Annotated in this window: 46 protein-coding genes (1 of these 46 running past the window's edge); 19 read left to right on the forward strand and 27 right to left on the reverse strand. The window is 70.4% G+C overall.

Going from position 1 to position 42193, the window contains the following annotated elements; genetic code table 11:
• A protein-coding gene (leuA, locus tag UG56_RS17730; RefSeq protein WP_371264394.1) for a 2-isopropylmalate synthase crosses the window boundary here: on the reverse strand, positions 1–862 show its 5' portion. Its footprint begins 686 nt before the window's first position; 862 of the gene's 1548 nt are visible here — the first part of the coding sequence; the start codon lies at positions 860–862; its stop codon lies off the left edge, out of view.
• A 216-nt stretch (positions 863–1078) separates the two neighbouring features.
• On the opposite strand from leuA, the gene UG56_RS17735 reads away from it, so the two are divergent.
• From UG56_RS17735 to UG56_RS17770, 8 genes are all read left to right on the forward strand, one after another.
• A complete protein-coding gene (locus UG56_RS17735; protein WP_045549023.1) occupies positions 1079–1471 on the forward strand; it encodes a pyridoxamine 5'-phosphate oxidase family protein in 393 nt (130 codons plus the stop codon).
• A 68-nt stretch (positions 1472–1539) separates the two neighbouring features.
• Positions 1540–2457 (forward strand): ABC transporter ATP-binding protein, encoded by a 918-nt coding sequence (locus tag UG56_RS17740; protein ID WP_045549022.1) that lies wholly within the window; start codon positions 1540–1542, stop codon positions 2455–2457.
• 2 nt (positions 2458–2459) lie between these two features.
• Positions 2460–3257, forward strand: coding sequence for an ABC transporter permease (locus UG56_RS17745; protein ID WP_045549021.1), 798 nt, complete (start codon positions 2460–2462; stop codon positions 3255–3257).
• A gap of 14 nt (positions 3258–3271) precedes the next feature.
• Positions 3272–4435 (forward strand): sensor histidine kinase, encoded by a 1164-nt coding sequence (locus UG56_RS17750; protein WP_045549020.1) that lies wholly within the window; start codon positions 3272–3274, stop codon positions 4433–4435.
• Complete coding sequence (locus UG56_RS17755; RefSeq protein WP_045549019.1) at positions 4432–5040, forward strand: response regulator transcription factor; 609 nt, start codon at positions 4432–4434, stop codon at positions 5038–5040. The genes UG56_RS17750 and UG56_RS17755 overlap by 4 nt, the downstream gene beginning before the upstream one ends.
• Positions 5041–5042: 2 nt before the next feature.
• Positions 5043–5540, forward strand: coding sequence for a flavodoxin family protein (locus UG56_RS17760; protein ID WP_045549018.1), 498 nt, complete (start codon positions 5043–5045; stop codon positions 5538–5540).
• 71 nt (positions 5541–5611) lie between these two features.
• Positions 5612–6421, forward strand: coding sequence for a septum formation family protein (locus UG56_RS17765; RefSeq protein WP_045549017.1), 810 nt, complete (start codon positions 5612–5614; stop codon positions 6419–6421).
• Positions 6422–6423: 2 nt separating this feature from the next.
• On the forward strand, positions 6424–7242 hold the full coding sequence (locus tag UG56_RS17770; RefSeq protein ID WP_256206717.1) for a septum formation family protein: 819 nt from the start codon (positions 6424–6426) through the stop codon (positions 7240–7242).
• Between the two features lie 112 nt (positions 7243–7354).
• Here UG56_RS17770 and era read toward each other — a convergent pair whose 3' ends face one another.
• Complete coding sequence (era, locus tag UG56_RS17775) at positions 7355–8293, reverse strand: GTPase Era (protein WP_045549016.1); 939 nt, start codon at positions 8291–8293, stop codon at positions 7355–7357.
• Complete coding sequence (locus UG56_RS17780) at positions 8290–9069, reverse strand: siderophore-interacting protein (protein WP_045549015.1); 780 nt, start codon at positions 9067–9069, stop codon at positions 8290–8292. The genes era and UG56_RS17780 overlap by 4 nt, the downstream gene beginning before the upstream one ends.
• Before the next feature lie 135 nt (positions 9070–9204).
• Here UG56_RS17780 and UG56_RS17785 point away from each other — a divergent pair, with 135 nt between their 5' ends.
• Positions 9205–9738, forward strand: coding sequence for a pyridoxamine 5'-phosphate oxidase family protein (locus tag UG56_RS17785; protein WP_045549014.1), 534 nt, complete (start codon positions 9205–9207; stop codon positions 9736–9738).
• Position 9739: 1 nt separating this feature from the next.
• A complete protein-coding gene (locus tag UG56_RS17790; protein ID WP_045549013.1) occupies positions 9740–10081 on the forward strand; it encodes a VOC family protein in 342 nt (113 codons plus the stop codon).
• Between the two features lie 54 nt (positions 10082–10135).
• Here UG56_RS17790 and UG56_RS17795 read toward each other — a convergent pair whose 3' ends face one another.
• Both UG56_RS17795 and UG56_RS17800 read right to left on the reverse strand, forming a co-directional pair.
• Complete coding sequence (locus UG56_RS17795; protein WP_045549012.1) at positions 10136–11440, reverse strand: class I SAM-dependent methyltransferase; 1305 nt, start codon at positions 11438–11440, stop codon at positions 10136–10138.
• Entirely contained in the window at positions 11437–12828 is a 1392-nt protein-coding gene (locus tag UG56_RS17800) for an FAD-binding oxidoreductase (protein WP_045549011.1), read from the reverse strand. The genes UG56_RS17795 and UG56_RS17800 overlap by 4 nt, the downstream gene beginning before the upstream one ends.
• Positions 12829–12950: 122 nt before the next feature.
• Here UG56_RS17800 and UG56_RS17805 point away from each other — a divergent pair, with 122 nt between their 5' ends.
• Positions 12951–13244: a hypothetical protein gene (locus UG56_RS17805; protein ID WP_045549010.1), complete on the forward strand. Its 294-nt coding sequence runs from the start codon at positions 12951–12953 to the stop codon at positions 13242–13244.
• A gap of 2 nt (positions 13245–13246) precedes the next feature.
• Here UG56_RS17805 and UG56_RS17810 read toward each other — a convergent pair whose 3' ends face one another.
• A complete protein-coding gene (locus tag UG56_RS17810; RefSeq protein WP_052693572.1) occupies positions 13247–14110 on the reverse strand; it encodes an SGNH/GDSL hydrolase family protein in 864 nt (287 codons plus the stop codon).
• A gap of 163 nt (positions 14111–14273) precedes the next feature.
• Here UG56_RS17810 and UG56_RS17815 point away from each other — a divergent pair, with 163 nt between their 5' ends.
• Entirely contained in the window at positions 14274–15515 is a 1242-nt protein-coding gene (locus tag UG56_RS17815) for a PucR family transcriptional regulator (RefSeq protein ID WP_045549009.1), read from the forward strand.
• Here the strand turns inward: UG56_RS17815 and UG56_RS17820 are convergent.
• The 9 genes from UG56_RS17820 to hrcA form a co-directional block, all read right to left on the reverse strand.
• Positions 15510–15860, reverse strand: coding sequence for a cytidine deaminase (locus tag UG56_RS17820; protein WP_045549008.1), 351 nt, complete (start codon positions 15858–15860; stop codon positions 15510–15512). The genes UG56_RS17815 and UG56_RS17820 overlap by 6 nt on opposite strands.
• Positions 15853–17199: a hemolysin family protein gene (locus tag UG56_RS17825; RefSeq protein ID WP_045549007.1), complete on the reverse strand. Its 1347-nt coding sequence runs from the start codon at positions 17197–17199 to the stop codon at positions 15853–15855. Before UG56_RS17825 ends, UG56_RS17820 begins: the two co-directional genes overlap by 8 nt.
• Positions 17200–17217: 18 nt before the next feature.
• Positions 17218–17682 carry an rRNA maturation RNase YbeY gene (gene ybeY / locus UG56_RS17830; protein ID WP_045549006.1) on the reverse strand — a complete coding sequence of 155 codons (465 nt, stop codon included), beginning with the start codon at positions 17680–17682 and terminating at the stop codon, positions 17218–17220.
• Complete coding sequence (locus UG56_RS17835; protein WP_256206725.1) at positions 17679–18632, reverse strand: PhoH family protein; 954 nt, start codon at positions 18630–18632, stop codon at positions 17679–17681. The genes ybeY and UG56_RS17835 overlap by 4 nt, the downstream gene beginning before the upstream one ends.
• Positions 18633–18834: 202 nt before the next feature.
• The gene (locus UG56_RS17840; protein WP_052693570.1) at positions 18835–19887 is read right to left on the reverse strand and encodes a winged helix DNA-binding domain-containing protein; all 1053 of its coding nucleotides are present in this window, start codon (positions 19885–19887) and stop codon (positions 18835–18837) included.
• Positions 19888–19902: 15 nt separating this feature from the next.
• Positions 19903–20376 (reverse strand): Gmad2 immunoglobulin-like domain-containing protein, encoded by a 474-nt coding sequence (locus UG56_RS17845; protein ID WP_045549004.1) that lies wholly within the window; start codon positions 20374–20376, stop codon positions 19903–19905.
• A 59-nt stretch (positions 20377–20435) separates the two neighbouring features.
• Positions 20436–21179, reverse strand: coding sequence for a 16S rRNA (uracil(1498)-N(3))-methyltransferase (locus UG56_RS17850; protein ID WP_045549003.1), 744 nt, complete (start codon positions 21177–21179; stop codon positions 20436–20438).
• Between the two features lie 17 nt (positions 21180–21196).
• Complete coding sequence (gene dnaJ, locus UG56_RS17855; protein WP_305728740.1) at positions 21197–22372, reverse strand: molecular chaperone DnaJ; 1176 nt, start codon at positions 22370–22372, stop codon at positions 21197–21199.
• Positions 22373–22409: 37 nt separating this feature from the next.
• On the reverse strand, positions 22410–23435 hold the full coding sequence (hrcA, locus tag UG56_RS17860; protein ID WP_045549001.1) for a heat-inducible transcriptional repressor HrcA: 1026 nt from the start codon (positions 23433–23435) through the stop codon (positions 22410–22412).
• A gap of 196 nt (positions 23436–23631) precedes the next feature.
• Here hrcA and UG56_RS17865 point away from each other — a divergent pair, with 196 nt between their 5' ends.
• Together UG56_RS17865 and UG56_RS17870 are read left to right on the forward strand one after the other, a co-directional pair.
• Positions 23632–23904, forward strand: a complete 273-nt coding sequence (locus UG56_RS17865) for a hypothetical protein (protein WP_045549000.1) — start codon at positions 23632–23634, stop codon at positions 23902–23904.
• A 19-nt stretch (positions 23905–23923) separates the two neighbouring features.
• Positions 23924–24772, forward strand: coding sequence for a DUF3097 domain-containing protein (locus UG56_RS17870; RefSeq protein ID WP_045548999.1), 849 nt, complete (start codon positions 23924–23926; stop codon positions 24770–24772).
• A gap of 13 nt (positions 24773–24785) precedes the next feature.
• Here UG56_RS17870 and UG56_RS17875 read toward each other — a convergent pair whose 3' ends face one another.
• Together UG56_RS17875 and hemW are read right to left on the reverse strand one after the other, a co-directional pair.
• Positions 24786–24980: a PspC domain-containing protein gene (locus tag UG56_RS17875; RefSeq protein WP_045548998.1), complete on the reverse strand. Its 195-nt coding sequence runs from the start codon at positions 24978–24980 to the stop codon at positions 24786–24788.
• Positions 24981–25079: 99 nt separating this feature from the next.
• Positions 25080–26291 (reverse strand): radical SAM family heme chaperone HemW, encoded by a 1212-nt coding sequence (gene hemW / locus UG56_RS17880; protein ID WP_045548997.1) that lies wholly within the window; start codon positions 26289–26291, stop codon positions 25080–25082.
• 70 nt (positions 26292–26361) lie between these two features.
• Between hemW and UG56_RS17885 the strand changes: the two genes are divergently transcribed.
• On the forward strand, positions 26362–27069 hold the full coding sequence (locus UG56_RS17885) for a GNAT family N-acetyltransferase (protein WP_071327175.1): 708 nt from the start codon (positions 26362–26364) through the stop codon (positions 27067–27069).
• A gap of 202 nt (positions 27070–27271) precedes the next feature.
• On the opposite strand, the gene UG56_RS17890 is transcribed toward UG56_RS17885, so the two are convergent.
• The 5 genes from UG56_RS17890 to UG56_RS17910 form a co-directional block, all read right to left on the reverse strand.
• Positions 27272–30697: an error-prone DNA polymerase gene (locus UG56_RS17890; protein ID WP_045551936.1), complete on the reverse strand. Its 3426-nt coding sequence runs from the start codon at positions 30695–30697 to the stop codon at positions 27272–27274.
• A gap of 11 nt (positions 30698–30708) precedes the next feature.
• Positions 30709–32235 carry a DNA polymerase Y family protein gene (locus UG56_RS17895; protein ID WP_071327176.1) on the reverse strand — a complete coding sequence of 509 codons (1527 nt, stop codon included), beginning with the start codon at positions 32233–32235 and terminating at the stop codon, positions 30709–30711.
• A complete protein-coding gene (locus tag UG56_RS17900; protein WP_256206718.1) occupies positions 32232–32936 on the reverse strand; it encodes a hypothetical protein in 705 nt (234 codons plus the stop codon). Before UG56_RS17900 ends, UG56_RS17895 begins: the two co-directional genes overlap by 4 nt.
• Before the next feature lie 160 nt (positions 32937–33096).
• Entirely contained in the window at positions 33097–34860 is a 1764-nt protein-coding gene (locus UG56_RS17905; RefSeq protein ID WP_052693846.1) for a serine hydrolase domain-containing protein, read from the reverse strand.
• A complete protein-coding gene (locus UG56_RS17910) occupies positions 34857–36101 on the reverse strand; it encodes an MFS transporter (RefSeq protein WP_084101241.1) in 1245 nt (414 codons plus the stop codon). Before UG56_RS17910 ends, UG56_RS17905 begins: the two co-directional genes overlap by 4 nt.
• Before the next feature lie 162 nt (positions 36102–36263).
• Here UG56_RS17910 and UG56_RS29145 point away from each other — a divergent pair, with 162 nt between their 5' ends.
• On the forward strand, positions 36264–36515 hold the full coding sequence (locus tag UG56_RS29145) for a sigma factor (protein ID WP_143055095.1): 252 nt from the start codon (positions 36264–36266) through the stop codon (positions 36513–36515).
• Here UG56_RS29145 and UG56_RS17915 read toward each other — a convergent pair.
• Entirely contained in the window at positions 36415–37062 is a 648-nt protein-coding gene (locus UG56_RS17915; RefSeq protein ID WP_045550157.1) for an MOSC domain-containing protein, read from the reverse strand. The two genes, UG56_RS29145 and UG56_RS17915, sit on opposite strands and share 101 nt — an antisense overlap.
• Positions 37063–37106: 44 nt before the next feature.
• Positions 37107–38000 (reverse strand): aminoglycoside phosphotransferase family protein, encoded by an 894-nt coding sequence (locus tag UG56_RS17920; RefSeq protein WP_045550156.1) that lies wholly within the window; start codon positions 37998–38000, stop codon positions 37107–37109.
• Between the two features lie 56 nt (positions 38001–38056).
• On the opposite strand from UG56_RS17920, the gene UG56_RS17925 reads away from it, so the two are divergent.
• Positions 38057–38581 carry a cupin domain-containing protein gene (locus UG56_RS17925; protein WP_256206722.1) on the forward strand — a complete coding sequence of 175 codons (525 nt, stop codon included), beginning with the start codon at positions 38057–38059 and terminating at the stop codon, positions 38579–38581.
• Here the strand turns inward: UG56_RS17925 and UG56_RS17930 are convergent.
• Both UG56_RS17930 and UG56_RS17935 read right to left on the reverse strand, forming a co-directional pair.
• Positions 38566–39018 carry an NUDIX hydrolase gene (locus UG56_RS17930; protein WP_045550154.1) on the reverse strand — a complete coding sequence of 151 codons (453 nt, stop codon included), beginning with the start codon at positions 39016–39018 and terminating at the stop codon, positions 38566–38568. The two genes, UG56_RS17925 and UG56_RS17930, sit on opposite strands and share 16 nt — an antisense overlap.
• A 31-nt stretch (positions 39019–39049) precedes the next feature.
• Positions 39050–39526, reverse strand: a complete 477-nt coding sequence (locus tag UG56_RS17935; RefSeq protein ID WP_143055093.1) for a pyridoxamine 5'-phosphate oxidase family protein — start codon at positions 39524–39526, stop codon at positions 39050–39052.
• A gap of 104 nt (positions 39527–39630) precedes the next feature.
• Between UG56_RS17935 and UG56_RS17940 the strand changes: the two genes are divergently transcribed.
• A complete protein-coding gene (locus UG56_RS17940) occupies positions 39631–40593 on the forward strand; it encodes a phosphotransferase (RefSeq protein ID WP_143055094.1) in 963 nt (320 codons plus the stop codon).
• Positions 40594–40606: 13 nt separating this feature from the next.
• Positions 40607–41182 carry a hypothetical protein gene (locus UG56_RS17945; RefSeq protein ID WP_045550151.1) on the forward strand — a complete coding sequence of 192 codons (576 nt, stop codon included), beginning with the start codon at positions 40607–40609 and terminating at the stop codon, positions 41180–41182.
• Between the two features lie 63 nt (positions 41183–41245).
• Here UG56_RS17945 and UG56_RS17950 read toward each other — a convergent pair.
• Positions 41246–42193 (reverse strand): HNH endonuclease (locus UG56_RS17950; protein WP_084101245.1); only part of this gene is annotated, 948 nt, incomplete at its 5' end.

Here is a 42193-nt window from a genome sequence, read left to right on the forward strand (position 1 = left end):
GGCAGCCCTCGACACGGTCGGCGCCGGCCATCAGGCCGAGCTCGGTGGCCGCGACCGCGGTGCCGCGGTCGTTGTGCGGGTGCAGCGAGATGGCCGAGTGCTCACGGCGGGTCAGGCCGCGGCCGAAGTACTCGATCTGGTCGGCGTAGGTGTTCGGCGTGGACATCTCCACCGTGGCGGGCAGGTTGAGGATGATCTCGCGGCCGGCCTCCGGCTGCCACACGTCGCTCACCCGCTCGCAGACCTCGAGCGCGTAGTCGGTGTCGGTCTGGGTGAAGATCTCGGGCGAGTACTGGTAGCCGAAGTCCTCGGTGCCGATCAGCTCGGGCACGTGCTCCTCGGCGTACTTCATCACCATCTCGGTGCCGCGCACCGCGATCCCGATGCACTCGGCCGGGGTCACGTTGAACACGACCCGGCGGAACAGCTCGGCGGTGGCGTTGTAGAGGTGGATCGTGGCGCGCGGGGCCCCGGCGATCGACTCGGCGGTGCGCGAGATGAGGTCCTCGCGTGCCTGGGTCAGGACCGAGATCTGTACGTCGTCGGGGATCCGGTCCTCCTCGATCAGCTTGCGCACGAAGTCGAAGTCGGTCTGGCTCGCGCTCGGGAAGCCGACCTCGATCTCCTTGTAGCCCATCGCGACCAGCAGCTCGAACATCCGCAGCTTGCGGGCCGGGGTCATCGGGTCGATCAGGGCCTGGTTGCCGTCACGCAGGTCGGTGGAGAGCCAGCGCGGCGCCTTGGTGATCTTCTTGGCGGGCCAGGTGCGGTCGGGGACGTCGACGGGCACGAACGCGCGGTAGCGCTCGAACGGCATCCCCGACGGCTTCTGCTGGTTGCTGGAGTTGCTCAGGTTGGTCATGCGGAATCCTCATCGGGTGGGAGCGAGTGCCGGCGCACGTCGAACCTCCGCAGCGAGGGAGTCCGGCTTCTCAGACCCCGCTGCGGCAGCTAAGGAGGAGGCTGCGCATCATGACTCGGTAACAATAACAGAACAGAACTGGCAGACTGGCCGCGCAGGCGATTGATCCTCAAACACTGAGACACCGAAGTGTGACGACGAAGGGGAGGAACGGGCGTGGCCCAGTTGGAAGAGCTCACGGTCGAGGAGTCCTGGCGGCTCGCGGCAGACAGTCAGATCTCCCGGATCGGCTGGACCGGTCCGCACGGCCCGGTGGTGCTGCCGGTCAACCACGTCGTGCACGACGAGTCGGTCTGGATCCGCACCTCGGCCCACTCCTCGATGGCCGAGCAGGTCGACGAGAGCGCCGTGGCCCTGCTGGTCGACGACCTCGACCCCGACACCCATGTCGGCTGGTCGGTGCAGTTCAAGGGGCGCGCCGAGATCCTCTACCGCGAGGACCAGATCCCGGAGGTCGTCAAGGACCTGCACTCCTGGCCGGCCGGTCCTCGCCCGCTGTGGGTGCGCCTGCACCCCAAGGAGGTCACCGGCCGCCGGCTGGTCGCCTGACATTTGTCACCTCACGGTCGTGAGGAAGGGCCGAGGCGTCGCGGCTGATCCCGGGCCACGCTGGTGGCATGAGCGTTGCCACACCGATCCGCACCACGTCCGCCGTGCGCCTCGACTCCGTCACCAAGCACTTCGGTGACGTCGAGGCGGTCCGCGGCGTCGACCTCGACCTCGACCAGGGGGAGGTGGTGGCGTTCCTCGGGCCGAACGGAGCCGGGAAGACCACCACGATCGACATGATCCTCGGCCTCACCCGTCCCACGTCCGGCACCGTGCAGGTGCTCGGTCGCAGCCCGCGCGACGCCGTCGCCCACGGCCTCGTCTCCGCGGTGATGCAAACCGGCGGACTCCTCAAGGACATGACGGTGCGCGAGACCGTGGAGTACACCGCGAGCCTCTTCGCCGACACCATGCCGGTCGAGGAGGCGCTGCGCGGCGCCGGCATCTCGGAGATCGCCGGCCGCAGGGTCGGCAAGTGCTCCGGCGGTGAGCAGCAGCGGCTCCGCTTCGCGATGGCCCTGCTCCCCGACCCCGCGCTGCTGCTCCTGGACGAGCCGACCACCGGCATGGACGTCGAGGGGCGGCGTACGTTCTGGAACGCGATCCGTGCGGACGCCGAGCGCGGACGGACGGTCATGTTCGCCACCCACTATCTCGAGGAGGCCGACCAGTACGCCGACCGGATCGTGCTCATCGCCAAGGGCCGCATCGTGGCCGACGGCACCGGGTCGGAGATCCGCGCCCTCGCCGTCGGCCGCACCGTGCGCGCCACGATCGACGGGTTCACCGCCGAGGCCGAGGCGCGCCTGCGCGCCCTCGGCGGGATCGACGGCCTCGACGTCCGCGGCGAGCAGGTCGTCGTCCACACCAAGGAGAGCGACGCCGTCGCCCGCTTCCTGCTGACCGAGACCGCCGCCCGCGACCTCGAGATCACGTCCAAGAACCTCGAGGAAGCCTTCCTCAGCCTGACCGGAGACGACCAGTGAGCATGACCTCGACGAACCCCGCCGCCCCCGCCCCGGTGGCCGCCCGCCGCACCCCTCCGCTGGGCGGCTTCAACCTCACGCTGCTGAAGATCGAGCTGCGACGCCTGCTGCGCAACCGGCGCACGGTGATCTTCACCCTGATCCTCCCGGCCGGTCTGGCCCTCGCCTTCGGTGGGCAGTCGGGCTGGCAGCAGCCGGCCGGCGAAGGGAACGTCGGGGCGTACATCCTGATCTCGATGGCCATGTACGGTGCCGCGCTGACCGCGGCGAGCGTCGGCTCGACGGTGGCGCTGGAGCGCTCGGTCGGCTGGTCGCGACAGCTGCGGCTCACGCCGCTGAACCCGGTGGCGTACATCCTGACCAAGGCGGTCGTCGCGCTCTCCATGGGCGCGCTCGCGATCCTGACCGTCAACCTGATCGGCATGCTGCAGGGGAAGGCCGAGATGCCGGTCTCGGTGTGGGTCACGGCCATGGTGGTCACCCTGTTCTGCACCCTCACCTTCGCCGCGCTCGGCGTCTTCGTCGGCTACGTCGTCCCCGGCGAGAACGCGATGCAGATCCTCGGGCCGGGCCTGGCGCTGCTCTCCTTCCTGGGCGGACTCTTCATCCCGCTGTCGCAATATGCCGACGTGGTGCGGCACATCGCCTACTGGACCCCGATGTACGGCGTCGCCGAGGTCACCCGTGCGCCGCTGACGCACGACCTGCCCTGGTACGCCGTCGTCAACGCGGTCGCCTGGTTCCTGATCTTCATCGCCGGCGCCGCCTGGCGGATGAGCAAGGACACGGCGCGGGTCTGACTAACGTGTCCTCCATGAGCATCGACCAGGGGCCGCAGCTGGCCACCGCGAACAGGCGGTGGACCCTCTTCGGCCCCTGGTTCGCCTTCATCTGGCTCTTCTTCCTGCTCACCCCGCTCCACGTCGGCTGGCAGGCTCGCGACACCGCCGCGGGCGTGATCGGCATCGTCGCGACCCTCACCTTCGCGGTCGCCTACATGCTGATCTGGGTACGCGCGCGCAGCATGCTCCGGCTCGTCGAAGAGCCACCGCTGCGCTTCGTGGCGCCCTACCTCGCCCTGCTCGGCCTGCTCGCCGCGGTCATGATCGCCACCCTCGGTGAGGGCGGTGTCGCCGGCCTGGTCTACCTCGCGGTCGCCTGCGTGATGACGCTGTCGGCCCCGGCGGTCTACGTCGCGATCGCCTGCCTCGCGGTCGGCGTCGGGCTCACCGGACTGGTTCCGGGGTGGGACTCGCAGATCGGCACCGCGTTCGCGGTCTGCGCCGCATCGGCGGCGATGCTCGGCGTACGGTCGGTGATGCGGCGCAACGTCGCCCTCATCGGCGCCCAGCACGAGAACACCCGGCTGGCGCTGGCCGACGAACGCAACCGGTTCGCCCGCGACCTGCACGACATCCTCGGCCACTCCCTCACCGTCATCACGGTCAAGGCCGAGCTGGCCCAGCGCCTGGTCGACGTCGCGCCGGACCGGGCCAAGCAGGAGCTCGCCGACCTGGAGCGGCTCTCCCGTGACGCGCTCGCCGACGTACGCCGCGCGGTCGAGGGCTACCGCGAGCTGACCCTGCCGGGCGAGCTCGCCCGTGCCCGGGCGGCGCTGGAGGCCGCCGGCATCGACCCGGTGCTTCCGCAGTCGACCGACGAGGTGCCGTCCGGGCTGCGTGAGCTCTTCGCCTGGACCATCCGGGAGGGCGTCACCAACGTGATCCGGCACTCCGGTGCCCACCGCTGCGAGATCGTGCTCACCGCGACGTCGGTGACCGTCCGCGACGACGGCCAGGCGGCCGGCGGGACCACCGCCGGGACCACCGCCGGGTCCGGTCTGACCGGCCTGCGCGAGCGCGCCGCGGCCATGGGCGCGGTGCTGACCACCCGCACGGGCTCCGGCTTCGAGCTGGTCATGTCCGCGGACCTGGCCACCACCACCGCCGCCACCGCCGACACGGAGGTCCTCTCGTGACGATCAGGCTGCTCCTCGCCGACGACCAGGCGCTCGTCCGCGGAGCCCTCTCGGCCCTCCTCGGCCTCGAGCCCGACCTCGAGGTCGTCGCGGAGGTCGGCAGCGGGTCCGAGGTCGTGCCGGCCGTGCTGGAGCACCGTCCCGACGTGGCGCTGCTCGATGTGGAGATGCCCGGCCTCGACGGCATCTCCGCGACCGCCGAGGTGCGTCGTACGACGCCGGCGACACGGGTGCTGATCGTGACCACCTTCGGCCGTCCCGGCTATCTGCGCCGGGCGCTGCAGGCCGGTGCCTCCGGCTTCGTCGTCAAGGACACCCCGGCCGCACAGCTCGCCGACGCCGTACGCCGGGTGCACCAGGGGCTGCGCGTCGTCGATCCCCAGCTCGCCACCGACTCCCTCGTCGCCGGCGAGTCGCCGTTGAGCCAGCGCGAGACCGAGGTGCTCCGTGCCGCGCGCGACGGCTCGCCCGTCGCCGCGATCGCCGCCCGGCTCGTCCTCTCCGAGGGCACCGTGCGCAACCATCTCTCCGCCGCGATCGGCAAGACCGGCGCCGCCAACCGCACCGAGGCCGTGCTGACGGCCGACAACAATGGTTGGCTGTGACCATGGCCAGGCTGCTGATCGTCCACCACTCCCCGACCCGCTCCTTGCAGCGGCTGACCGATGCGGTGGTCTCCGGTGCCGGGGATCCTGAGATCGAGGGTGTCGAGGTCGTCGTCCGCCCCGCCCTGGAGGCGAGTGCCGAGGACGTCCTGGCCGCCGACGGCTACGTCCTCGGCACGAGCGCCAACTTCGGCTACATGTCGGGTGCGCTGAAGCACTTCTTCGACTCGACCTTCCTGGCGGTGGGCGGCGCGCTCGACCCGTCCGGCGGTGCCGGCCCCGAAGGCTCAGCGGCCGGCGCGACCGCCAAGCGCCCCTACGGCCTCTACGTCCACGGCCGCTACGACACCACCGGCGCGATCCGCTCGGTGCAGTCCATCGTCGGCGCGCTGGGGTGGGCCCAGGCCTACGACATCCTCGACGTGCTGGGAGACGTCGAGGACGCGCATGTCGAGGCGGCGTACGAGCTGGGAGCCACGCTCGCGGCCGTCCTCGCCTGATCTGTGCTTTCGGCCCGCTCATGGATGCGCCAGTAGAGTCGACCCCCGTGATCGGCCCTACCCCCAGACGTATGACGTCGTTGTCCTTCGTGATCGTGGTGCTCGCCGCTCTCGCGCTCAGCGGGTGCGGCAGTGATCGTGAGGCTGCCAAGGGCGAGGACCCGAAGCAGGTGGACTCGACCGCGCTGCCCGAGGTCGGCAAGTGCCGCAACCTCTCCCACGAGGACGTCGCCGAGGCCTACAACTTCGGCAAGTACGTCCCCTGCGACGAGCCGCACAACGCCGAGACCTTCGGCGCCGGACCGCTCCCCGACGAGTTCAAGGACGCCGAGTACGGCGACGAGAAGGTCAACGAGTGGGCCTTCAGCCAGTGCCGCAAGCTGCTGGAGAAGTACGTCGGCTCCGACCAGAGCCTGCTGATGCGCTCGATGCTCTCCCACGTCTACTTCGGGCCCTCGGAGAAGGCCTGGGACGAGGGCGCGCGCTGGATCCGCTGCGACGTGGTCGGCGGCGGTCAGCAGGGCGCGGAGTACGTCGACCTGCCGACCACCACCCGCAACCTGCTCAAGGTCAAGAAGGTCGAGGACATCGAGGACCGCTGGATGGTGTGCGCGTCGGGCAAGACCGTCGCCTCCCCGAAGGTCCCCTGCTCCGAGCCGCACCAGATGCGTGCCGTGACGACCATCAAGCTGGGCGAGGACAAGACCAAGTTCCTCGGCGTCGCGGAGTCCAAGAAGAAGGCCCTGCAGTACTGCAAGGGCTCGGTCCAGGCCTGGTTGGGTTACCCGGAAAGCTTCGACTACGGGTACACATGGTTCGGAGAGAAGGAGTGGAACGCCGGCAACCGCTGGGCGGTCTGCTGGGCGGTGACCGAGGAGTGAGCATGGTGTCGAACAAGCTGTGGGGGGCTGTTGTCGTCGTCGGAGCCATGGCCCTCGCGGGCTGTGGTGGGGGCGAGCCCGAGTCCGCGCCGTCGCCGTCCTCGGCGCCTCCCTCCCCCTCCGCCTCGCCGGCCCCCTCCCCCAAGGAGGGCACCTGCTACAACCTCACCTACGACGAGGCCCTGGCCCCGACGGCCGGCGGCAAGGCGGTGACCTGCAAGGGCAAGCACACCACCCAGACGTACGCCGTGGGCCGGCTGAGGAACGTCGTCGACGGCCACCTCCTCGCCGTCGACTCCGAGCAGGTCGCGGCGCAGGTCGCGGAGGCGTGCCCCAACAAGGTCACCCGGTATCTCGGCGGCAACGCCGACGACCTGCGGCTCTCGATGCTGCGCCCGGTCTGGTTCACGCCCACGATCAAGGAGTCCGAGGCCGGCGCCAACTGGTTCCGCTGCGACGTCATCGGCATCGCCGGCCCGAAGGCCCTGATGACGCTCAAGGGCAACATGAAGGGCGTCCTGGGCAGCTCCCGGACCGCCGAGCCGTTCCGGATGTGCGGCACCGACTCACCGAAGTCCAACGCCTTCAAGCGCGTCCCGTGCTCCCTCAAGCACAGCTGGCGGGCGCTGTCGGTCATCGACCTCGGCTCCGGCAAGTACCCCGGCGAGTCGAAGGTCAACAACGCCGGCGCCGAGGACTGCAAGGCCGCTGCCGCCGAGGTCGCCGACGACCCGCTCAAGTACGAGTGGTCATGGGAGTTCCCCAGCGCTGAGCAGTGGCAGAACGGGCAGTCGTACGGGATCTGCTGGGCGCCGAGTTGATCGGGCCGTTGGAATACCCGGTCAACCGGGTATTCCTGCACTTCTCAGGCATTGCAACACCCGAGAAGTGCAGGAAACACCTGAGCGCTGTGACAGGTGAGACCCCTGGGGATCAGAAGCCCAGCTTGCGCAGCTGACGCGGGTCCCGCTGCCAGTCCTTGGCGATCTTGACGTGCAGGTCGAGGTAGACCGGCATGCCGAGCAGCTCCTTGATCTGCAGGCGGGCGCGCTGGCCGACGTCCTTGAGCCGTGAGCCCTTGTGGCCGATCACGATGCCCTTCTGGGAGTCGCGCTCGACGTAGAGGAAGGCGTGGATGTCCATCAGCGGCTTGTTCTCCGGGCGGTCCTCGCGCAGCCGCATCTCCTCGACGACGACGGCGATGGAGTGCGGGAGCTCGTCGCGTACGCCCTCGAGGGCTGCCTCGCGGATGAGCTCGGCGACGATGATCTCCTCGGGAGAGTCGGTGAGCTCGCCGTCCGGGTAGAGCGGCGGGCCCTCGGGGAGGAGCTTGATGAGGAGCTCGGCGAGTAGGTCGACCTGGTCGCCGGCCACGCTCGAGACGGGCACGATCTCGGCCCACTCGATGCCGAGGTCCTGGCCCAGGGCCTGGATCGACATCAGGTGCTCGCCGATCTGCTCGGGGGTGGCGAGGTCGGTCTTGGTGGCGACCGCGACCCGCTTGATGCCCTTCTTGAGCTTGTTGGCGTTCTCCGCGATCCGGCGGTCACCGGGGCCGATCTTCTCGTTGCACGGGAAGCAGATCGCGACCACGTCGACCTCGGTCCAGGTGGCCTCGACCAGGTCGTTGAGCCGCTCACCGAGCAGGGTGCGCGGCCGGTGGATGCCGGGGGTGTCGACCAGGATCAGCTGACCGTCGGGGCGGTGGACGATGCCCTTGACCACGGTGCGGGTGGTCTGCGGCTTGTCGGAGGTGATCGCCACCTTGGTGCCGACCAGCGCGTTGGTCAGGGTCGACTTGCCCGCGTTGGGACGTCCCACGAACGACACGAAGCCGCTCCGGAAAGCTGGCTGGATCTCCGGCTCGGTCACTGCTGCTCCTGCTGCTCGTCGTATCGCTGCCAGATCTGCTCGTCGGTGAGCCCCTGGGCCTTGCCCTCGCGCCAGACCGGTCCGGGATCGACCGCGCGCGGCTGCCGCTTCTGGCCGCCGCCGCGCCAGTAGCCCATCACGTCGTAGGCGTGGGAGTCGAGCTTCCGCTCGCGCATCAGATGCTTGCGGATCGCCCGCATCTGCGACGACTCCCCGGCCATCCAGAAGTAGCCGTCGCCGGCAGGCCACTCGATCTTCTCCACGGCCGCGGCCAGGTCTGAGGAGGTCTCCGAGGGCGGCGTGGACCAGGTCACCTCGGCGGTGTCGGGAAGGTAGCCGGGCAGGTCGTCGGGGGTCTCGGCCCAGATCCGCGTCGGCAGCGTCGTGGTCTCGGCGATGCGTGCCATGGCCGGCATCGCGGTCAGATCGCCGACCAGCAGCAGCCACTGCGCGCCGTCGGGTGCGGCGTAGGAGCCCTTGGGCTCGGTGATCGTGACCGTCTGACCCACCGGGTCGAGGCGGGTGGCCCACTCCGTCACCAGGCCGACGTCGTGGACGACGACATCGAGGGTCAGCTCACCATCCTGCCAGGAACGCACGGTGTAGTAGCGCGACTGGAACTGCCCCGGCACGATCAGCCCGACCCACTCGTCGGGGATCCCGGTCGACTCGAACCCGGCCAGGCCGGGACCGCCGAGCACCAGACGGACCAGGTGGGGCGTGATCTGCTCGCGCCGCAGCACCTCCGCGGCGTACTGCTGGGCCTTGACACTCATCGGATCAAGGTTATCCGCGCCGGGCTCCCCTGCCCGCATCAGCGCACAGTCGTTCCACCGTCGATCGTTGTCGATATGGGCGTGACTCGTTCGTGGAGCAGGTGAATAGTCCTGTCCAGTCGAAGGAGACAGCTCATGGAGACCTACAACCTTGCCGAGATGTACGACGCTCCGCCGATGTCCTGGGAGGAGGTGACCAGGCGGCTGGAGGCCGGGTTCGACCAGGGCCCCGGGTCGCAGGAGGGCGAGCCCGGGCGCTACACGACCTGGGTCAGCACGATCAACGCCGACGGCGGCCCGCACGTGAACGCAGTCGGCGCGATCTGGTTCGACGGCGCCTTCCACCTCGTCACCGGGCCGAGGACCCGCCGCGGCCGCAACCTGGCGCGCGACCCGCGCTGTGCCGTCTCGTTGTCGGTGCGCGAGTTCGACCTGGTCGTCGAGGGCAGCGCCACCCGCGTGCTGGGCGAAGAGCTCGCCCGGGTGGCGAAGCGCTACCACGACGAGGGCTGGCCGGCCGAGGTCGACGGGTCCGGCGACGCGCTGACCGCACCCTTCAACGCCCAGAGCGCCGGCCCCGCGCCCTGGCACGTGCACCGCCTCGAGGCCACCTCGGCGCACGCGGTCCAGTGCGTCGAGCCGTACGCCGCGACCCGGTGGAGGTTCTGACGTGGTCGACCTCTTCGCGGGCATCCCGGTGACGAGCATCGCCGCCGCCGTGCCGTGGTACGAGAAGCTGCTCGGTGAGGCCGCGTTCCACCCGAACGAGGTCGAGGTCGTCTTCGAGGCGGCCGAGCACCGCTACGTCTACATCGAGCAGAAGCCGGAGATCGCCGGCCACGGGTTCCTCACCCTCTTCGTCGACGACCTCGACACCCGCCTCGCCACGATCGCCGACCGGGGGCTGCGACCGGCCTCGGAGGAGACGTACGAGAACGGGGTGCGCAAGGCCGTCTTCCGCGACCTCGACGGCAACGAGATCGGCCTCGGCGGCGGCCCCGCCGACGCGTGAAGATGCGGCGGAGCGGGGCTGGAGCGGCACGCCGCTCCAGCCCCGCTCACCTCCTCAGAAGGTGTGCCGCAGCGGGTAGCCGGAGACCCCGTCGACGGTCTTGGTGGCGAGCACGTGGTGGAGCTGGATGTTGTTGCGCTCGAAGCCGATCCGGGAGCCGGCCATGTAGACCCCCCAGACCTTCGCGGTGCCGAGGCCGACCTCGTCGACGCAGGCGTCCCAGTTGTCGCGGAGGTTGTCGTTCCACGCGGTGAGGGTCTTGGCGTAGTGGACCCGGATGTTCTCGTGGTGCTGCACCTCGAGGCCGGTGTTCTCGACCGCGGAGACGATCGTGCCCGAGCCGATCAGCTCGCCGTCGGGGAAGACGTAGCGGTCGATGAACGCCCCCGCGTTCGCCTTCGAGACGTTGTCGGGACGGGTGATGCAGTGGTTGAGCAGCCGACCCCCGTCGCGCAGCTTGTCCTTGATGAACCCGAAGTAGGACGGGTAGTTCGCCACCCCGATGTGCTCGGTGAGCCCGATGGAGCTGACCGCGTCGAAGTCCCCCTCGACCACGTCGCGGTAGTCGGAGAAGCGCACCTCGGCGACGTCGTCGAGACGATCGGTCTTGATCGCCGCCTGGGCCCAGTTGGCCTGCTCGCGCGACAGGGTGACGCCGAGCGCCTTGACCCCGTAGTGCTTGGCGGCGTGGCGCACCATCCCGCCCCAGCCGCAGCCGATGTCGAGCAGCCGCATCCCGGGCTCGAGCCCGAGCTTGCGGCAGATCAGGTCGTACTTGGCCGCCTGCGCCTCCTCGAGGGTGGCCTCCTCGGTCGGGTAGAGGGCACAGGTGTAGGTCATCGACGGACCCAGGACGTACTCGTAGAAGGTGTTGGAGACGTCGTAGTGGTGGTGGATCGCGTCGGCGTCGCGCTCCGGCGAGTGGCGCGTCCACGGCAGCGCGCCGATCGCGAGGCCGGAGAGGTGGCGTACGTTCTCGGCCCGCTGACGCCACGCCGGCAGGTGCTCCTGCGGCGGCGGCTTGGGCGGGACGAAGTTCTTCACCCCGAGAGCGCGCACCATGTCGATCGTCTCGCGCGGGCTGGGCCGCTTGAAGTCGGTCTTGTCCAGGATCAGGTTCAGGAGCGGGTAGGGGTCGCCCGGGTGGATGCCGTGGAGGGCCATGTCGCCGCTGACGTAGGCGCGGGCCAGGCCGAGGTCGCCCGGCGCGGTCAGCAGGAACGCGAGGCCGCGCGGGTTGAGGATCTCCATCCCGTAGTCGGAGTCCTGGTCACCGGCCACGCTGCCGTCGTACGCGGTGAGCTTGATCGGCAGCCCACCGTCGAAGAGTTCGTTGATGGTCGCTGCAATATGAGTCACAGTCTCTTCACCGCCTTGCTGTACAGATCGGTCAACCGGTTGCCGGGGTCATACCTCGCCTTCACGGCAGCGAGGTTGTCCCCGTCGTAGAGAGCGTCGAAGACATCCTTGTCATAGAACGCCTCGGAGTAGAGCGATTTATGCCCGCCGAGCTCGTGGACCCGGGTCTCGATCGCGCGGTTCTTGGGAGCGTTGACCGCGCTCGGGCCGACATGGACCGTGCCCCAGAAGCCGACGTTGACGTACGTCCGGCCAGCCTCGAGCGGGTAGGTCGGCCACTTCCCCCCCGTGCTGGTCCCGTGGGAGACCAGCGGGCACAGCCACACCGGCCGCATCCCGATCTCGGCGTCGAACCACTCCAGGAAGGCCGGCAGGTTCTCCACCGGGACCTCGATGTCCTGGATCACCCGCTCCCGGAGCAGCCGCCCCGCACGCGCGTCGAGCTTGTCGGCGATGCCGAACCTCCGGTCCAGGCCGACGAGCTTCATGTAGACGTCGGAGCGGCGCAGCCGGCGAGGCCAGACGCGGCGCAGGTACTTGTTCTGCGCACCGAAGGCACCCGAGCACCAGAACCAGTCGGTGTCCCAGCGCCACAGGTAGTCGTACATCGTCAGCAGATCGACTCCGCCGTTTTCCTGGGCGAGCTGCTGGATCGAGCGGTAGTAGATCTGCTGGCCGGTGTAGTCGGACGGGGTCTGCGTCGCGCTCTCGGTCCAGGTCGCGAGGGTCAGGTAGTACTCCCCCGGCTCGAAGGCGACGCCGTCGAGCCCGTCGACCCGCTCCCCCTCGTACGTCCTGGTCTCGGTGATCTGGGCGATCGTCTTGGCGAGCAGGCCGAGGTCGTCGAAGCGTACGTGCCGCAGCGCGACGTGTCCCGGCACCTTCTCCAGCTTGATCTTGAGCCGGGTGGCGTAGCCGAGGGACCCGTAGGAGTTGGGGAAGGTGTCGAAGAGATCGTCGCCGGGCCTCGTCGTGACGATCTCGCCGGCCCCGGTGAGGATGTCCATCTCGAGCACCGACTCGTGCGGCATCCCGTTGCGGAACGAGGTGGCCTCGATGCCCATCCCGGTCACGGCGCCACCGAGCGTGATCGTGCGCAGCTGCGGGACGACGTACGGGATCATCCCGTAGGTCAGGGTGACGTCGACGAGGTCCTCGTAGGTGCACATCCCCTGGACGTCGGCGGTGCCCGCGGCGGCATCGACCTCGATCACGCCGCCGAGACCGGAGACGTCGAGGCCCGGCGCGCCGGACGCGGCCCGGGCCCGGAAGAGGTTGGTGGTGCGCTTCGCCAGCCTGACAGGAGCCCCCTCCGGAATTGCTGCGTAGGAGGTCGTCAGCCGCTCGACGGCTTCGTTGTGTCGTTCCCAGCCAGTCTCACCCGTCACTCGACGCACTTTACTCCCGCGTTCGGATCTCGGGTTTCGATTTCTCGGTTAGTTCGCTTACAGTCGCCAAGCGTCGACTGCTCCCGTCGGCTCCCCCATCTCGTGCACCCTGGAGGGTCATCATGTCCAGTGCTGCCCATCGTGACGCTGTGTCGACGCTCGCCGAGAAGGCAACCCCCTACTTCACCGAGAACCAGGTCAAGTGGCGCAACAAGTCCGTGTCCCAGGCCCGGCTCGCCCTGGCGATCGACCAGATCGTCGTGCACATGCGCGAGAAGGGCGTGGACATGGCCACCATGAACGGCCTGACCGCCTACCGTGACGAGGACGGCATCCACGTCACGATCGAGCTCGGCACCCTGCCCCTCCTCGCCGAGTCCGGCGGCGGGACGGGCGGGCACCGAGCCGCTCGCTAGACCTACCCGCCGATCGCCGAGGCGACGACGGCTCCGGCGGCATCCATGCCGCTCTGGTTCGGGTGGTACGGCGCCGCGACGCTGGTCGGGACGAGGCCCTCGACCCACTTGCTCGCGTAGGGCGCGCAGACGCCGTGACCGGTGCTCGGCGTGGCGATGTCGATGTAGGTCGCGCCGCTCTCCGCCGCGGCCTGCCGGATCATCGCGTTGGTCCGGTCGAAGATGGACTGCAGCCACTCGGCGTCGACGGCCCAGATCGGGTCGGTCGGATAGCAGCCGGTCTCGTCCCAGTAGCGCAGGTAGCCGACGAGGTGGACCGAGGCCCCGGGCGCCTTGGCGTGGATCCGGTTGACCGCGTCGACGATCTTCGGCCGGACCGCGGCCAGCTGGGAGTCGGTGGTGTCCCCGCCCGCCGTCATCCACGACTTGCAGGAGACTCCGTACGGCTCGGGCAGCGGCTGCGTGCAGCCGACCACGGTGCCGCCCATGTTGATGTCGTTGGCGCCGATGGCGACCGTGACGATGTCGGTGTCGGCGGTGACCGCGTCGAGCTGCGGGGCGATGTAGCCGAACCGCTTCCCGGTCAGGTCGGCGGTGGTGGCCCCCGAGCAGGTGACGTCGGTCAGCTGTGCGCCGAGCGCCCGGGCGGCGACGGCCGGCCAGTTCGAGCTGGAGCGCAGGCAGTCCAGGCTGTTCTGTGTCCCCACCAGCGGTCCCGCGGCCGAGGAGTCACCGAGGGCGACCATCGTCAGCGAGCCGGCGGCCGAGGCCGGCGCCGCGCCTCCCGGCCCAGGACCGATGCCCACCATCACCATCGCCGCGCCGGCTCCCAGCAGGGCCGCACCACGCCGTACGTACCGTCTCATCGCTACCTCCCAGATCGTCGTCACGGCCGATGGGCCGTCCCCACGATGCTCGGGCACCCGGCCCGCGCTGGGCGCTGGGAGCGGAGCCAGACTTTCGCGACGATGACTGTGACAGATCACAACGCATGGGGAGGCGGCGGTCGGCGTCTGCCACGATGGGCTTGTGACAGGTCCCAGCAGCTGGCTCATCGGCGGCCACGAGATCACCCAGATCCTCTCGACCCGGATCCCCGACCTCACCGACGAGGTCCTCGGTGTCCTCACCGCGGAGCTGCCCGTCTACGCCCGCCTCCCGGCCGACCTGCTCAACGGGGACGTACGCAGGGTGGTCGCGCGTGCCATCCGGCTCTTCGTGACGGCCCTCGACACCGAGGGGCGGCCTGACGACGCGGCCCTGGCGGACCTGGCCGAGTCGGCCGCGCGTCGTGCCGAGGAAGGGGTCCCGTTCGAGATGGTGGTCGCGGCCTACCACCGAGGAGCTCGGGTGTGCGCGGACACGGCCCTGGCCGGCGCTGGGCCCGAGGACGTCGAAGCGGTCCGGGCCGTCCTCCGCACGACGATGAGCTTCCTCGAGCACGTCGCGGTCGCGGTGGCGAGCGGCTATGCCCAGCACAGCAGGACCGCGCTGGCCGAGCAGGCGGCCTCGCGGACGCTCCTGGTCAACACCCTGGTCGAGGGTGGCGACATCCACGAGGCGGCCGGCCGTGCCGGGGTGCCGCTGCCGGCGTCCTATCTGGTCGCCACGTTGGCGGCCGGCGCCCACCCCGACGAGTCCGACCCGGACACCGACCCGCTCGTGGCAGCGCGCTGGAAGCTGCGCCGCATCCACGAGGAGCTGAGCAGGCACTACAGCGAGGCGGTGCTCTGGATCCCGGCGACCGACGGCGGTCAGGCGCTGATCCCGCTCCCGACGGCGGCCGAGGAGAGCTCGTCGGCAGGCATCGCGCGACTGGAACGGATCCTGGCCGACGTACGCCGGGCCGCCGGGGCGGAGCTCCACGTCGGTGTCACCGTCGCGACACCGTCCGGGGTGCCCGAGGCGGCACGTCTCTCGCGCGAGGTGCTCGAGGTGGCCCTGCTGATGGGCAGGCCGCCCGGTCTCTACCGCCTGGCCGACGTGGTGCTCGAGCACCAGCTCTCACGAGCCGGCGCCGGCCGGGACCTGCTCGCGACGATGCTCGATCCCCTCGACGGCCACGAGGGCCTCGGCGAGACCTTGCAGGTCTTCCTCGCGAGCGGCCTCAACCGCCGCCGGACCGCCTCGACGCTGCACGTCCATCCCAACACCGTCGACAACCGGATCCGGCGGGTGAGCGAGCTGACCGGGCTCGACGCGACCCGCGCCGCGGACCTGCCGCTGCTGCACGCGGCGCTCACCGCGCGCCGCACCGCCTCGAACCTATGAACGCACGGAGCCGACCAGCGTGCCGCGCGGGTCGCCGAGAAGGACCGGGACGTCCTCGCCGGCGAACTCCTTGACGGCCGCCAGGTCGTCGGCGGAGGGCGCGTCGGAGTCACCGAGCACGACGACCGCCTCGAGGCCCTTGGAGCCCGACGCCACCGCCATCGCCACGCAGACACCGATCGCCGAGATCCGGAGCGAGGGCAGGTCGACGGTGGCGGCTGCGTAGGTGCGACCGTCGAGGTCGCGTACGGCTGCTCCTTCGGCCGCACCCGTGCGGGCACGGGTCGCGCGGGCCAGGGTCACCAGCTTGCGGTCTTCCGCCGACAGCTCATTCTGCTCAGGCATGGGCCTCTTTCGTCCTGTCCGTCTTCACGCGATCGGTCTTCTCGCTCTGCTCGTCCTCGTCGGCCTCGGTCTCGGCCGGCACGACGACGCTGATGCGTACGGTACCGATCTTGTTCCGCCGGCCCGCAGCCTCCTCGGCCTCGAAGCGGAGCCCGTGGGCCTCGACCTCGGAGCCGGGGATCGGCACGAGGCCGAGATGCTTGGCCATCAGACCGCGTACGGAGTCGACGTCGTCCTCCTCCACAGGAAAGCCGATGAGCTCCTCGAGGTCGCTGACCAGGAAGCGGGAGGGCACCCGCCAGGAGCCGTCGCCGAGGTGGAGCGGCTCGCGGTCCTCCACGTCGTACTCGTCGGTGATCTCGCCGACGATCTCCTCGAGGATGTCCTCGATGGTGATCAGGCCGGCGGTGCCGCCGTATTCGTCGACGACGACCGCGATGTGCTGCCGGTGCTGCTGCATCTCGGTGAGCAGCTCGTCGACCGGCTTGGAGTCGGGCACCCAGGTCGGCTTGCGCATCAGCGACTCGACCCGCTGGGTGGTCTCCACCTCCGGCGCCTCGAAGTCACGGGCGACGACGTCCTTGAGGTAGACCATCCCGATGATGTCGTCGAGGCTCTCGTCGATCACCGGCATCCGGGAGTAGCCAGAGCGCAGGAACAGGGACAGCGCCTGGCGCAGCGTCTTGCGGCGCTCGAGGAAGACGATGTCGCCGCGAGGCACCATCACCTCGCGGGCGCGGGTCTCACCGAGCTCGAAGACCGAGTGGATCATCCTCCGCTCCTCGGCCTCGATGAGGTCGGTGGCCTCGGCGATGTCGACCAGCTCGCGCAGCTCGGTCTCCGTCGAGAACGGGCCCTTGCGGAAGCCCTTGCCGGGGGTGAGCGCGTTGCCGAGCATGATCAGCAGGCTCGGCAGCGGGCCGAGGACCGCGGTGATCACGCCGATCGGGCCGGCGACCGCCAGGGCGATGCCCTCGTGGTGCTGGCGCCCCAGCGTGCGCGGACCGACGCCGATGACGACGAAGGAGACCACGGTCATCGTCGCGGTCGTGGTCAGCACGGTCGGCCACCAGCGCCCCTGATAGGTGTCGTACGCCCAGAGCGCGGCGAGCACGGTGGCACCGATCTCGCACAGCAGCCGGAGCAGCAGCACCGTGTTGACGTAGCGGGCGGGGTCGCCGACCACCGCCACCAGGCGCTTGGCGCCGGCGCGGCCTTCGGAGACGAGCTCCGCGGCCCGAGCACGGGAGAAGGCGCTGAGCGCCGCGTCGGCGGCGGAGAAAATGCCGGCGATCAGGACCAGAACTGCGGCTGCGATCAGCAGCCTCGCATCGTCCATGGGTGTTGGTTCGTGCTCCTACTCGGGTGGTGTCGCCGTCGAGCCCCAGGCCTTGAGCAGCTTGGCCTGCAGCCCGAACATCTCGGCGTGCTCATCGGGGTCCACGTGGTCGTAGCCGAGCAGGTGGAGGATGCCGTGGGTGGTCAGCAGCTCGATCTCCGCCACGGTGCCGTGGCCGGCTGCCTCTCCCTGCTTGGCCGCGATCGTCGGGGCGATGATGATATCGCCCAGGTCGCCCTCCTCCGGCTCCTCGTCGAGGCGGCCGGGAAGGAGCTCGTCGCCGGGGAAGGAGAGCACGTCTGTCGGGCCCTCGGTGTCGAAGTAGCGCTCGTTGAGCTCGGTGATCGTCGCCTCGTCGCCGAACTTGATCCGCAGGTCGGCCTGCGGGTGCACCCGTAGCTGCTCGAGCAGGAAGCGAGCGAGCTTGGCGACGTGCTCGACGTCGATCTCCTGCTCGGACTCGTTGATGATCTCCGTGCTCATGCGCGCGTCTCCCCGGAGACTCGCTCGCGCTGGGCCTGGCTCTGGATGTCGTGCTCCTCGTAGGCGGCGACGATCTTGGCGACCAGTCGGTGGCGTACGACGTCGTGGCTGGTCAGGTTGTTGAAGCTGATGTCCTTGACGTCGTCGAGGATGCCCTCGACGACCCGCAGCCCCGACCTCTGCCCCGAGGGCAGGTCGGTCTGGGTGACGTCACCGGTGACCACGATCTTGGAGCCGAAGCCGAGCCGGGTCAGGAACATCTTCATCTGCTCGGGCGTGGTGTTCTGCGCCTCGTCGAGGATGATGAAGGAGTCGTTGAGGCTGCGGCCACGGAGGAAGGCGAGCGGGGCCACCTCGATGGTCCCCGACGCCATCAGCTTGGGGATCATCTCCGGGTCCATCATGTCGTGCAGCGCGTCGTAGAGCGGGCGCAGGTAGGGGTCGATCTTCTCGGTCAGGGTGCCGGGCAGGAAGCCGAGCTTCTCGCCGGCCTCGACCGCGGGACGGCTCAGGATGATCCGGTTGACCTGCTTGGACTGCAGCGCCTGGACCGCCTTGGCGACCGCGAGATAGGTCTTGCCGGTGCCTGCCGGGCCGATGCCGAAGGTGATCGTGTGCTTGTCGATCGCGTCGACGTAGCGCTTCTGGTTCAGCGTCTTGGGACGGATGCTGCGGCCGCGGTTGGAGAGGATGTTGAGGCTCAGCACGTCGGCCGGCTTCTCGGTGGTGTCGGCCCGCAGCATGCTGATCACACGCTCGACGGTCTCCCCGCTCACGCCCTGACCGGTGCGGATGATCTGGACCAGCTCCTCCAGGACCCGCTCGATCATCGCGATCTCGCTCGGGGCGCCGTGGAGGGTGATCCGGTTGCCGCGCACGTGCACGTCGGCGTCGAAGTGGGCCTCGATGATCCCGAGGTGCTCATCGGCCGGGCCGAGGACGGTCACCATGTCGACGCTGTTCGGCACGACCACTGTGTGTTTGGTCGAAGCGGAGCCCGAGACCACGTGCTGGGTCGTAGCGGTGTCGGTAGGGAGCGGACTTGGTTCTCGATCGGTCATGGATGCCCGGGGTGGGCCCTTTCTCGTCGCGGCGCTGGTGATGTCCATGGTACGCGGGCGCTCCGCCCCGCTCCTACTGGATAGTTGCGGCTCAGCTCGCGAGCAGCGATTCGACCCGGGAGGTCTCCTCGGCGAGCTCGTCGCGCTCGTCAGCGGTGAGGTCGCGGAGCAGCTTGACGACCTCGACCTTGCCGTCGACCGGCTTCCAGAGGCCGACCAGGTGGCCACCGGCGATGATGACCGAGCCGCCGCCCCCGACGGCCCACTCCTTGCGGGTGCCCTTGGCGGTGATCCGTTCCCGGTTGGCGTGGGAGAGCCAGACGTTGTCGAACTTTCCCAGCAGCCGCACCGGCGCGTGCTCCTCGCCGGTGGCCAGGGGTGCGTCCGGGACGTCGTAGAGGGTCTTGCCGGCCTCGTCGCGATAGGTCACCAGCCCCTCGATCCGCTTCACCACCGGGCCCAGCCGGGTCAACGACGACCAGGCGGTGATGTCGGCGGCGGTCGCCGGCCCGAAGGCGAGCAGGTAGCGGCGTACGATCTCGGGCGCCAGGTCCGGGACGACGTCGTCGGCGGCCACCGGCGGCACTCCCGTCCAGCGCGGCAGCAGGTCGTAGACGAGCCCGCCCGAGCCCTTCCACAGGCCCCGCGGCGGCAGCTGGACCAGCGGCAGCTCGTTGCGTGCCCGCAGCCCGAGCGCCTTGGCCGGGATGCCGGGGAAGTGCTCGACCAGGCCTGCCTCCAAGGCGGCGTTGGGCAGTGCGCCGAGAGCGAGTACGTCCTCGACGGCCGCCGCGAAGCCCTCCAGCTGCGCCGCCGGGCGGACGATCTCGATCCGCTGGGTGTAGAAGTCGTGGACCGGCTGGGTCCAGGCCCTGATCAGCGCGGCGTCGGCGGCGGTGTGCAGGTGGATCGTGGAGCGCAGCGAGGAGAGCCGGACCAGCGCGCTCGACTCCAGCTGGGCGCTCAGCGCGTAGGGGTCGAACGACTCCAGACGCGCGGCCAGCGCGAGGAACGGCGACAGCTGCTCCTGCGCCTGCAGGCCGACCAGGTGCTCGATCATCTGGGCCGGGGTGATCGAGGTCCGCGACAGCAGGTGCTGGCGGAGCAGGAGGGTCCGGTTGAGCTGCCGTTCGGTGAGGATCACGGTAGCGATGATGTCCTACTCGACGCTGATGTGGGCGCCGACCTCCTCGGCAGGCTTCCCCTCGCCGTCGGAGGGGTCGTCGGTGCGGGCGATGAAGAGGTAGGTCCCGGGATCGAGCTCGGAGACGTCGACCGTCGTCGTCCACGGGTAGAGCTTGTCCATCCAGCCCTCGGCGGTCGCGTGACCCTCGAGGACCGTCTCCCCGTTGGCGTCGCGGACCTCCCACGGCACGTTGGCCTCGGGAGAGTTGGCCTTGCCGGAGGCCTCGAAGCTGTCCGAAACCGTCGCGCCCTCGGCGGGCGCCGCCAGGGTGATCAGCTCGGCGGTGCGCGGCGGCGTCGAGGACTGCTCGGACGGCTGCTCGGACGGCTGGGCCGAGGTCGCCGGGTCCTCGGCGACGGCATCCTCGTCGCCACACCCGGCGGCCAGCACGCCGCAGAGCGCGAGAGCGATGACGAGACCCGCCGGACGAGTACGTGTGCTGCTCATGTCTCCATACTCACCCGCCTCCCCCGAACGGGAAACGCACCACGCCGGGCAGTCGGAGGTCAGTCCCAGCGACGCGTGCGGGCCAGCAGCGCGGCGCAGGCGGCGACGCCGGCCGTCGAGGTGCGCAGGACCTCGCCACCGAGACGGATGGTGGTGGCACCAGCCTTCTCGAAGAGGGCGATCTCGTCGGCGGTCAGGCCGCCCTCGGGGCCGACCACGACGAGGATCGTGCCCTCGTCGATGACGGGGACGGCGCCGAGCGGGAGGGTGCCCTCCTCGTGGAGCACGACGGCGACGTCGGCATCCTCGATCATCGCCACGACGGCGTCGGTGGTGGCCAGTGGCTCGACCTCGGGGTGCCACAGCCGGCGAGACTGCTTGGCGGCCTCACGGGCGGTGGCCCGCCAGCGGGCGAGCGACTTGACCGCGCGCTCGCCCTTCCAGACGGCGACCGAGCGGGCCGCCGCCCAGGGGACGATCCGGGCGGCGCCGATCTCGGTGAGCATCTCGACGGCGAGCTCGCCGCGGTCGCCCTTGGGCAGCGCCTGGACGACCGTCAGCGAGGGCTCGGGCGGTGCGTCGCCGAGGATGATCCCGTCGACGCGTACGGTCATCGACTTCTTGGTGGTCTGCGTGATCGTGCCGGTGACGCCCTCACCGGCGCCGTCGGTGAGCACGACCTCCTCGCCGACCCGGAGGCGGCGTACGACGACCGCGTGATGGCCCTCGTCACCGCTCACCTCGATCGCGTCGCCGACACGGGTGCCGGCGAGCGACTCGACGAGGTGGACCGGAAGGGTCATGACTCAGTATGCCTGTCTCAGTGCCCGTTGAGGGTGTCCTTGAACCAGGAGAAGACGCCGCCCTTGTGGGCCGCCTTCAGCTGGCCCTGGACGGACTCCTCACCGCGCATCTCGGCGAGCTGGCGCAGCAGCGCCTCCTGCTCGAGGTCGAGCTTGGTGGGGGTCTCCACGTTGATGGTGACGATCAGGTCGCCGCGACCGCCCCGCAGCCCGGGCACGCCGCGGCCACGCAGCACGTGGTCGGTGCCGGACTGGGTGCCGGGCTTGAGGTCGATCTGGATCGAGGCGTCCTCGGGGTCGATCTGGTCGGCACCGTCGCCGGCGAGGTCGGCCTCCAGCGTCGGCAGGTTGAGCGTGGTGCCGAGCGCGGCCGCGGTCATCGGCACCTTCGCGGTGCAGTGCAGGTCGTTGCCGCGGCGGGTGAAGGTGGGGTGCTTGGCGACGTGGATCTCGACGTAGAGGTCGCCCGCGGGGCCGCCGCCGGGACCGATCTCGCCCTGCTCGGCGAGCTGCACCCGGGTGCCGTCGTCGACGCCCGGCGGGATCTTCACGGTCAGCGTGCGGTGGGAGCGCACCCGGCCCTCGCCGCCGCAGTCGCGGCACGGGTCGGGGATCACGGTGCCGAAGCCGTTGCAGGCCGAGCACGGGCGCAGCGTGCGGATCTCGCCCAGGAAGGAGCGCTGCACGACCGCGACCTCGCCCTGCCCGTGGCAGGTCTCGCACGGGATCGGGTGGGAGCCTTCCGCGGCCCCCTCGCCACCACAGGTGTCGCAGACGACCGCGGTGTCGACCTTGAGGTCGCGGGTGACGCCGAAGGCGGCCTCGGCCAGGTCGATGTCGAGCCGGATGAGGGCGTCCTGCCCGCGGCGTACGCGGGGACGGGGGCCGCGCCCGGCGCCTCCCGTGCCGGCACCGGCGCCGCCGAAGAAGGCGTCCATGATGTCGGTGAACGAGAAGCCCGCACCCTGCGCGCCGAAGCCGCCGCCGAACGGGTCACCGCCGCGGTCGTAGGCAGCCCGCTTCTGCGGGTCGCTCAGCACCTCGTACGCGTGGGAGATCTCCTTGAACTTCTCCTGCGACTCGGCGTCGGGGTTGACGTCAGGGTGGTACTGGCGCGCCAGCTTCCGGTACGCCTTCTTGATGGTTGCGTCGTCGGCGTCCTTGTCGACACCGAGGAGCTCATAGGGGTCCAACGTCGGTCTTCCTGCCATCGGAGTTCGTCGTTCTCTCTTACGCCTCGTCGAGGATCCGGGAGAGGTAGCGCGCCACCGCGCGCACCGCCGCCATGGATCCGGGGTAGTCCATCCGGGTCGGCCCGACCACGCCCAGCGTGGCCAGCGCCTCGTCACCAGGTCCGTAGCCGGTCGCCACCACGCTGGTCTGCGACAGCTCCTGGTAGGGGCCCTCGGCACCGATCCGCACCGTGACCAGTCCGCCCGCCGTCGCCTCGCCCATCAGCTTGAGCAGGACGACGTGCTCCTCGAGGGCCTCGAGGAGCGGGCGTACGGCGGTGTCGAAACTGTCTCCGAAACGGGCCAGGTTGCTGGTCCCGCCGATGGAGATCCGCTCGTCGGAGCGGTGGTCGCTCATCGCCTCGATCAGGGCCTCGGCGACGCTGGTCGCGAGGTCGTCCTTCGAGTCGTCGGTCTCGGGGTGGGCGATCGCGCGAAGCGCCTGACAGGCCTCGCCGATGATGACACCGTCGACGGCGGCGTTGACCTGCTGCCGCAGCCCGGCGAGGGTCTCCTCGGAGACCTCCTCGGTCACCTCGAGCAGCCGCTGCTCGACGCGACCGGTGCTGAGGATGAGCACCAGGAGGAGCCTGGTCGGGGCCAGGGAGACCAGCTCGACGTGGCGGACCGTCGAGCGGCTCAGCGTCGGGTACTGCACCACCGCGACCTGCCGGGTCAGCTGGGAGAGCAGCCGGGTCGAGCGGCTGACCACGTCGTCGAGGTCGACCGCGCCGTCGAGGAATCCGGCGATCGCCCGCTTCTCCGCCGCCGTCATCGGCTTGACCGTGGTCAGCCGGTCGACGAAGAGTCGGTAGCCCTTGTCGGTGGGCACCCGTCCGGCGCTGGTGTGGGGGGCGGTGATGTAGCCCTCCTCCTCCAGCGCGGCCATGTCGTTGCGTACCGTCGCAGGCGAGACGCCGAGGCCGTGACGCTCCACGAGCGCCTTGGAACCCACCGGCTCCTCGGTCTTCACGTAGTCCTCGACGATCGCCCGGAGGACGGAGAGCCTGCGTTCGTTCTGCATCTGCGCTCCTATCGCCCTGGCTGCCTGGCACTCATTCCGTGCGAGTGCCAATCCTACCGGTTTGCGTCACAGGAACCAGTTTCCGGTGGCCGCTCCGTTCTGTGGCACGGATTACTTCTCTCGCCATCGAGATAGGCTTAGGTTAGGCTGACCTTAGAGTCACTGCTTCACCGATTCCGCCCCACTGGAGAGTCCCATGATCGCCGACGATCTGCTGGTCCGCATCGCGACCCACGCCAACGACGAGCACCAGGCCGACCTGTGCCGCTCGCTCTCCGCACGGCTCGGGCTCCGGCCGCGTCACATCGTGGGCGTACGCCTCTCCCACCTCACCGAGGAGAGCGTCGACGTCTCCTGGATCACCCTCGACGGCGGCCACCATGTGACCTTCCGGTTCCCGGAGACCGCGGCGACGCCGGACGAGGTTCTCGAGCAGCTCGGGCGCGTGCTCACCGGTTCTCGCTGCTGAACCTTGTAGCGTTCTCCGGATGAGCGATCGCTACGGCTCCGACGTCCTGGCCGGCGACTGGAAGAAGCCCAAGCACGGGCGTGCCGTCGAGACTCCCGCCGAGCTGGGCGCGGTGGTGGAGGAGGTCGAGACCGACTTCGTCGGCGAGATCGTGCGGATCGACCGCGACCTGCACACGCTGACCCTGGAGGACCGGCACGGCAAGCGGCGTACGTTCCCGCTCGGGCCGGGCTTCTGGCTCGAGGGCAAGCCGGTCATCCTCACTCCCCCGGTGACCCGCGCGGCTCCTGCTGCGCCGACCCGGACGGCCTCCGGCTCGGTGGCCGTATCCGACGTCAAGGCACGGGTGGCGCGGGAGTCGCGGATCTTCGTCGAGGGGCGTCACGACGCCGAGCTGGTCGAGAAGATCTGGGGCGACGACCTGCGGATCGAAGGCGTGGTCGTCGAATACCTGGGCGGTGTCGACGACCTCGCCGACCACCTGGTCTCCTTCCGGCCCAGCCGCGAGCGGCGGGTCGGGGTGCTCGTCGACCACCTGGTCAAGGGGTCGAAGGAGGCCCGGATCGCGGAGTCGATCCGGCGCTCCGCGGTCGGCCAGCACGTGCTGATCGTCGGCCACCCGTTCATCGACGTGTGGCAGGCGGTCAAGCCGGCCCGGCTCGGGTTGGAATCGTGGCCTTCCGTGCCACGCTCGGTGGAGTGGAAGAAGGGCATCTGCCAGCACCTCGGCTGGCCCCATCGCGACCAGGCCGACATCGCCCGCGCCTGGAAGACGATCCTGGGACGGGTCAACTCGTTCGGCGACCTCGAGCCCGCGCTGCTCGGGCGGGTCGAGGAGCTGATCGACTTCGTGACCGAGCCGGTCTGAGGTCTGTTGTCGGTCAGTAGGACGCCTTCTTGGGCATGATGATCCACAGCACGATGTAGACGATGAACTGCGGTCCGGGAAGCAGGCAGGACAGGACGAAGGCGAGCCGGATCAGGTTCGAGTTGATGCCGAACCGCTGGCCGAGACCGCCGCAGACGCCGGCGATCCATTTGTCGTTGCTGGGACGGGAAAGGGTTGTGGTAGCCATGACTCCACTCTCCCCTGTCGGGCGCTCTTTACCAATCAGGATCACCCCTGATCCTTCGGTCAGGACGAAGGTCCCGGACTCAGGGCTTCTCGGGGATCCTCAGGGGAGCAGGTCTCGGACCACCGCGTCGGCGAGGAGCCTGCCGGTGTCGGTGAGGACGATCGTGTCGCCGTCGACGGTGACCAGGCCCCGGCGTACCTGCTCGGGGAGGGCGGCGCGGCCGTCGTCGTCGAGGGCGTCCGACGGGAGGCCGTCGGCGAGCCTCAGCTCCAGGAGTACGCGCTCGACCCGGCGGTCCTCGTCGGCGAGGATCTCGCGCGCGTGGGCGGGGCTCTGGCCGCTGCCGATGCGGTCGGCGTACGCCTTGGGGTGCTTGACGTTCCACCACCGGGTTCCGCCGACGTGGCTGTGGGCGCCGGGGCCGACACCCCACCAGTCGCCGCCCTGCCAGTAGAGCATGTTGTGGCGGCAGCGCTGGCTCTCGTCGGTGGCCCAGTTGGAGACCTCGTACCAGGTCAGGCCGTGCTTCTGCAGGGTGGCGTCGGCGAGCTCGTACTTGTCGGCGAGGTCGTCCTCGTCGGGTATCTCGATCTCGCCTCGTCTGACTCTTCGGGCCAGGGCGGTGCCGTCCTCGACGATGAGGGAGTAGGCCGAGATGTGGTCCGGGTTGCTGGCCAGGGCGGTGTCGAGGCTCGTGCGCCAGTCGTCGATCGACTCACCGGGCGTGCCGTAGATGAGGTCGAGGGAGACCTGCTCGAAGCCGGCCTCGCGGGCCCACTCGACGACCTGCGGGACCCGCTCGGGGTCGTGGGTGCGGTCGAGCGTGTGGAGCACGTGCGGGACCGCGGACTGCATGCCGAAGCTGAGCCGGGTGAAGCCGCCCTCGCGCAGCGCACGCAGGTAGTCGAGGTCGACGGAATCGGGGTTGGCCTCGGTCGTCACCTCGACGTCGCCGGCGAGACCGAACTCGTCCTTGATCGACCGGAGGATGCCGGTGAGGTCTTGCGCCGGCAGGAGCGTCGGGGTGCCGCCGCCGAAGAAGACGGTGTCGACCTGCTTGTCACGCCCACCGAGCACCCGGCGGGCCAGCCTGACCTCGTCGATGACCTGGTCGGCGTACGTCTGCCGGTTCACGCCTTCGCCGAGCTCGATCGCGGTGTAGGTGTTGAAGTCGCAGTAGCCGCACCGGACCGTGCAGAACGGGACGTGGACGTAGAAGCCCAGCCCCTTCTCCCCCAGCGTGCTCAGCGAGTCGGCCGGGAGCGACCCGTCGGCGGGGGCGGGGTCGCCGGGAGGCAGAGCGGAAGGCACCCGTCCATTATCGGATCCACCTGTCGAAAAGGGTTAACCGTGCCTGCTGGGGTGGTGGGAAAATTCTGGGGTGTCCGTCTCGCAGCCAGATCTTCTTCTCGACGATGTTCTCGACAACCCGGTCTGGCACTCGCTGACCGGTGCGCACGCCTCGCTCGCCGAGGGCACCGGGCTCGGGCGGCGCTATCGGCCCGACGTCTCGCCGTTCGCCGCGGTCTCCGACCCGAGCTCGGCTCAGGCGTGGCGCGATCTGGCGGCGGTGGTCGGCCCCGGTGGCACCTCGCTGATCACCGGGGCCGGCGGTGTCTGCGGCGAGGGCTGGGAGCTGGTCGGAGGCGGCGAAGGGGTCCAGCTCGTCGAGACTGCTCGGGTCGCCGCGGCTCCCGATCCCGAGGCGGTCGTGCTCGGCGCCGCCGACGTGCCCGAGATGCTCGACCTCGTCGCTCGCACCGAGCCCGGGCCGTTCGAGAAGTCGACCTACACGATGGGTACGTATCTGGGGCTGCGCGACGAGGGCCAGCTCGTCGCGATGGCCGGTCAGCGGATGCGCCCGGGCGGGTGGATCGAGATCAGCGCCGTCTGCACCGCGCCCGAGGCCCGCGGCCGCGGCCTCGCCAGCCGCCTCGTCCGCGCCGTCACGGCCGACATCCACGCCCGCGGCTCCCGCGCGCTGATGCACGCCTCGGTCGCCAACACCGGCGCCATCTCGGTCTACCTCGGGCTCGGGTTCGAGGAGCGGCGGCGTACGACCTTCGAGCTCTTCCGCGCGCCCCTCTGATCCCTGCCGAGGCGTCACCCGCGTCGGCCGAGAGGTCACGCACGTCGGTCGAGACGTCACGTACGTCGGCCGAGAGGTCACGCACGTCGGTCGAGACGTCACGTACGTCGGCCGAGAGGTCATCGGCTGACGCCTCGACCGACGGGAGTGACGCCTCGATCGACCCAGCCGACGTCTCGACCGACCGGAGTGACGCCTCGGCTCAGCGGAAGTCGCGGGAGCGGTGGCGGGAGGCGATGGCCTTGGCGGCCTCGGGGTGGATCTCCTCGAGCGGGGCGAGGCGGTCGGCGACGAGGTTGGTCACCCCGTCGTTGCGCTCGAGGATGCCGCGGATGAGCATCACCGAGGTGGAGACCGCGATCTTGCGGTGCTTCTTCCACAGGCCGGCGGAGCAGACGACGTTGAGCATGCCGGTCTCGTCCTCGAGGTTGATGAAGGTGACCCCACCCGCGGTGCCGGGGCGCTGACGGTGGGTGACCAGGCCGGCGACGGTGATGCGCCGGCCGGGCTCGGCGGTGGGGAGATCGCCGATGCTCGGGAGCCCCGCCGCGGTCAGGCCGGCCCGGAGATGGGCGAAGGGGTGGCTGCCGGGGGTCACGCCGGTCGCCCAGAGGTCGGCGAGGGTCTCCTCGACCGGGTCGAGGCCGGGCAGCGCGGGCGTCTCGGCGGTGAACCGTACGCCTTCGAGCTGGTCCTCGGTCTCGGTCCAGCCTGCCTGCCACAGCGCCTGGCGACGGCTCGATGTGAACACCTCCAAACATCCCGCGGTGGCCAGCGCCTCGAGCTGGGCCCGCTCCAGACCGGCGCGTCTCGACAGATCCAGGGAGTCCTTGAACGGCGCCTCGGAGCGGGCCTTCACGATCCGCTGGGCGACGTCCTTGCCGATGCCGCGTACGGAGTCCAGACCCAGCCGCACCGCGAAGTTGGCGTCGCGGCGGTGCTCCGGGGTGGGATCGGGGGTGCCCGGCACCCATTCGGTCCGGGTCCCGTCCAGCCGGCACTCGTCCATCCCGGTGGGCGACACGTCTCCGTCGAGCGGCTCCAGATCGGCGGCCGCACCGGAGAGGACGAGGTCGGGGCGGCGTACCTCCACCCCGTGGCGGCGGGCGTCCTGGGTCAGCGACTGCGGTGAGTAGAAGCCCATCGGCTGGGCACGGAGCAGGCCGGCCAGGAACGCCGCCGGGTAGTGGAGCTTGAACCAGGACGAGGCGTAGACGAGCTTGGCGAAGCTGAGCGCGTGGGACTCGGCGAAGCCGAAGTTCGCGAAGGAGAGGATCTGGGTGTAGACCGCCTTGGCGGTCTGCTCGGTCATCCCCTTGGCGCGCATGCCCCGGTAGAGCTTCTCCTTGAGCGAGTCGATGCGCTCGACGCCGCGCTTGGAGCCCATCGCCCGGCGCAGCAGGTCGGCGTCGTCGTGCGAGAAGTCGCCGAGCACCCGGCCCATCTCCATGAGCTGCTCCTGGAACAGCGGCACCCCGCGGGTGCGCTCCAGCACCGGGATCAGCAGCTCGTGGGAGTAGCTGACGGGCTCACGCCCGGTGGCGCGGCGTACATAAGGGTGGACCGCACCGCCCTGCACCGGCCCGGGCCGGATGAGCGCGATCTCGATGGCCAGGTCGTAGAAGCAGCGCGGCTGCAGCCGCGGCAGGGTGCCGATCTGCGCGCGCGACTCGACCTGGAAGACCCCGATCGAGTCGGCCCGGCAGAGCATGTCGTAGACCGCCGGCTCCTCCTTGGGGATGGTCGCCAGGGTCCAGCCCTCCCCCAGGTGCTCCCGAGCCAGGCGCATCATGTGGTCGAGCGCCGCCAGCATCCCGAGCCCGAGCAGGTCGAACTTCACCAGACCCATGTATTCGGCGGCGTCCTTGTCCCACTGGATCACGGTGCGCTTGTCCATCCGGGCGCGCTCGATGGGTACGACCTCCCCGATCGGCTCCTCGGTCAGCACCATCCCGCCGGAGTGGATGCCGAGATGGCGCGGCGCCCCGTGGATCTCGGCGGCCAGCGCCAGGACGGGCGCGGGGATGCCGACGTCGTCGGGCGCCTCGACGCGCGAGTAGCCGACGTGCTTCGACCAGGCGTCCTGCTGCCCGGGCGAGTGGCCCAGGGCCTTGGCCGCGTCCCGGACCGCCATCTTCGGCCGGTAGCCGACGATGTTGGCGACCTGCGCGGCGTTGCGGCGGCCGTAGGTGTCGTAGACCCACTGGATCACCTCCTCACGCCGGTCGGAGTCGAAGTCGACGTCGATGTCGGGCTCCTCCTCGCGGTGCACCGAGATGAACCGCTCGAACGGGAGCTCGTAGAAGACCGGGTCGATCGCGGTGATCCCGAGCGCGTAGCAGACCGCGGATGCGGCCGCCGATCCTCGCCCCTGGCAGAGGATCCCCTCTCCCCGAGCGAACTCGACGATGTCGTGCACGATCACGAAGTAGCCCGGGAAGTCCTTGCTCTCGATGACGTCGAGCTCGTGCTCCACGCGTTCACGGGCCTTCTCGACGAACTCCGGGTCGGCGGCGTACGCCTGCGCATAGCGCTCCGCGAACCCCTCCTCGGTCAGATGCCGCAGCCGGCTCGCGGCGGTCTCGCCCTCGGGGATCCCGCGCTTGGGCAGCTTCGGGGTGGCCTTGCGCAGGTCGAAGGCGCACTCCTCGGCGATCTCGACGCTGCGTGCCACCGCGCCCGGGTAGCGCCGGAAGAGCTGCGCCATCTCCTCCCCCGACCTGACGTACGCCACCGGGCCCGCCGGGAGCCAGCCGGCGATCTCGCTCAGGGTGCGCCGGGCGCGGACCGCCGCGAGCGCGTCGGCCACCCGGTGCCGGTCGGGCGTGGCGTAGTGGACGTTGTTGGTGGCGACCGTCGGGAGACCGGCCTCGCGGGCGATGCCGGCGAGCAGGTCGTTGTCGTAGGAGTCGGTCGGGTGGCCGCGGTCGGTCAGCTCGACGACGACGTTGTCGCGACCGAACCTGTCGGTGAGCTCGCGCAGCGCCCGGGCCGCGGCGATCGGGCCGGTGCCGGTGAGGGCCTGGCGTACGGCACCCTTGCGGCACCCGGTCAGGATCAGCCAGTGGCCGGCCCGGACCCGGTCGGCGAGCTCGTCGAGGTCGTAGTCCGGCCGGCCCTTCTCGTCGCCGCGCAGCTGCGCCTCGGTGATCGCACCGGCCAGCTGCCGGTAGCCCTCGACGCCCCTGGCGAGCACCAGGAGGTGACTGCCCTCGGGGTCGGCGACCCCGTTCTGCGGCTTGGTCAGGCCCAGGGACAGCTCGGCGCCGTAGATGGTCCGCAGTCGATCGCTCTCGCCGGCCGGACCCAGCGTCGTAGCCGCCTCGGCGAAGGCCGGTGCGCCGTAGAACCCGTCATGATCGGTGATCGCGATCCCGTGCAGCCCCTGCCGGATCGCCTCGGCGACCAGTGCCGACGGCGAGGTCGCCCCGTCGAGGAAGGAGAAGTCGGAGTGGGCGTGGAGCTCGGCGTACGGCACCACCGGGCCCTCCGGCCCGTGCACCTCCTCCTCGCTCAGCCGCTTCTTGCGCCGCGAGATCGGGGCGTCACCGTAGGGGTCGCTCGGCGGGCGGCCCGAGAGCCGCCGCTCCAGCTCCTTCCAGGGGATCTCGGGGTTGTTCCAGCCCATCAGCCGCCCCGTCAGTCATAGCTGGCTTCGGTGAGCCAGTGGTCGGTGTCGAAGGTCGCCAGCCAGGCGCGGCCGTCGACCCCGACGAGCTGGAAGCGGGCGACCCGCCGTCCGCCGCCGGGCTCCCACCACGCCTCGGTGACCGGCCACGGGCCGGCCCAGGAGGCGACCCGCTGCCAGGGCTGGCCCGCCGCGGGCCGGTAGCGGGCGGGGTCGCCGGAGACGCCACCGCGCGGGAGCACCACCACCTGCCGCCCGGCCTGGTCGCAGACCTCCGCCGGCCACGGGTCGGCGAGCACCCGGGCGGGCGCCGGCGGCGGAATGCTTCCCGGCCAGGGCAGAGCGCGGTCGCGGAGGGTGCTGGGGCGGTCGCCCCAGGGGACGTACGCCTGCCGGTCGCGCGGGCTCCGGCCGCCCTGGAGCACCGGGGCGACGACGGCCTCGTGGCCGAGCAGTCCCTGCACCCGGGCGATGCCGCGGTCGACGCGCTCGTCGGTGCCGCCCCAGAGGCCGTCGGCGTGGACCGCCTCGGGGACGGCGACCTCGGGGACGAAGCGGACCCGGGTCACCGCTCCCCCGCCTCCGGCCGAGACCGCCCCGGCCAGCTGCCAGTGCAGCCGGTCGATGAGATCGACGGCGGAGAACCAGCGCGGGTGCGCCCAGGTGCGGCGGGAGTCCGCCACGTCGTCCATCGCGACCTCGATCCGCACCTCGGTGCAGACCTCCTGCCGCGTCGCCAGGCCCTTCACGAACCCCTCCGCCGCCTGTCGCGCCGAGAAGCAGACCGCCTCGGCGGAGTCGAGCGGCGGCTCGAAGGCGACCTCGGTGGCGAGCTCGGGCGGTGGCGTACGCCCGGTCACCGGCCGCGCCCCCTCGCCGTGGATCACCCGGCGGACCCAGGCGGCCTGCGCCCCGAAGCGCGCCTTGACGTCGGCGCCGGGCAGGTCGGCGAGGCCGCCGAGCGTGGTCAGGCCGAGCCGCTGCAGCAGGCTGACCGCGTTGGCGTCCTCGAGGACATGGACCGGCAGGGCTCGCAGGAATGCGGTGGAGCCGCCCTCGGCCGGGACGGCGTACGTCTCCTGCAACCCGGCGCTCCGCGCGGCCTGCTCGGCGGTGAAGAGCTCGTCGGCGATGCCGATCCGTACGTCCCAGATCCCGAGCCCGACCACGCACTCGGCGATCGCCGCGCCGGCCTCGGTCTCGCCGCCGTAGAAGCGTGCCGGCGAGCGCAGCGCGACCAGCCCGGGGCGCAGCGGCATGACGCCCGGGCGCAGCTCCTCCAGACGCGCCAGCACCTCCTCGAACACCCGCGCGTCGCGGGCGTCGTCGGCGGCGAGCACCTGCACCTCGGGGCAGCGCGACTGCGCGTCACGGCGCCGCATCCCGCGCTTGATCCCGAACTCCCGCGCCGCCTGGTTGGAGGCCTGGACCCGGTTCTGCGCGAAGACGGCCGCCGGCAGATGCCGCGGCAGGCCGGCCTCGCTCAGCGCCGCGGCGACCGGCCAGTCGGCGCACCAGACCACCAGCACGCGACTCATGCCGACTCCTGTTTTCGCAGGTCGGCGATGTCCGCGACGGGTTCGAGGCTCTGCCAATCACCGATGGGGCCGAGACCGCCGTCCTCGGCCGGGAACCACAGCGCCGTACGCCGCGGCGGAGCCGTCCCGCGCACCGCCTCGACCACCATCCTTCTCGCCCGGAGGTGGCCGTCGCCGTTGCCCAGACCGACCCAGCGCGGCTCGGTCGCCCGGAGGCGTACGTCTGCTCTCGGCCACTCCCCCAGCGCGACCAGCGCGGCGCCTCGGGTGCGCAGCCGGGCGCCGATCTTCTCGGCGACGCTCGGGGTCACCCGGCCGGTCGGCCGGACCAGCACCAACGTGGTCACGTCGACGAGCGCCGCGGTCGCCTCCAGCCAGGAGTCCTGGGGCCGCGGCACCAGGATCGTCCGCTCCAGGTCGACCCCGGCCTCGGCCGCCGCCTCGACGCCGAAGTCCTCGACCCCGACGACGGCGGTCCACTCTCCCGCGCTCGACGGGCCCGCCAGCAGCAGCATCGCCAGCGACAGTGAGTCGGCAGCGTACGTCCCGCCGGCCCGCAGCTGCACCACCCCACCGAGCGCCTCGTGCGTCGCCAGCTCGGCACCGAGGCCCGGCTTCTGCTCCAGCCGTCGCACCTTCGACCGAAGCTGCTCGATCTGAGCCAGCTTCTGGTGTCGCTCAATCCCCGCTACCACTCCCACTCAACGAGTATCGAACATTTGTTCGAACAGGGCAAGGTCGCCGAGGCGTCACTCCCGCAGGCCGAGACGTCACTCGCGTCGGCCGAGTGGGCAGCGGGGTGCCCATTCGACCGACGGGAGTGACGCTTCGGCCGACGCGGGTGACGCTTCGGCAGGAACCTCAGCCGCGGAGCGCGGAGGCGAGGTAGGTGAGGCGGGGGTGGTCGGCGGTGGGGAAGGCGGTGACGGTGGTGGTCTTGGCGACCGCGACCTTCCAATAGGTGGCGCCGGCGACGACCAGGAAGTCGGCCTTGGACGAGCCGTCACCGGACAGGGGCGTGGTGATCAGCTCGGGCTCGCCGAAGGCACGCAGCGCGGCGATGACCGGGGAGTTCTCCTCGAGAGCCGCGCGGGCGGCGGCGACGAGGCCCTCGTGAGCATCGGGGACGGCCACGACCCGCAGGGTCTGGATGCGCGGCTCGGCCTCGGGCGAGAGCATGACCTCGATGTCGTAGCGGCCCTTCTCGGCGGGCACCACGGCCAGCGCGACGCCCATGGCGCGGGAGAAGTAGCCGTAGGGCGCGCCACCCAGCGGCAGTCCGACCTTCGCGCGCGCCTGGGTGATCTGGACGCGCCGGGCCGTGTCGGGGGCGTCGAGCTCGACGTTGTCGGCGAACAGCGACGGCAGCGCGAAGACCTCGGCACCCGCCGGATCGAAGGTACGCAGCCGCTCGACCGCCGCCTCCAGCGCCGAGTCGAGCCGCGGCCGCAGGCCCTTGACCACCGTCGAGAACCGGTGGGCCCCTCCCCCGGCGAGCTCCGCGGAGACCAGCGAGCGCAGCGCGGTCATCGCGGTCGGGGAGGCCCCGGCGTAGGTGCTGTTCGACAGGGTGATCACACCCAGACCAGAAGAGGGGTGCCAGACCATCCGCGAGCCGTAGCCGGGGTAGCCGCCGGAGTGGTGGACGATCTGCCCGAGCCGGGAGTCGTGGTCGACCATCAGGCCGTAGCCGTAGCCCACGGCGACAGCGCCGACCCCGGCCTCCGGACCGGAGAACCCGAGCGATGCAGACACCGCGCCGAACCGGTGCAGCTGCTGCATCTCGCGGCGCGACGCCTTCGACAGCGGATGACCGTCGGCACCGGGCGCGAAGGCGCCCAGGAACCCGCCGACCCAGCGCGCCAGGTCGGCGACCGAGGAGTGCAGACCACCCATCGCCGCGAACGACCCCGACGGCACCGGCGCCGTCACGGTCCACGTCGGCGGACCCTCGAGCCGGTCGCCGGCCCAGGCCGGATGCAGCGGCGGAGCATGCCCGGGAACCAGATTCGGCACCGCCGACGGCGAGTAGGCCGAGGAGGTCATCCCCAGCGGCGCCAGCAGCTCGTGCTCGACGAAATCCCGGTTGGCCCCCTCGGGCGACGATCCACCCACGACGTTCTCGATCGCCCGCCCGAGCAGCGCATAGCCGAGGTTGGAGTACTCGAACCCGACCCCCGGCTCGCGCCCGGTCGAGAAGCCGCCGTCGAGGAACGTCCCGAAGGCGTCGTAGGACAGCGACTCCTGCCGGTCGCCCCACGGGTCGTCGGTCGGCAGCCCGGCCGACATCGAGAGCAGCAGCCGCAGCGTCACGGCCGGCGAGTCGGCTGAGTAAGGAGCCTGGTCGACGAGCTCGGGCACGTACTGCGCGATCGCCTCGTCGAGGTCGACCAGCCCACGGTCGCGCAGCAGCAGCACCGCGGCCGCCGTGAACGACTTCGACATCGACGCGATCCGGAAGACGCTCTCCGCGGTCGGCGCCGGACCACCCTCGGTCGTCGCCCCGAACGCACCGGAGTGGATCAGCTCGGAGCCACGTACGACCCCATAGGCCAGCCCCGGGGTCAGCTTCTCCTCGAAGCGCTGCTGGAAGAGCTCGTCGACGACGGCGGTGTTCAGACTCATACGGGCGTTCCTTCGGAGGCAGGTTGCTCGACGCGTTGCAGCCTAACCACCGAGGGCACCGCGAGCGTGACCAGACAGACCGACGCATAGAGCGCGCCGCTGACCAGGAAGACCGGCCGCTCGCCGAACCACGCCCCGAGCGGACCGTAGAGCAGCTGCCCGACGGGCATCGCGACGAACGAGCCGAGCGCGTCGTAGGAGTAGGCGCGCGAGAGCATCTCGTCCGGGACGTTCTCCTGCATCGCGAGACTCCAGCCCAGCCCGAAGATCTCGATCCCGGCGCCAGCGACGGCCATCGCCACGATGAGCGGCACCTTCTCGGGCCACAGCGCGAGCGCGAAGAAGGGCAGCGAGAACGCCATGATCCCGAGCATCCCCGCCCGTAGCGGCCGCCGGATCGTGGCCCGCATCAGCACGATCGTCATCACGAGCGTCCCGGCAGCGAGCGCCGAGTTGGCCAGGCCCCAGCCCTCGACGCCGAGCGAGGAGGTCTTGGCGTACGCCGGCCCGAGCACCTGCAGCCCACCCGACTGGATCGCGTTGAGAACCATGAAGGCGACCACCACGACCCACAGCCAGGTGGTGCTGCGGAAGTAGGTCCAGCCGGCGCGCAGGTCCTCGAGCGCCGAGGTCTTCTCTGCGTCCGCCGGACGCGGTGGGATCCGCACCGGAAGCAGGAAGAGCGCCGCGAGCAGCCAGGTCAGCGCGTCGACCGCCAGCGCCCAGCCGGCCCCGACACCGACCACGAGAGCGGCCGCGACCGAGGGACCCAGGATGGTCAGGGTGCTGCGCGACATCGAGAGCAGCAGGTTGGCCGGCTGCAGGTCCTTCTTCGCGACCAGCTGCGGCACCATCCCCTGCATCGCCGGGAAGGCCATCGCCATCGTGGTGCCGTTGATCGCCTCCAGGACGACCAGGTGCCAGATCTCGGCATGTCCGGTGATGATCAGCGCCGCTGCCGCCGCCTGGGTCGCGGCCGAGGCGACATTGCTCAGCTGCAGCACCAGCCGCCGCGGGAACCGGTCGGCGATCACGCCTCCGACCAGCAGGAACACGACCATCGGGATGGTGTGCGCGGCGACCACATAGCCCAGCGCCGAGGCCGAGTCGGTCACCTCCAGCACCGCGAACGCAAGCGCCACGTGCGACATCGACGACCCGGCGAGATTCACGAACCGCGATGCGAAGAACCACCCGAAGTCGCGCTCCTTGAGGACGAAGAGGCTTTCCCGGATGCTCACGACAGGAACTCTTCCGCACATCCGCGGTTCCTGGTAATCGTTTTTCGTGCGACTAAACCGTTCCCCCGGCCAGGGCGTCGAGTTGGTGTGACCAGAGACGAGTTCACCGAGTTCTACGCCGGCAGCAAGGATCGCTGCCTGCTAGCCGCGATCGCCTACGGCATGGCTCCCGACCGCGCCGAGGAGGCCGTCGCCGAGGCCTTCGCCCGGGCGTGGTCGAGGTGGCCGAGCGTACGCGGCGTGGACTCGCCCCGCGCCTGGATCGTCCGGACGGCACTTTCCGCGCCTACGACGCCGATGGCAAGCGCGTCCACTAGGCCTGCGCCGCGACGTACCTCTCCGCCGCCGCCCGTGGCTTGTCTCCGAGCCCCTCGATGCCGATCAGCGACGGTAGCAAGGAGCGGTCGGTGTTGAGCGCCTTGAAGAGGGTCGAGACGGTGATGTCGTGGTCGGGGCGGTGAACGACGACGATCTCGTCGCCGGCCTGGAGCTGCCCCTCCTCGAGGACGCGCAGGTAGGGCCCGGGGCGAGCCTCCTGGGCGAACCGCTTGACCCACCGGGCGTTGTCGTAGCCCGAGACGCCCATCCAGTTCTTGAAGTCGTTGCAGGGCGTACGCACGCTGCAGATCTGCAGGAGCACCGTCCCGATCCGCCACCGCTCCCCGACGAGCGCCGCGTTGATGTCGATCCCCTCGGTGGTGAGATTCTCGGCGAACTGCCCGTCACGGAGCGTCGCGCCCAACCGCGAGCCCCACAGATCGAGGTCCTCGCGGGCGAAGGCGTAGACCGCCTGCTCCTCGCCGCCGTGGTGACGGCGGTCGGTCTGGGTGTCGGTGACGATGCCCTCCCGGCCGACCGTCACCGGCCCGGGCGTCGCGAGCTTCTCCATCGAGGTGGCGCCCACCTCCGCCCACTCGGCGGGCTTGGACTGACCGATGTTGACGCTTCGCACGATGGGCATGCGCAGATTCTCGCGGGCCTGCGGGGATCAGGCACGCGAGTTTCTCACTCCTGCACGGCCTTGGTGAGCGAGATCATCTCGGTGATCCAGTCTTTGTCGGGCGTCTGGTTGTCCTCGACCTCGTCCTTGATGTTGACCATCAGCCGCAGCACCACCCAGGCCCGGGCACGGTCCTCGTCGAGCTCGGCGGCGTCGACGAGGGCGAAGAAGCGGTCGCGTACGCCGTCGCGGATCCGCCCCGCGTACTCGTCGAAGCGGTTCCACAGCATCGGCGCGAGCTCGTAGTGCGGGTCGCCGGAGAGCGGCTTCGGGTCGATCACGAGCCACTCCTCGCGGTCGCCGCGGAGGACGTTCTCATAGTGCAGATCCGTGTGGATCAGCGTCCCGTCGGTCTCCTCGTCACGCGCGAAGTCGCGCGCGATCGACCGGGCCTGCTCCACCATCCGCGGCGGCACCGGAAGCCGCCGGCTCCTCTCCCCGAGCTCGTCGGCCCAGCGCGCGGCCTGCTGCGACAACGTACGCAGCTGCGGCGGAGCCGCCACGTGCAGCCGCCGGTAGAACCCGCCGACGATCTCGCAGGCCTGGACGTCCCACATCTCCGTCAGATCCGCAGGATCCAGCCGTTCGAGCAGCAGCGCGAACCGCTTCGGGTCGGCCCGGAGCAGACGTACGGCACCCCGGCCGCCCCACACCTGCAGCGCCAGCGCCTCGTGCTCGGCCTCCCAGTGCGGCCAGCCGACCTTCAGCACCGCGGCCTCGCCGTCGGAAGTGCGGACCGGGACCACGACCGCGCAGTTGCCGTGAGCGGTCGGACCGTCGACGGTCAGCGACCACTCCTCGACCAGGTCGCGGACCAGCGCCGGCAGCTCGTCGAGCCACGCGGCCCAGGACGGCCCGAGGGCCGCGAGCGCCAGGAAGGAGTCCGGGACGAGCGTCACAGCGGCAACCCTAAATCCGCTTCCCAACCCCCGACGGATCGGGCAGGTTTGGGCCCATGTCACTTCCAGAGTCGATGGGGACCAAGGGCGTTGCCTACCCGCCCGAGCGCTACGACGGCGAGACCGGTGAGGTCTCGGCGCTCTACCGTCCCGACAAGACCGCTCCCGACCTCGAATATCCCAACGGGGTGAAGGTCGACTATCTGGCCACCGGTGCGACGACCGCCGGCGACTACGGGCTCTACCGCTGGCACTTCGGCCCCCAGGAGACCGGCCCGGGACCGCACTTCCACCGCGCCGTGGCCGAGTCGTTCTACGTGCTGACCGGGACGGTCCGGATCTACAACGGCGAGGAGTGGATCCCGGCGAGCGCCGGCGACTTCGTGCACGTGCCGGTCGGCGGCCTGCACGGCTTCCGCAACACCACCGACGAGCCGGCCTCGATGCTGCTCCACTTCACCCCGGGCGCGCCACGCGAGGGCTACTTCGAGGGGTTGCGCGAGCTGGCCGAGGGCACCGAGCTCGGTCCGGACGAGATGGCCGAGTTCTACAAGCTCCACGACAACTACTGGGTCGACTGAGCCACCTTCAGGGCAGCGATCCCCATCCGGACGATGGGGCTGGTGGTGTCGGCTTCGATCGCGGGGTCGTCCAGTGCGACCCACGCGGCGAAGTCGGTGGTTCCGTCGACCTCCAGCGTGCCCAGCTCGCCGCCGACGATCCGTGCCTCGAAGACCACCCGGGTCGACTGGTAGGGCCGGCGCCCCGGATCGAACGGCACGACGAACACGTCGGTCGTCAGCGGAGCCCCGACCTCGACGTCGTAGCCGGTCTCCTCCTTCACCTCGCGCACGACTGCGGCGGGCATCTGCTCGCCGTAGTCGACGCCACCGCCCGGGAGCGTCCAGCCCGGGTCGTTGCGGTGGTTGCCGTTGAACCAGCTCAGCAGGATCCGCCCCGCGTCGTCGACGATGACGGCGTACGCCGCGACCCGAGTGTCGTAGTCGGTGAAGTGCATCCCCGCGAGACTAGCGCGGACCAGCCAGAAGTCAGTCGAAGACGAAGGCGGTCGCGTTCGTGGGGAACGACGTCCAGGCCCGGATCCGCCGTGGATGCACCGCCGGCGCACCCTCGATGTAGTGCTTCGCCTCGAAGACGTTCTCGCCGTACTCGGGATACTTCGCGTTCAGCAGCCCCGCGATCTCCTCGGCGACCTCGGGAGCGAAGCTCGTCTCCCGCACCTCCCCCTCGATGACCACCAGCTTCCACGGGTCCGGCAGGTTCACGGTCACCTTCGGATGCGCGGCCGCCAGCTTCCGGTGCAGCGTCTCCGGGCTGCCCCCGTAGACCAGCTTCTCCTCGAACCAGATCCCGTCCAGCGGCGTCACGTGCGGACTCCGCCCCGGCCGCTCGAACGCGAACCAGAACTGCTTCGCCTCGACCAGCTGTTGACGTACGTCCTCCCACGCCAGCAGCTCGCTCGGCGTGCCATAGCCCTGCGGGAACCGCACCTGTTCTGTACGCATGTGGCTCACTCAACCACCAGCCGCGCCCTCCCGACCCGACCGTTCTTGCGCACTCACGCATAACCGGTGGCACCACCGCGATCGTGGTGGGGAGGATGACTCTCGTGACCACACCCCGAGCAGTGGGCGTACGCATCTCCTACGCCGACGTCCCGCCGACTGTCACGCGCTGGATCGAGGAGACCCTCGGCTCCGCCGTGGTCTCGTACGCCGACCAGGTCGGCGGCATGTCGCCGGGCTGTGCCGCGCGGCTGGTGTGCGCGGACGGCACCCGGGCGTTCGTGAAGGCGGTGGGCGCCGATCTCAACCCGCACACCCCCGTCCTCTTCCGTCGCGAGATCACGGTGCTCGAGCTGATCGGTGACCATCCGCTGTGGGCCCGCCTCCAGGCCTCCTACGACGATGGCGACTGGGTCGCGCTCGTCCTCGAGGACGTCGACGGGCGCCATCCCGACCTCGCCGACGACTCCGTGATGGCCCGGCTCCTCGAGGCGACCGACGAGCTCGGCGTCGTCATCGGCGATCGGACGGCGGACGGGGTGGAAGGAGCGGGCGGCACGCTCGACCCCGGCCTCACCGACCAGCGCAGCATCTTCCACCAGTTCGCCACCTCGCTGGACACGCTGGCAGACCATCCGGGCGCCCCCGTCCCCGCGTGGGTTCGTGCGGACGCTCCGGCTTGGGCGGCGCGGATGCGCGCGCTGAGCGAGGAGCCGATGAGCACGCTGGTCCACTACGACATCCGGATCGACAACCTGCTCCAACGGCAGAACGGCGACATCGTCTTTCTCGACTGGGGCGCCGCCGGCGTCGGCCCGGACTGGCTCGACCCGCTCCTGGCGAGGCTGGAAAGGGTCGACCAGGACTGGTTCGACACCTCGCTGGCCTCCTCCGCGGCACTCGCCCGGGTCGGCGACGAGGCGGTCACCACCTGGCTCGTCGGGATCGGCACCCATATCGCGGTCCGGACCGTCACCGCGGTCGACGTCAACCTGCCGACGCTGCAGGAGTTCCGGCGTACGGAGTCTGCTCGGTTCCTCGGCGCGGCCGCTCGCCGCGTCCTGTGATGGACTGGCCGGCATGCGTTCTCGGGCCGTCTCCACGATCGTCCTCCTCGCCGCGACGTCGGGCTGTGGGGCAGGACCGGTGACCACGGACGCACCGACGCCGTTCGCTGCCGCAGCCGAGTCGGCCCCAGCGGGGTTCACCGCCGCCGAGTGTCCGGCAGTGGTCGCGGGAAAGCCGGTGACTCTGAAGCTGGTGGTGCCGAAGGGCTTCGTGTCCGCGTCCGCCGACCCGAGCAACCAGAGCCCTGACGGCCGGTGCAGCTGGCGCACGCCCGAGGAGCGATTCCTCAGCGTCGAGGTCGGCGAGAAGGAGTCGCTCGCCGACCTGAACGACGAGCTGAAGCAGTACAAGGACATCGGCGGTGACGACGAGGTCAAGGACGTCACCTACGACGCCTCGACCGACACCTTCGGCGACCAGGAGGGCGAACGGCTCAGCTGGTGGTCCTACTCCGACGGCCTCCCCGCCGACTGCGTGCACGTGCAGGCCAACGGCATCCGCCTGTTCTGGCAGAACCCCGACGACATCGACCAGCGCCTCGATGACCTCGAGGTCGTCCTCGACAGCGTCGAGCTCGTCCGCTCCTGACCGCTCTGAGGCTCTTCCGGCCAGATCCTCTGGCTCTGAGCAGACGAAGTCACGCGCCGTGGGTCATGCGGCGAGGGTGTGGTCGAGCAGTACGTTGCGCAGTCTGAGCTCGGCTGGGGACAGAGGTGGTGGGTCCGGCCGCCAGGTTTCGGGTGGTGGGCTGACATAGGTGTGCCCGGTGGGTGTGATGGTGGTGATGCTGCCGTCAGGCCCGGGTCTGGCCTGCCACCCGACGGCCTCCTTGGCTTGATTGCACCGCTCGCAGAGACCTTGCAGGTTTGCGGCGCTGGTTTGGCCGCCGTCGGCGTGGCGCTCGACGTGGTCGATGTTGCGGATCGGGGCATCACACCCGACGGTGCGGCAGATCCCGCCATCCCTGGTCGCGACGAAGTCGGCCAGTCCGTCGGGTGCCTTGCGGGAGCGTGACTCCATCGCGACCAGTTGGCCGGCGGGGTCGGTGAACAACCTGCGGACGAACACCTCGGCGTCGGTGAGCGCCTCGCGGGCCCAGGCAGCAGGAACAGGGCCGTAACCCTCGACCACGGCCGGCTGATCGGCGTCGTTGCTCAAGGTGTCGGCGGTCATCACGACCTTGACCTCGATCCGAGGCTTCACCCCGGCCTCACGGCCGGTGACCCGGTCAACCAGGGTGTCAGCCATCACCTGGCCCCGGGTCCGTTTGTCACCGGCGGCACGGGCCGTGTTGGCGGCCTGGTCCAGCGCGGCATAGACCGCGACGCCGTCCTTGACCGGCAACAGGGCCCCAAGCCAGGTCATCGTGTCCGGTGCTGGCCGGAGGCTGACTCGTCGGTCTTTCTCGGCGTTGGCGGCTCTGGCGACGACGGAGGCTTGGTCGAGGGTGATGGCGAGCTTCTTGGCAGCGTTCTCGAGTTGGCGTAGCCCCATCGACGCCGCCTTCGGCTGTTCGCCCTTCGCCCCGGGCGCGCAGAGCCGGTCGTCGATGACCCGGCGGTCCTCCACCGAGAGGCAGGCGGTTTCGCGGGCCAGGAT

Source organism: Nocardioides luteus, assembly GCF_000960475.2.
In the GTDB taxonomy this organism is placed as follows: domain Bacteria; phylum Actinomycetota; class Actinomycetes; order Propionibacteriales; family Nocardioidaceae; genus Nocardioides; species Nocardioides luteus_A.

Bases quoted from the DNA above. Each gene is read 5' to 3' on its own strand.
- UG56_RS17740 (WP_045549022.1), top strand. From the start codon at position 1,540: ATGAGCGTTGCCACACCGATCCGCACCACGTCCGCCGTGCGCCTCGAC.
- UG56_RS17745 (WP_045549021.1), top strand. From the start codon at position 2,460: ATGACCTCGACGAACCCCGCCGCCCCCGCCCCGGTGGCCGCCCGCCGC.
- UG56_RS17750 (WP_045549020.1), top strand. From the start codon at position 3,272: ATGAGCATCGACCAGGGGCCGCAGCTGGCCACCGCGAACAGGCGGTGG.
- UG56_RS17760 (WP_045549018.1), top strand. From the start codon at position 5,043: ATGGCCAGGCTGCTGATCGTCCACCACTCCCCGACCCGCTCCTTGCAG.
- UG56_RS17765 (WP_045549017.1), top strand. From the start codon at position 5,612: ATGACGTCGTTGTCCTTCGTGATCGTGGTGCTCGCCGCTCTCGCGCTC.
- UG56_RS17770 (WP_256206717.1), top strand. From the start codon at position 6,424: ATGGTGTCGAACAAGCTGTGGGGGGCTGTTGTCGTCGTCGGAGCCATG.
- UG56_RS17780 (WP_045549015.1), bottom strand. From the start codon at position 9,069: ATGAGTGTCAAGGCCCAGCAGTACGCCGCGGAGGTGCTGCGGCGCGAG.
- UG56_RS17785 (WP_045549014.1), top strand. From the start codon at position 9,205: ATGGAGACCTACAACCTTGCCGAGATGTACGACGCTCCGCCGATGTCC.
- UG56_RS17805 (WP_045549010.1), top strand. From the start codon at position 12,951: ATGTCCAGTGCTGCCCATCGTGACGCTGTGTCGACGCTCGCCGAGAAG.
- UG56_RS17810 (WP_052693572.1), bottom strand. From the start codon at position 14,110: ATGAGACGGTACGTACGGCGTGGTGCGGCCCTGCTGGGAGCCGGCGCG.
- UG56_RS17820 (WP_045549008.1), bottom strand. From the start codon at position 15,860: ATGCCTGAGCAGAATGAGCTGTCGGCGGAAGACCGCAAGCTGGTGACC.
- UG56_RS17825 (WP_045549007.1), bottom strand. From the start codon at position 17,199: ATGGACGATGCGAGGCTGCTGATCGCAGCCGCAGTTCTGGTCCTGATC.
- ybeY (WP_045549006.1), bottom strand. From the start codon at position 17,682: ATGAGCACGGAGATCATCAACGAGTCCGAGCAGGAGATCGACGTCGAG.
- UG56_RS17835 (WP_256206725.1), bottom strand. From the start codon at position 18,632: ATGGTGACCGTCCTCGGCCCGGCCGATGAGCACCTCGGGATCATCGAG.
- UG56_RS17845 (WP_045549004.1), bottom strand. From the start codon at position 20,376: ATGAGCAGCACACGTACTCGTCCGGCGGGTCTCGTCATCGCTCTCGCG.
- UG56_RS17850 (WP_045549003.1), bottom strand. From the start codon at position 21,179: ATGACCCTTCCGGTCCACCTCGTCGAGTCGCTCGCCGGCACCCGTGTC.
- hrcA (WP_045549001.1), bottom strand. From the start codon at position 23,435: ATGCAGAACGAACGCAGGCTCTCCGTCCTCCGGGCGATCGTCGAGGAC.
- UG56_RS17865 (WP_045549000.1), top strand. From the start codon at position 23,632: ATGATCGCCGACGATCTGCTGGTCCGCATCGCGACCCACGCCAACGAC.
- UG56_RS17870 (WP_045548999.1), top strand. From the start codon at position 23,924: ATGAGCGATCGCTACGGCTCCGACGTCCTGGCCGGCGACTGGAAGAAG.
- UG56_RS17875 (WP_045548998.1), bottom strand. From the start codon at position 24,980: ATGGCTACCACAACCCTTTCCCGTCCCAGCAACGACAAATGGATCGCC.
- UG56_RS17890 (WP_045551936.1), bottom strand. From the start codon at position 30,697: ATGGGCTGGAACAACCCCGAGATCCCCTGGAAGGAGCTGGAGCGGCGG.
- UG56_RS17895 (WP_071327176.1), bottom strand. From the start codon at position 32,235: ATGAGTCGCGTGCTGGTGGTCTGGTGCGCCGACTGGCCGGTCGCCGCG.
- UG56_RS17905 (WP_052693846.1), bottom strand. From the start codon at position 34,860: ATGAGTCTGAACACCGCCGTCGTCGACGAGCTCTTCCAGCAGCGCTTC.
- UG56_RS29145 (WP_143055095.1), top strand. From the start codon at position 36,264: ATGGCTCCCGACCGCGCCGAGGAGGCCGTCGCCGAGGCCTTCGCCCGG.
- UG56_RS17915 (WP_045550157.1), bottom strand. From the start codon at position 37,062: ATGCCCATCGTGCGAAGCGTCAACATCGGTCAGTCCAAGCCCGCCGAG.
- UG56_RS17925 (WP_256206722.1), top strand. From the start codon at position 38,057: ATGTCACTTCCAGAGTCGATGGGGACCAAGGGCGTTGCCTACCCGCCC.
- UG56_RS17930 (WP_045550154.1), bottom strand. From the start codon at position 39,018: ATGCACTTCACCGACTACGACACTCGGGTCGCGGCGTACGCCGTCATC.
- UG56_RS17935 (WP_143055093.1), bottom strand. From the start codon at position 39,526: ATGCGTACAGAACAGGTGCGGTTCCCGCAGGGCTATGGCACGCCGAGC.
- UG56_RS17945 (WP_045550151.1), top strand. From the start codon at position 40,607: ATGCGTTCTCGGGCCGTCTCCACGATCGTCCTCCTCGCCGCGACGTCG.